The sequence below is a fragment of the Streptomyces sp. Q2 genome (genome assembly GCF_056820935.1).
Genome location: NZ_JBXEJE010000015.1, coordinates 1 through 57,671, shown reverse-complemented (window position 1 = coordinate 57,671; position 57,671 = coordinate 1). Strand labels below are relative to the sequence as shown.

The window sequence follows — 57,671 nt, the reverse complement described above, 5'->3', positions numbered from 1 at the left end:
GAGGGCCGAGATCACACGTCCGGACGCCCCGTCCCAGGATCCGGTCCGTGATCAGAGGTCGAGCACCAGACGAGGGCCGCACGAACGCGAGACGCAGATCAGCATGGTCTCGCCCGCGGCACGCTCGTCCTCGTCGAGCAGGGAGTCCCGGTGGTCCGGCGTGCCCTCCAGCACGTCGGTCTCACAGGTGCCGCAGGTGCCTTCCCGGCAGGAGAACAGCACCGGGACACCTGCCTCCTCCACCACTTCGAGCACCGAGCGGTCCGGCGGGATGGTGAGCGTGCGGCCCGAACGGGCGAGCACCACCTCGAATGCGTCGGCCGGTGCCACTGCGGCCGCCGGTGGGCGGACCGGGGCGAACCGCTCGATGCCCAGGGTGCCGGAGGGCCAGCCGGCGCACTGCTCCTGCGCGGCCCGAAGCAGCGGTTCCGGACCGCAGGCGTGCACCAGCGTGCCCTCGCGGGGCGAGCCGATGAAGGCGGCCAGATCCAGCAGGCCGTAGCTGTCCTGCGGCCGGATCAGCACCCGGTCCCCGTGGCGCGCCAGACGGTCCACGAAGGCCATGGACGCGCGGGTACGGCCGCCGTACAACAGGCGCCAGTCGGCCCCCGCGGCCTCGGCGGCTTCCACCATCGGCAGGATGGCGGTGATCCCGACCCCTCCCGCGATGAAGAGGTGGCGCTCGGCCGTACGCAGCGGAAAGTTGTTCCGCGGCCCGCGCACCCTCACGGCCGAGCCCTCGCCAAGATGGTCGTGGACGTACGACGAACCGCCGCGGCTGTCCGGTTCGCGCAGCACCGCGATCTGCCAGGCCCCTCGGTCGGCATCGGCGGGGTTCCCGCACAGCGAGTACGGCCGGATGAGGCCGTTGTCCAGCAGCAGGTCGATGTGGGCACCCGGTGCCCAGACCGGGAGTGGATCGCCGTCCGGGTGGCGCAGGACGAGGGAGACGACGCCGTCGGCGGCATCGATGCGGGCGGCCACGACGAGGGTTGTCTCGCCGGGGTCTGCCGGGGACTGCGGTGCGTCTGTGTCCCGGAGGGCCTGGAGCGGCTGGTTGGTCATGTGCGTCAACCTGAGTCTCGTACGAGTGGGGGACGGTGGCGGGAGGCCGGGACGTCAGACGCCCGGTACGTGCAGCAGCAGCGCGTCGCCCTGGCCGCCGCCTCCGCACAGTGCCGCGGCCCCGGTGCCGCCGCCGCGTCGCAGAAGTTCCCGGGCGAGAGTCAGGACGAGCCGGGCGCCGGTCATGCCGACCGGGTGACCGAGGGCGATCGCGCCGCCGTTGACGTTCACCTTCTCCATGGGGACGCCGAGTTCGCGTACGGAGGCCAGGGCGACCCCGGCGAACGCCTCGTTGATCTCGAAGAGGTCGAGGTCGGCGGCCTTCAGCCGGCCGTCGCGTTCCAGCGCGTCGCGGATGGCCCCGGCCGGCTGCACGAGCAGCGAGGGGTCGGGGCCCGCCACGGTGCCGTAGGCGCCGATCTCGGCGAGCGGGGTCAGGCCCTCCCGGCGGGCGCGGTCCGCGCTCATGACGACCACCGCCGCGGCTCCGTCGGACAGTTGTGAGGCGTTGCCCGCGGTGATCGTGCCCTCGCGGGAGAAGGCCGGCCTCAGGCGGCCCAGGTTCTCCGCGGTGCTCTGCGGCCTGATGCCCTCGTCGGCCGTCACGACCGTCTCGCCCCGCCGCCCGGCCACCGTGACGGGGGCGATCTCCGCGGCGAACGCGCCCGACTCCTGTGCGTGGTGGGCCCGTTGGTGGGACAGCGCGCTGTACTCGTCCTGCTCCTCACGCGTGAGCGCGAAGGGCTGCTGGTAGCGCTCGGTGGCCGCGCCCATGGAGACCCCGTCGAAGGCACAGGTCAGCGCGTCCCGGTCGAGCGCGTCCTCGACGGCCACCGCCCCGTACTTCCACCCCGTGCGGGACCCGCGCAGCAGGTGCGGGGCGCCGGACATGGACTCCATACCGCCCGCCACGACCACCTCGTGGCGCCCCGAGGCGACCATGAGATCGGCCAGGGCGATGGCGTGCAGCCCGGACAGGCACAGCTTGTTGACGGTGCTCGCCGGGACGGAGAAGGGGATGCCGGCGGCCACCGCGGCCTGCCGGGCGGTGTTGGGACCTGCCCCGGCCTGGACGACATGGCCCATCACGACGGCCTCCACCTCGGCAGGGTCCAGCAGCGCCGCTGACAGCGCGGCGCGTATGGCGTGGGCGCCGAGGTCTGCGGCGGACAGGCTGCTCAGCCCGCCCATGAGCTTGCCGACGGGCGTTCTCGCTCCGGCGACGATGACGGATCCGGGCATGGCCGGGACCTCCTGTGGATGTGGGTGGGTCAGAGGACGGCGTCGACGGAACGTTCCGCGACCAGGTGGGAGGTCTCGTTCACCGAGTGCAGAACGATCCGTCCCCCCGGCATCCGCCGCACCCTGCTGACGGAGGTGTAACCGGGGTGGAACCAGAACATCCGGGGTATGTCGAGCACCGTCGCGAGGTAGGTGTTGGTGATCCCGCCGTGGCACACGGCCGCGATCCGCCGTCCGGGGTGGGCGTCCAGCATGGTGTTCATGGCCCCCACCGCCCGGGCGCGGAAGGCGTCCCAGTCCAGGTCCGGTACGAAGTCCTCGTACCGTCCCTCGGCCAGCGCCACCGAACGGGGGTCGTCCGGGAGGATCTGCTCCGGCGGTGTGTAGGGGTGAGAGACGTCGGTGTCCCACTCGCGCAGGTCGTCCAGCACGGTGGCGGTCATGCCCGTCAGCCGTTCGAGCGGCGCCATCGTCTCGCGGGCGCGCCGGTAGGGGCTGACGTAGAGGGCGTCGACGCCCTCGTCCGCCAGCCATGGGGCGAGCCGCTCGGCCTGGGCGATGCCCTCCGGCGACAGGCTCGGGTCGAACACGCCCGAGACGGGCAGGCCATGCCGGACGAGCAGAAGTTCCGTCATGAAGGTCCTTCGTAAGTGAGGTGAGACGAGTGAGGAGAGACGAGTGCGGAGTGACAAGTGACAAGTGACAAGTGAGGAGTGACGGGAGGCGGCGGTGCTCAGCCGGCGATCGTCCGGTCCGAGTCCCAGTAGGGGCGGCGCATCGCCCGCTTGTCGAGCTTGCCCATGGCGTTGCGAAGGAGCTCCGGAACGACCTCGTAGGACTTCGGGCACTTGTACGCGGCCAGCCGCTCGCGGCAGAACGCGTGCAGTTCGCCGTCCGCCGGGCCGCTTCCGTCGGTCACGACGACCAGGGCCCGCAGCGACTCGCCGAAGTCGGGGTCGGGCACGCCGATGACCGCGACCTCGGCGACCTGCGGGTGCTCGCGCAGCACCGCCTCGCTCTCCGCCGGATACAGGTTCACCCCGCCGGAGACGACGACGTCCGAGGCCCGGTCGGTGATGAAGATGTAGCCGTCCGGGTCGACGTACCCGATGTCGCCGAGTGTGAACACGCCGGGAGCGACGTAGGCGGCCTTGGTCTTCTCCTCGTCCGCGTGGTAGCGCACGCCGCGGCCCTCCGGAGCCCGGAAGGCCAGCAGCCCGAGCTCCCCGGCGGGCAGAGGGCGGCCGTCGTCGCCGGTCACCAGGACGTCGAAGGGGGACTGGACGCGTCCCACCGAACCGGGGTGCTTCAGCCACTCGGTGCTGTCGATGCGCGCGACCGTACCGGCCTCGCTGGCTCCGTACGACTCGGTCAGCACGGGCCCGAACCAGTCGATCATGGCCCGCTTCACCTCCGTGGGGCAGGCGGAGCCGGTGTGAGCGACCTGTATCAGGCTGGAGACGTCGTAGCGGTCGCGGACCTCCTCCGGCAGGGCGAGCAGGCGGGTGAAGTGGGTCGGCACCATCACCGAGGAGGTGACCCGCCAGCGCTCCACGCGGTGCAGGAACGACTCCGCGTCGAATCGGCCGAGGATCACCACCGGCTGGCCGGCCGCGAGATGGCGTAGTGAGGTGAGTGGCCCGTTGTGCTGGAGCGGCCCGCACACCAGATGCGGTCCCGGTGGGAAGCCGGGGCGGGCGGCCACCGCCTCCAGGTAGGCGGCGCTGTCCGTCACCGGGCCCTGCACCCAGCGCACTTCGGTGCCACGGGCCCGCCCCGTGGTGCCCGACGTGTAGACCAACGGCGGACGGGCGGGGCGGCCGACGGGCGCCGCCACCGGTTCCGCCTCGGCCAGCCACTGACTCCAGTCGAGGGCGTCGTCCTTGGCCGGCGTTCCGTGCACGACGACCGGGAGACCGAGCTCCGCGCCCGCCTGCCGGGCGGCCGACTCGCCCGCCGGGCCGCTGATCACCGCCTTCGCGCCCGCGTCGGTGAGCAGGTCGACCAGTTCCCGGGCGGTCAGCTGCCGGGAGGCGGCCACCGTCCCCACGCCGGCCCGCAGACCCGCGAGATGGGCCACCAGCGTGGCCACGGCGTTGTCGCCGAGGACGGCGACGCGGTCCTCCGGCTCGGGCGCGATCTCGAGGAAGCGCCCGGTCAGGCGTGCCACCTGGTCGGCCAGCCGGGACCAGGACAGGTTCTCCGCGTCGTCGGCCAGTGCGGTCGCGTCTGGCAGTTCGCGGGCACGCAGGTCGAGTGGTTGTAGGGACATGGATCCTCCGGCGCTCCTGGGTTCGTCCTCTCCCTCGCTCCACCGGGGTGCACCCCGTCTGCCCAGCGGCCGGGCAGCGGGAGAGGCGACGCCAAGACTGTAGCGTTTATCAAGAAAGTACGGAACACTCTGACCCGAGACGGAGGCACCCACCCTCGTTGGGCAGGTGTGCGGCTCCGTTCCGAGCCGCCGTTACTGAAGCAGTCATCTGGTAAGTGCCGTCTGGACCCGTGTGCCGAGGAGGTCACCATGCCCCAACCGAACGTGGACGAGTGGCGGGGTGAGGTCCGGCGGTGGCTGGCCACGACACTCCCACCCCGACGGGCCGCCGAGACCACCGCTCACAGCGCCGCCGATCTCGCGGTCTTCCACAACCTCACGGACGAGGAGGAGCGGCAGCTGCTCGACCGCTGCCGCGCCTACCAACGCGCCCGGCACGAGGCCGGCTACCAGGCCCTCACCCTCCCCGAGGAGAACGGCGGCCAGGGTCTGACCGCCGCCCACGCGGCTCTCTTCGCGCAGGAGGAGTCGGCGTTCGACGTACCGCCGTCCACCGAGCTGATCAGTGTCACCGTGCGGCTGGTCGCCATGTCCGTCTCCCTGTTCGGGACCCCGGAACAGCGCGAGACCTACGCCCGCGCCTTCCTCCGTACGGACCTGCTGGCCTGCCAGCTCTTCAGCGAACCCGGTGCCGGCTCCGACCTGGCCGCCCTGCGCACCCGCGCCCGCCCGGACGGCGAGGAGTGGGTGATCGACGGCCAGAAGGTGTGGACCTCGGGCGCCCAGTTCGCCGAGTACGGCCTGCTGCTCGCCCGCACCGACCCGGACGTCGTCAAACAGGCCGGCATCACCGCCTTCCTGGTCCCCATGAACAGCCCGGGCGTGGAGATCCGCCCGATCCGCCAGATGAGCGGCGGCGCCTCCTTCAACGAGGTCTTCCTCAGCGGCGTACGCGTTCCCGACGCGCTGCGGATCGGACGCCCCGGCCAGGGCTGGGAAGTCGCCAACGCCACCCTCGCCTTCGAACGCACCGCCTCCGGCTCCGGAAACCGGCGCAAGGGCGGCACCTTCGACGACGTACTCGCCCTCGCCCGCTCGCTGCACCGGACCGGGGACCCGCTGGTACGCCAACAGCTCGCCGACCTGTACGTGCGCGGCGCGCTGCGGGCCGCCACCGTGGACCGCGTCGCCAGGGCGAGCGCGGCCGGCGGGCGGCCGGGCCCCGAGGCCTCGCTGACCAAGCTCATGGCCTCCGACCTGCTCACCCGCACCGGACAGGTGGCCGCCGAACTGATGGGCGCGCGCATCAGCGCCGACACCGGCGAGAGCGGCACCTTCGCCTGGACCGAGCACCTGCTCGGCGCCCCCGGCTACCGGCTGGCCGGTGGCACCGACCAGATCCAGCGCAACCTGATCGGCGAACGCGTGCTGAAGCTGCCGGGGGAGCCGCGGGTCGACAAGGTGCCGTTCTCCGAACTGTCCGGCAACTGAGCGCGACAGCACAGGCATTGACGCGACACCACCTGCGCTGACGGGACAACCCATGCGCTGAACCGCAGCAACACCTGCGCTGACGCAGCAACACAGCACTGACGCAGCAACACATGCGCTGACGCGCAACACAGCACTGACGCAACAACACATGCGCTGACGCAACAACACAGCACTGAGGAGTGACTTCGATGGATCTGGGACTGACAGGTGCGAACGCGCTGGTGACCGGTGCGAGCCGGGGTATCGGCAGGGCCATTGCGGGAACCCTCGCCGCCGAGGGCTGCGCCCTCGCGCTGTGCGCCCGGGGCGAGGAGGCCCTCGCCAAGGCCGCCGCCGAACTGCGCGGTGAGGGGGCGACCGTGTTCGCCGAGCCGGTCGACGTCACCGACCCGGCCGCGCTCGCGGGCTTCGTGGAGCGGGCGGCCGCCGAACTCGGCGGCCTGGACCTGCTGGTGTCCAACGTCTCGGCGGGCAACGTCAAGGGCCCCGAGTCGTGGGAGGCCAGCCTGCGCGGCGACCTGATCCCGTTCGCCGGCCTCGTCGAGGCGGCCCTGCCGTATCTGGAGGCCTCCGACCGGGCCGCCGTCGTGGCCATCGGCACCACCAACGCCTCCGACACCGCCCGCCCGGCCGGAGCCAACTCGTACTCCGCCCTGAAGGCAGCCGTCGTCCAGCACGCCTCCGCCCTCGCCCACGCGCTCGCCCCGAAGGGCATCCGCGTCAACACGGTCTCGCCCGGCCCCATCGACTTCCCCGGCGGCGCCTGGGAGACCATCCGCACCAGCCGCCCCGAGGTGTACGAAGAGGTCCTCGCCAAGCTGCCGATCGGCCGCTACGGCACCGCGGAGGACGTGGCCGCGGCGGTGGCCTTCCTGCTGGGCCGCACCGGCTCCTTCTGCGTCGGAGTCAACCTCGTGGTGGACGGCGGGCTGCTCACCCGCGTCCAGTACTGAGTCGTGGCGGGCCCGGCAGGCCGCCTGGACGCCGTACTGGTCTGCGGCGGGAAGTGGCACGACTTCGACTACGCGCGGCTGAGGCTGCTGCAGCTGCTGGGTGACCACCCGCGGGTGCGCACCAGGGTCTACCAGGACTACGACTGCGTACCCGCCCTGGAGCAGGCCGACCTGCTGGTCACCTATACCTGCGACGTGCGGCCCCGCCCGTCCCAACGGGCCGCGCTGGCACGGTTCGTGGAGCGGGGCGGGCGCTGGCTCGCCCTGCACGGCACGAACTCGGTGATCGAGGCGTCGGCCGACGGCGGGCCGAGGGTCTTCACGACCCCGCGGCTCCTCGGGGAACTGGCCGGGGTGCTCGGCAGCCAGTTCCTGGCCCACCCGCCGATCGAGCCGTACGAGGTACGGGTGACCCGGCCGGAGCATCCGCTGGTCGCCGGCGTCGAGCCGTTCACGGTGACCGACGAGCTCTACGTGTGCGAGCTGCACGGGGAGCTGGAGGTGCTGCTGCACGCCGAGTACACGGGGCCGTGCCGCGGGTTCGCCGAGGGGGACACGGCCGCGCTCGACGAGGCGCTCCGTCCCGTCCTGTACCTGAAGCGGCACGGGCTGGGCGAGGTCTGTTACTTCACTCTCGGGCATTGCCGTGGCCGGTACGACATGCAGGACCTGGGCGTGGACGACACCGGGCGGGTGGACCCGGGGCCCTGGGAGACGCCGGAGTTCCTGACGGTGCTCGGACGCTGCGTGGAGCGGATGGTGGGCGAGCGGGTGCAGCCCTAGGGTTTCCGCCCCCGCCGCCCTTTCCCGTCCCTGGGGGCTGCCGCCCCCAGACCCCCGCTTCGGCCCTGAACGGGCCTCGTCCTCAAACGCCGGACGGGCTGAAAATCCAGCCCCTCCGGCGTTTGAGGAGCGGGGGTTTGGGGGCGGAGCCCCCAAAGTCGGGACGGGAAGGGGCGGCGGGGGCGAAGAAACCACCGCCGCGCCCCCGTTCACCCGTGCGGCAGCACTACCGCCCGCCCCTTGATCTCCCCCGCGTGCAGCCGCTCGTACGCCAGCGGGGCGTCCTCCATCGAGAAGGTCTCGACGTGGGAGGAGACGAGCCCCTGCCGCGCGAGTTCGACCACGTCGATGAGCTCACCCCGGCTGCCCCAGTAGGGCGCGGAGGCGGACACCTCGAACGGCAGCCCGCCGCCGAAGCCGACCGCGAGCGTGCCTCCCCCGATGCCGACGACGGTGACATCACCCGCCACCGCCACCGACGCGGCGGCCACCGCGAGTGTCGCCTCGGCCCCGACGAAGTCCAGCACCACCTCGGCCCCGACGCCCCCGGTCAGCTCCCGCACCCGAGCCGCCGCCTCCCCGTCGGAGAGCAGCGTCTCGTGGGCCCCGACGTAGTGCGCGAGTTCCAGCTTCTCCTTGCTCACGTCGAGGGCGACCACGCGGGCGGGGGTGAGGGCGCGCAACAGCTGTACGGCGAGATGGCCCAGGCCGCCGACGCCGATCACCACCGCCGTACTGCCCGGCACGAGCTTGGGCAGGGACGCGCGGATCGCGTGATACGGCGTCAGGCCGGCGTCGGTGAGCGGGGCGGCCTGTACCGGGTCCAGTCCGTTCAGGGGCACCAGATGGCGCGGCGAGTCCACCACCATGTACTCCGCGAGTGCGCCCGGAGAGCCGAGGCCGGGCGGCATGATGCCGAGCCCGGCGGCGTGCGGGCAGCAGTTCTCCCTGCCCTCGGCGCACGTGCGGCAGCGGCCACAGCCCCACGGGCCGTAGACCGCCACCTCGTCGCCCTCGGCCACCCCGGTGGCCCCGCTGCCCAGGGCGGCGACGGTGCCGACACCCTCGTGACCGAGCGTCATCGGCAACGGATACGGGAACTGCTCCTCGGGCCAGCTCATGACCGCCAGGTCCGAGTGGCACAGCCCGGCGGCCGTCACTTTCAGCAGCACCTGACCCGGGCCCGGTTCGGGCACCGGAACCTCGACGACCTCGGGGGCGCTGCCCACAGCGCGGTACTGAATGGCCTTCATGTCAGGCCTCCTGGTTCGGGACGGGCACCTCGGAAGCCTCGGCGATGCCACCTGGCTTGCGACGGCGCAGCACGGCCGGCAGCGCGATCCGTCCGCCCGTGAGAACGAGCGCGACGATCAGGACGGAGCCGGTGAACAGGCTGGCGGCCCACTGTGCGCTGGTGGCGAGCCCGAGCCCCGTGATGCCGGTGCCGAGCAGGAGCACCGCGATCACGGTGCCCCAGGCGTTGAAGCGGCCCGCACGCAGCTGGGTCGCACCGACGAAGGCCGCCGCGTAGGCCGACAGCAGGTACGGCGTGCCCGCGGTCGGCGATCCGGATCCCACGGAGGACGCGAAGACGACTCCGGCGAGTCCGGAGAGCAGTGCGGACGCCACCAGGGTCAAAAAGCGCAGCCGGTCGGTGCGGACCCCTTGCAGGCGTGCCGCGTCCGCGTTGAAGCCGGTCGCGTACAGGCGGCGTCCGGTGGCGGTGTGTTCCAGCAGGAACCAGATGGCCGTCGCGGCGAGGAGCAGGTACAGCACCGGCAGCGTGATGCCGCCCGCGTCGAGCTGGGCGATGTTCGCGAACGGCTTGGCCAGCAGCTTCACACCGGTGATGGAGCTGTCGTTGGTGACCATGGTGATCAGGGACTGGATCAGTGCGCCGGTGGCCAGGGTCGCGATGAACGAGTCGACCCGCAGCAGCACCACCACGGTCCCGTTGATGAGCCCGACCACCAGGGCGGCGGCCATCGCCAGGGCGATCGCGGTGCCGGCGCCGAGACCGGTGGAGACCATGAAGTACGCGGTCAGCACGCTGGTGAGGGACATCGTGAAGGCGACCGACAGGTCGAAGACGCGCGCGGCCAGCGGAAGGACGACGCTGAGCGCCACCAGCCCGGCCACGGCATTGCCGTTGAGGACCTGCTTGACCGTGGTGACGGTCGGGAACGTGTCCGGCGCCCATACGGAGAAGAGCACCGCGATCAGCAGCCACACGTAGACGGCGCCGATGTTGCGGAAGGACAGGGCGGCCACCGCCCGCCGGCCCAGTGCGCCCGGTCCCCCCGCGGCGGACACCGCGGGGACGTCCGGTCCCGTGGGCCGGAACTCAGCGGCCCGGGTCGGGGTGGATGTCATGTCACTCGGTTCCTTCCATGGCGTGGACCAGTGCGGGCTCGGTGATGTCCCGGCCGCTGATCTCCCGTACGATCCGGCCGTCCCGTATCACCAGGACGCGGGTGCACAGCGCGAGCAGGTCTTCCGTGTCGGACGAGGACACGATGACGCCCATGCCGGCGTCGGCCTGACGTTCGATCAAGTCGTAGAGCTGGAGGCGGGTGGCGATGTCGACGCCCGCCGTGGGTTCGCACAGCACGAGCACCGGTGGCTGCTGGGCCAGGCAGCGGGCCATGACGACCTTCTGCTGGTTGCCGCCGCTCAGCGTGGTGATCCGGGCCCCGGGCCCCGCCGTGCGCACCCCCACCCGCCGGATCCATTCGTCGGCGAGCGAGGACTCGCGGCGCCGGTGCAGTCGTCCGGCCCGGGCGCGGAGCCGGTCGAGCAGCGGGAGGGTGAGGTTCTCCCCGACGGAGAAGTCGCCGATGACGCCCTCGCCCGCCCGGTCCGCGGGGACCAGCGGGATGCCCAGCCCACCGGCGTCCTTGGCGCCGATCCACCGCTGGGCGCGCTCAGGCAGCCGCACCTTGCCGCGCACCGGACCGGTGTACGCCCCGCACACCGCGTACGGCACGACTTCGTGGCCGGAGCCGACCAGGCCGGTGATGCCCAGCCGTTCCCCCTCGGCCAGGCTGAATCCGATGCCGCGCAAGGGGCCCGCCCACAGGTCGCGGACCTGCAGGACGGACTCGTGGGAAGCGGAGGGCAGCCGCGGCCGGTAGGTGGTCTCCATGTCCTCGCCCGCCATCAGCTCCGCCAGCGAGCGGGGAGTGAGTTCGGCGACCCGGCGGGTGGCGATCCGGCGTCCGCCGCGGATCACGGTGACCCGGTCGGCCAGCGCGAAGATCTCGTCCATCCGGTGCGAGACGTACAGGACGCTGGCCCCGGTGTCGCGGATCTCCCGCACGATGTCGAAGAGCCGGGCCACCTCGCCGGGCGGCAGCACGGCGGTCGGCTCGTCCAGGACCAGGACGCCGCGGCGGCCCTCCCAGCCCTGCAGGGCCGCCGCGATGGCCACCACCGCGCGTTGGACGGGGGTGGCGCTCGACAGGGGACGGCGTACGTCGATGCCGAGACCGAAGCGTTCGACCAGCGCGCTCGTCCGGCGCTCCATCTCCGACCAGCGGATGTTGCCGAGGGCCGTGCGGGCGAAGCCGCGGCTGAGGGCGAGATTGTCGGTGGCGCTCAGCTCGCCCACCAGGCCCAGCTCCTGGTGGACGAAGCGGAGCCGGTCGTGGCGGGAGCCGGTGACCTGGCCCAGGCCGAACGGCTCGCCGTCGAGTTCGGCGACCGCTCCGGGCTCGGCGTGGTGGTAACCGGCGAGGATCTTGATGAGGGTGGACTTGCCGGAGCCGTTGGGCCCGATCAGCGCGTGGATCTCGCCGGGCGCGATCTCCAGGTCGACGTCCTCGAGCGCCTGGGTTCCGCCGAATCGCTTCGACAGCCCGGACACCCGCAGCACGGGTCGGTCGCTCTCATCGGTACCGGCCGACCCCCGCGCGGTCTCCTGTGACGTGTCAGCGTGCACCGCTGCTCCCTTCGTCGAATGGCGCCGCCGCCGGCACAGGGCCGACGGCGGGGGCCGGGTCGGTCAGTTCAGGCCCCAGAGCGCCTTGAACTGCGCCTGGTAGTCCTCGACGAGCGGGAAGTCCTCGAGAGTGGCCACGAGGTTGTCCTTGGTGATCAGCATGTTGGGCAGCACCGCCTTCTGGTCCACCTCCATGGACTGGCCGGTGAAGTGGCGGGCCAGCGCGTCGACCTGCAGCCAGGCGGTCTCGTGCGAGTTCAGTGCCATCGCGCCCTGGCTGAGGCCGCTCTCGATGTACTGGTAGTTCTGCGCGTCACCGACATTCACGGCGATGTGCTTGCCGGTCACGCCGGCCGTCTTCAGCGCGGTCGGGACGCCCACGTTGAGCAGGCCCAGCGAGAAGACGATGTGGGTCACCTTCGGGTGCGAGCGGACGTACGACACCACGCGGTCGGGCATGTCCTTGCCGATCGCCGTGATCGGCACGTCGACGGTGTCGAGCGCGCAGCCCTCGCACCACTTCTTGTACTGGGCGGCGAACGTGTCCTTGACCGGCTTGAGGATGGTGTAGACGGGCAGGTCGAAGTAGACCGTGTTGGCCTCGGCGCCGCTGTCGGACACCACCCACGAGGCGAGCATCTCGCCCTGGACGGCGACGTCCTTCGGCCCGTTCTTCAGCAGCTCGATGCCGTCGCCCACCACGTCGTCGGCGTTCGACTGGATGACCGGGATACCGGCTGCCTTCAGCTTCGCCAACTGCTTCGCGTACACCGCGCGCGGGAATCCGGAGGCGACGACGGCGTCCGGCTTGTCGCGCAGCGCGTGCTCGTAGGCCGCCTGGACGGACTCCGGCGTGCCCTGGGTCGGGATCAGCTCGACCTTCCAGCCGAGCTGATTGGCCGCGGCGGTGAAGAACTGGGCCAGGTCACTGCAGGACTGCACGCCGCACAGGATGAAGTCGATCTTCTTACCGGTGGGGATCGGCTTGCCCACCGGCACGGTGACGGGGATCTTTTCCGGGCGCTTGGAGTACTTCGCCAGGGCTGCCCGGGCCGCGGTCAGGCCGGGGGAGTCTGAGGCCGCTTTGGCGGAGTCGGCGGCCGGAGTCGTGTCGGTGCCGCCGCACGCCGCCAGGGCGAACAGGGCGGTGACGGAGACGATCGCGGTGAGCGCGCGACGGACCGCGCGTCCGGGTCTGGAACTCATCGTTGAGTACTCCCGTGGTGTGGCGCCTGTGTGTGCGGCCCGCGTCGCTCTCGCGACCGCGGTGGCCGGCTGTGTGCAGGCGGATTCTGTGCCGCCCATGCCGGGACGGCACGCTCAGGTGATCGAGCGGGCTGTGGGATCGCCGTCGTGGGGTACGACGCGGGCCGCCGAGGCAGCGGGCGGCGCTGTGGCCGAGACGGGGCGGACATTGCCCCAGGCCGGATAGAAACTTGTGAGGCTCTACAGCCTCGGGTGCGACGGAGTGTGGCACGCGCTGTCGGGCTTGGGGAGGGGGCAGTCGTAACAAATTGGCGAGGTGCCATGTCGATCCCCTGCGAATGGGGGTCTGCGGGGTCCTGGCGGAGTCGCGAGTATTGCTCCGAGCCGTGACCAATAACTACACTCACTCTAAAGTTTCTGGCTGAGGAGAGAAGATGGACGAAACGTCGGAGTTGGGCACGGCGCGGTGTCCCGGACCCAGCGTCCAGGACTACCTCGACCGTGACAGCCGACCGGTTCCTCCCGCGCTGAGGTACGTCAACAACGACTACATCGGCGACGAGGACATCGACACCACCCGCTTCACCTCCCGCGAATGGGCCGAACGCGAGATGCGGCAGGTATGGCGCCGCGTGTGGCAGTTCGCCTGCCTGGAGAGCGAGATCCCCGAGGTAGGCGACCACGAGGTCTACGAGATCGGCGACGACTCACTGATCATCGTGCGCACGGCGTCGGACGAGATCCGCGCCTACGTCAACGCCTGCCTGCACCGCGGCCGCAAACTGCGCACCGGCGGCGGCAACGTCGGGGAGTTCCGCTGCCCGTTCCACGGCTTCGCCTGGAACCTCGACGGCACCATGCAGACGCCGCCCTGCGCCTGGGACTTCCCCCATGTCACCCCGGAGAAGTTCGCCCTCCCCGAGGCCAAGGTGGCGACCTGGCGCGGCTTCGTCTTCATCAACATGGACCCGTACGCGGAGTCCTTCGACAGCTACCGCGGCACCTTCGACGACTACTACATCTGGCCGCTGCAGGACCGCTACAAGTCGCTGCACATCGCCAAGGTGCTGCCCTGCAACTGGAAGATCGCCCAGGACGCGTTCATCGAGTCCTTCCACGTGATCGCGACCCACCCGCAGATGCTGCCGTGGCTCGCCGACGCCAACTCCCAGTACGACGTCATGGCGGACCAGCCCCACTGGAACCGAATGATCAACATCCAGGGCGCCCCCAGTCCGCACGTGGCCGACTCGGTCACGGAGGAGGACGTGCTGGAGACGTTCTACGACTCCCGCGCCTTCTACGCGGCCGCCCAGGGCCGGGACCTGGTGATCCAGGAGGGCGACGAGATGCCCGCGATCCCGCCCGGCGGCACCGCCCGCCAGATCCTCGCCGAGCGGATGCGCGCCCAGCTGGCGGCCACCTCGCGGCAGGACTTCTCGAAGACCGCCGACACCGAGCTGCTGGACGCCATCAACTACCTGCTGTTCCCCAACTTCAACCCCTGGGGCGGCGCCAAGTCCAACATCATCTACCGGTTCAAGCCGAACGGCCTCGACCCCGACTCCTGCACCGCCGAGATCATCTTCATGTCGGCGCCGAAGCAGGCCGGCGAGATGCCGCCCCCGGTCAAGATCCGCTGGGTGCCGGAGGAGATGCTCTTCGCGGACATCCCCGAACTGGGCGTCCTCGGGCCGGTCTTCGACCAGGACTGCGAGAACCTGCCCTACGTCCAGCAAGGGCTGAAGACCCTGCGCAAGCCGGGCATCACCCTGGCCAACTACCAGGAGAGCCGCATCCGCCACTTCAACCAGACACTCGACCAGTGGATGGACAAGTGACCGTCACCCACCGGGTCGCGGTGAGGCCCTCCGGTGTCGAGCTGGAGGTGCGCGACGGCGAAGACCTGTTCAGCGCCGCCCAGCGGCTCGGCTACCGCTGGCCCACCGTCTGTGGGGGCAAGGCCACCTGCCGTACCTGCTTCGTGCAGGTCGAGGAAGGCGCCGAGAACTGTTCTCCCGTGGGCCCGCTGGAGCGCGAGGGCATCGAGGCCCTGCGCAGACCGGTGGACGGCCTGATCCGGCTCGCCTGCCGGCTCCGGGTCGAGGGCCCGGTGACCGTCACCAAACGCGGCGTACGCCGCAGACCGCAGGAGTGAGCCGTGAGCGCCAAGCAAGTGACCCATCCGCTGACCGGGCAGGTGTACCGGCTCACCGAGGACGGGCTCGTGGAGGTGACCGACCCCAGGACCGGGGCCCAGGGAATCTTCGACTTCCAGGCCCGCTGGCAGTCCGGTGAACTGCGCCACGCCGACCTCCAGATGGCCGGCTGGGTGGGCCGTCTCGCCCAGCGGCGCGGCGCCCAGCCGTCGGCGGAGTGAACCGGTGGCACCCCGCACCACCCGGGTCGTCTGCCTGGTCCGCCGCCCGCAGGGCGAGCCGGTACCCGGTGACTTCGCCGTCGAGGAGCGCCCGCTTCCGCCCCTGAACGAGGGGCAGTTGCTCGTCCGCAACCTCTACATGAGTGTCGACCCGTCGATGCGCGGGCGGCTGGAGAGCACCGAGAAGCACTACACGCACAACTTCACGCCCGGATCGCCGCTGGACGGGCGGGCCCTCGGCGTCGTGGAGGAGAGCCGCTGCCCCTCCGTGCCGCCGGGCACCTTCGTACGCCACCAGCTCGGCTGGCGGGAGCGGGCCGTGCTCGACCCGGCCGACACCGACGCCGCGGGCCGCATCGACCCGCAACTCGCCCCGTTGCCCACCTGGTTGGGTCTGCTCGGACAGACCGGCTTCACCGCCTACGTCGGGCTCGCGCGGATCGCCGAGGTGCGACCCGGTGACACCGTCTTCGTGTCGGCGGCGGCCGGGGCCGTGGGCACCGCCGCCGGACAGTTCGCCCGGCTGCTGGGTGCGGAGCGCGTCGTCGGAACCGCCGGAGGGCCGGACAAGTGCGCCCTGCTGGTGAAGGAGTTCGGCTACGACGCCGCCGCCGACTACCGCGCCGAGCCGGTGCGCGACGCCCTGGTCCGACTGGCGCCCGACGGCGTCGACGTCTACTTCGACAACGTCGGCGGCGAGCAACTCGCCGCCGCCCTGCACGCGTTGCGGACGGGTGGCCGTGTCGCCCTGTGCGGCATGATGTCGCAGTTCGGCGGCGAGCGGCGGTCCACCGACATCAACCAGCTGATCCAGGCGGTCCTCAAACGGCTCACCCTGCGCGGCTTCATCGTCCGCGACCACGAGGACCTGCGGCCGGAGTTCGAAAGCCGCGTCGCCGACTGGCTCCGCTCGGGCCGTATCACCGCCCGCGAGACGGTGACGGACGGCCTGGACAACGCGGCCCAGGCCCTGCTGTCCCTGCTGGACGGTGGCAACGTCGGCAAGATGCTGGTCCGGCTGGCCGAGGATCCGTACAGCCGCTTCTCGGCGCGGGCCGTGTAGAAGACGACGGGGGGAGGCCGGGTCCGGTCACGCACGACGCGTGACCGACGGCTCTCACCTGCCCCAGATCTTCCGGTACGCCTCGCGGTAGCCGGGTGGGTCCCAGGTCGTCGCTCCGCTGCTGTTGGCGGCCGTGGAGATGTGGACCGGGGCGACGTATCCGCTGGCGGGCTCCCCGGCGAAGGCCCGGTTGAACTCGTCGACGATCTGCCAGCCCTGTTCGGCGAGAGGCTCCGGGACGGTGGCGGCCTGGAACTGCCCGCTGTTGATGCGCTGGAAGGCCGACGGGTCGCCGTCACCGGCGCCGATGTTGAACGGGGGACCGGAGCCCTTCCGCCCCGCCTCGCGCAGGGCGGGCGCCGCGTCGGCGAAGTACAGGTCGTTGATGGCCACGGAGTACGTCCACCTGCTGCCGAAGCGGGAGAGGAGCGAGGAGACCTCCTGGGGGGTGCGGCTGCTCGCGTCCGGGATGGGGATGTTCTCGGACGCCAGCAGACGCACGTCGGCGCAGGTGGCCAGCTGTTTCTCGATCAGCTGGGACTTGTTCCTGGCGAAGGGGATCGAGGCGTCGGTGAAGACGACGACCCCCGCCCGGCCGTTGGAGTGCGCGATGATCCAGTCGGCGCTGATCTGCGCCACGGCCTCGACCTGGGTCGTGACGTTGGTGAAGAGCTTGGGTTGCCTGCTCGGTCCGGGGGAGCCGACCGCGTGCCAGCCGACGAGCGGGATGCCCGCCGCGTCGGCCCGCGCGACCTGGGCCGACGTCGCGTTGGGATCGAAGCCGCCGAGGACGATGCCGGAGGGTTTCACGCCGACGGCCTGGCTCAGGGCCGCCTGGATACCGGCCGGTGTGCCCTGCCCGTCGATGACCCTGACCTTCCAGCCGATCACCTTGCCGGCCTCGCGCAGACCGTTCGCGACGCCCGCGACTCCCGGGTTGGTCATGGTCTGCGCGACGTAGACGATCGTCTTGCCCGGCAAGGCAGCGGGTCCGGTGGTGGGACCGCTCCAGGAGACGTCTGCCTTCTCGGCCTGCCGGACAGCGGATCTCGCCTCGGCCAGGGCCGACGGGCAGCCCGCCTCCGTGGCCGCCTCGGTGGGGTCCGCCGTATCGGTGGACGAGCCTCGCTCACACCCGACGACGGCGACGACGACCGCGGTCAGGGCCGCGAGGGCCGGGCCGGTCCTGCGGTACGAGATCACGGGTGCTCCTTGCTGTGGTGAGGACGACGGGCGGACGCCTTCGCAGGTCAGGGGGACGGACACCGAGCGGGCCACGGGCTACGGAACGTCCTGGGCCTCCTGGGAGGTGCCCGCCACCTTGCCGCCACGACGGCTCGCGGTGTCGCCGGAGCGCAGCCGACGGCGGGCGGAGTAGCCGGCGAAGCCGACGGCGAGCAGCAGGGTGGCGCCGTTGAACAGCGGGGTGACCCAGAACTCGGCGCCGAGCTGGCCGATGCCGGCCAGCCCGATGGCGAGGATGGCGACCGCCACGAGGGTGCCCAGGGCGTTGGGGCGACCGGGCCTGATCGCGGTGGAGCCGAGCAGGGCCCCGACGAAGGCCGGGAGGAGGTAGTCCAGGCCGACGCTGGGGTTGCCGATCTGCTGCTGCGCGGCGAGCAGGACACCGGCGAAGCCGACGATCAGACCGGACAGGGCGAAGGCGTAGACGCTGTAGCGGCGGGTGGGGATGCCGACCAGGTCGGCCGCGCGGGGGTTGGAACCGATGACGTAGAAGTAGCGGCCCAGCGGCAGGCGCTCCAGCAGCAGCCAGAGCACGAGGACCAGCCCCAGGACGTAGAACGCGGGTACCGGCAGGCCGAGGAACGTGGAGTCGTAGAGGTCGGTGAAGGCGGGCGGCAGTCCGTCCGGCCCGGAGACGATGCGGGTGCCGCCGGTGATCCAGCCGGTGACGGCGTACAGGACGCTGCCGGTGCCGAGGGTGGCGATGAAGGAGTCGATCCGGGCGAACTCGACGACCACGCCGTTGAGGACGCCGACGACCGCCCCACCCAGGATCACCACCGCGCAGGCGAGCGGCCAGGGCCAGCCGTTGCTGACGATCAGCTGGAGCACCATGACGTGCGCCAGGCCGAGACCGTAGCCGATGGACAGGTCGAACCTGCCCGTGACGATGGGGACCATCGCGCCGAGCGCGAGGAGCGCGGGCACCGACTGGTTGGAGAGGATCGAGGAGATGTTGTCGAGCGTGGGGAAGGTGTCGGGCAGGGTCAGGGAGAAGACGAGGAAGAGCAGGACGGCGAGGGCGAGCAGTCCGTACGCGCCGATGAAGTGCCCGCGGGGGCGGCTCGGCCGCGGTCGCGGCGGGGAAGGCGGCGACGTCGGTCGGGTCGTCCCCTCGCCCGGGGGTTCCCCGTTCATCCGTCCGTCTCCGTTCCGGTGAGGGGCGGTACGGCCGACGCGGTGTGGGTGAGCCGGGTGACGGTGAGGGCCTCGCCGGTCAGCTCGGCCGCCACGGTCCCGCGGACGAACACCAGGGCGCGGTGGCACACGTGCGCGACCTCCTCGAAATCGGTGGAGATGAGCAGGACGGCGAGCCCGGCGGCCAGTTCGTCGTCCAGCAGCCGGTGGATCTCCGCCTTGGCGCCCACGTCCACGCCGGCCGTCGGCTCCTCGAGGATCAGCAGCCGGCGCTTCATGGAGAGCCACCGGCCGAGCATGACCTTCTGCTGGTTGCCGCCGGACAGGACGGCGATCGGTACCTCGCTGTCGTGGGGGTGCACCCGGAGGCGTTCCACGAGGGCGGTGGCCTTGGCGCGCTCGCGCCGGGGGCTGATCCAGCGCGGCCCCGGCCTGCCGTCGGCGCGGGGGTTGGCCAGCAGGTTCTCCCGTACGGTCAGTTCGGCGGCGCACCCCTCCTCCAGCCGGTTGCTGGTCACGAAGCCGACACCGGCTCCGACGGCGGCGGCGACCGTACGCGGACGGTAGGGCCGCCCGTCCAGCAGCACGCGCCCGCCCAGGAGGGGCCGGGCCCCGGCCAGCGCTCTGCCCAGGTCCATGTGTCCGGCGCCGATGAGGCCCACCATGCCGAGGATCTCGCCCGGGCGCAGTCGGAGGTCGACCGGGCCCGCGTGCTCGGTCCGTACGCCGTCCAGGCGCAGGACGGCTGGGGCCTCGGCATCGGGGGCGGGAACGGCGGCGGGTGGCCGGCGAGCCGGGTCGTGGCCCACGATGTCCCGCACCAGGCGAGCGGGGCTGTGACCGGCGAGGCGGCCCTGGCTGATGATCCGGCCGTCGCGCAGGACGGCGAACGAGTCGGCGACCTGGTACACCTCGTCGAGCCTGTGGCTGACGTAGATGATGCCGTGATCGCGGTCGCACAGCCGGCGCAGGACGTCGAAGAGGCGGGCGCAGTCGGCCGCGGGGAGACTGGCGGTCGGCTCGTCCAGCACGACGAGTTCCGCACGGGTCGACAGCGCCCGCGCGATGGCGACCAGTGAACGCTCGGCGCGGGTCAGGTCGGCGATGCGGGCGTCGGGCGCGAGATGACCGGCGACGATCTCCATGGCCTGCACGCAGCGCTGTTGCGCCGTCCGCCAGGAGATCAGTCCGCGGCGGCGCGGGTAGCCGGTGCCCAGTGCGATGTTCTCGGCGACCGTCATCCACTCGACGAGACCGAGATCCTGGTGGATGAAGGCCATCTGCCGGGTGGCCGCGGCCGTGCCGAGCGGGTGGCCGGCCACCGTCACCTCGCCCTCGTCGGCGCGATGGACACCGGCGAGCACCTTGATGAGGGTGGACTTCCCGGCGCCGTTGGGACCCAGAAGGGCGAGGACGGCACCGCGCCGGACGTCGAGGTCGACCTCGGCCAGCGCGCGAGTGCCGCCGAACCGCTTGCCGAGACCCCGGATCCGGACCAGAGGGTCCTGACCGCGGCCCACGGATCGGCTTGTCGAGGCGTCGGGAGCGTCGTGCACAGACTCTCTCCGGGGATCGGCTTGCGAGTTGCTTCCCGACTGCACCGGATCGGCTCACCTATTCGATGTCGGGAATATCGTCCCAATCTATCCCGGCGACGGTCGGCATTCCCGTAGGGACATCCAGAGCGCACTCGGCCCAGATCACCTTGCCGCCGTCGGTGTAGCGGGTGCCCCAGGCCTGAGCGAGCTGGGCGACGAGGAACAGGCCGCGGCCGCCCTCGTCGGTGGAGGCCGCGTGACGTAGCCGGGGGGCGGTGCTGCTGGTGTCCGAGACCTCGAAGATGAGGGCGCGGCCGTGGATCACGCGTACCTGCAGGGGGCCGCCGGCGTGCCGGATGGCGTTGGTGACCAGCTCACTGAGCAGCAGCTCGGCGGAGAAGACGGCCTCGTCGAGCCCCCAGTCGGTGAGCCGGCGGGTGACGTCGGCGCGCATGCCCGAGACACGAGCCGGGTCGGCGGGGAGGTCCCAGGTGGCGATCCGGTCGGGGTCCATGGTCTCGGTACGGGCGACGAGCAGCGCGATGTCGTCGGCGGGATGGGCGGGCACCACGGCGTCCACCACCGCCTGGCAGGTGTCCTCGGGCGAGGGGCCCGACCCGGCGAGGGCCTCACGCAGTTGGTCCAGGGCCGTGTCGATGTCGCGGTGGCGGTCCTCGATGAGTCCGTCGGTGTAGAGGACGAGCCGGCTGCCTTCGGGAACGTGGATCTCGGCGGTCTCGAAGGGCAGGCCGCCCAGTCCGAGGGGTGGTCCGGCGGGCAGGTCGGGAAAGGTCACCGTGCCGTCGGGATGGACCAGCGCCGGTGGGGGGTGGCCGGCGCGTGCCAGGGTGCACAGCTGCGAGGTGGGGTCGTAGATGGCGTACAGGCAGGTGGCGCCGATGATGCCGGTGCCGTCGGTGCCCGGGTCCTCGCCGCCTTCGTCCCGGTCCAGGCGGGCGACGAGGTTGTCGAGCTGGGTGAGGACCTCGTCGGGCGCCAGGTCCAGTTCCGCGAAGTTGCGGGCGGCGATGCGCAGCCGGCCCATGGTGACGGCGGCGTGCAGGCCGTGGCCGACGACGTCGCCGACGACAAGGGCGACGCGGGTGCCGGAGAGGGGGATGACGTCGAACCAGTCGCCGCCCACTCCGGACTCGGCGGGCAGATAGCGATGGGCGACCTCCACGGCGTCCTGCTCGGGCAGGCGCTGCGGAAGCAGGCTGCGCTGCAGGGCCAGGACCATGCTGTGTTCGCGGGTGTAGCGGCGGGCGTTGTCGATGCAGACGGCGGCCCGGGTGGCGAGTTCCTGGGCCAGCGAACGGTCGTCGTCCCCGAAGGGGGCGCGCTCTCGCGTGCGGTAGAAGCTGACGATGCCCAGGACGACGCCGCGGGCGAGCAGCGGGGCGCTGATGAGGGAGCGCAGGCCGTACGCGAGAAGGCTTCCGGTGTGCTCGGGGCCCTGGGAGAACCGGCCGGCGGTGACCCTCAGGTCGGGTTCCAGCACGGCCTGTCCCTCGGCCAGGCAGCGGAGCTGGGGAGTGGCGGGACGCAGGTGGATCCGCTCGCCGAGTGCCTGGAAGGGGCCGTCTTCGCGGATGCCGTGGATCACCCGGCGGTGCAGGTCGGTGCGGGGATCGGCGGACTCCTCGCCTTTCAGTACCGCCTCGGGCAGGTCGATGGTGACGAAGTCGGCCAGCCGTGGCACGGCCATCTCGGCGAGTTCGCGGGCGGTGCGGGGCACGTCCAGCGTGGTGCCGATGCGGGCGCTGGCCTCGGACAGCAGCTCCAGGCGCCGCCGTGCCGCGACGGCGTGCATGCCCACTCCCGGCTCGCCCAGCAGCACCAGCCGTCCGTCGGCCGTGCCGAAGGAGCCGCCGTCGATGCCGGCCGGCGCGGTGGCCGGCTCGGTGCCTGGCTCGGTGACCGGCTCGGCCGTGTGGGCGGGCGTGGACCCCGCCCGCGTCCCGGTCTCTACGTGGAGGGTCCGGGAGGGCCTTGGGTGGGCAGGGCGTCCGGTCGGCAGGACGGCAGGTACGACGGCCTCCTGTGCCGTGGGGCCGAGCTGCGCACCCGGGTGCGTGAGTACGGCGGGCCGTGGTTCCGCTGAGTCGTCGGTGAGAACCGCCTCGACGGCGACGCCTTCCACACCGGAGGCGCTCGTCACGACACGGCTCAGCAGGATGACCCGGCGGCCGTTGGAGAGGGACACCTCGACGCCGGCCCGCTGGGCCGAGGCGATCAGCTCGGCGGCCTTCTCCGTGAGGATCCTCTGATCACGTCGGCTGAGCCCGCTGTGGACCAGCTCGTCCACCGGGATCAGGTGCCCGTTCCCGCCCGTCGCGTCGGCCCGCACCCGGCGCCTGGCGTCGAGATACGCGCTCAGCAGTCCGCGCTCTCGCGCCGAGTTCTCCGCCAGGAGGCGCCGTTCGATGGCGCCTGCCGCCTCGCGTATCACGGTGTCCATCGCGGGATCCACGTCGGTACGCGGACATCCGAGGGAGAGGATGCCCTCGACACCTCCGCTGAGCAGGTCACGCACGGGGATCGCCGAACAGGCGTTGGACTGTGAGCGCTCCGCGAAGTGCTCGGCGCCGTAGACCTGGCACAGCCGTCGTTCCGCGAGCGCGATGCCGATGCCGTTGGTGCCGGCGACCTCCTCGGCGAACACGAACCCCGGCACGCTCTGGATGGGGGCGAGTTGCCGGGCCATGGACGCCATGCCGAAGCGCCGCTGCAGCACCGTCCCCGTGGCGTCGGCCAGAGCCACGTTCATGCGGCGGCCCGCGAACCTGGACTGCAGCCAGTCGAGCACCGGCCTGGCCGCGTGCACGAGCCGGCTGTCCAGATCGACGTCCTCGCGGTAGGGGAGCTCGACCTGGTCCGGCGAGAGCCCGAGCAGCACGGAGCGCTGCCAGGAACTCAGGATCAGGTCCCGCACGCCTCCCTCGACCAGGCCGCCTTCCAGAAACCGCTCACGGGCACGTGAGGGACCGATGGAATCCCCCACAAACCCCATGCGGATCACTTCCCTCATCGGACCGTCGTCGGCTGCCGCCCGGTCGCTCACCGTTCGAGAAGCCGCCCACTCTCATGTAGATATTAGAACTTTGTCCAGGGGTGAGCTTGTTCCGCCAAATTCAGGAAAAAAATACCATAGGAGTGCCTACCGCATGGACCGCGCCGCCGCGACGCTGAAAAGCTCCAGGCGGACCCCCACCCGGGTCAGCCCGGAGGTCGCCGCGCGGAAGTCCTTGATGTGCGCCGTGGTGAAGTGCTCGTCCAGAGCCTGCTGGGACACCCAGCGCTCGTAGACCCGGATCCGGCGTTCGTCGCAGGGGTCCGCGGCCATGGCGTAGTCCAGACAGCCGGGCTCCTCCTCGCGGGTGCGCTTGCCGACCTCGACGAGGTGCCCGAGCATCGTGTCGCGATCCGCGGGCTCGTAGTCCATCCAGCCGGCGACGATGATCTCCGCCGCGACGTCCGCTGCGTCTTCCTCTGCCACGGTGGTCCTTTCCACGGTCGTGCCCGTGGGCCCGTCGCCCTCTGTCAGGAAGGAACGACGGGCCCGCGGGCCGTTCAGATGGCGAGTGCCGCCGGGACGCTGTCCACGGTGACCGTGCCCTTGGTGCCGTCGACCGTGATCACCATGCCGTCCCGCAGTCGCTGCGTACCGCCTTCGACGGAGATGACGGCCGGAATGCCGAGCTCGCGGCAGACCACGACGGCGTGGCTGTTGAGCGCGCCCACATCCACGACGGCCGCTCCGGCGACCAGGAACAGCGGGGTCCAGGCGGCGTCCGTGATCGGCGCCACCAGGACCTCGCCCGGCTCCAGCGCCTCGCACGAGGCCGGGTCGGAGATCACTCGCACCCTGCCGGTGTAGGTGCCCTGGCTGCCGCCGACGCCCGTCAGGACATCCCCGGCGGTGGCGGTCGCGAGGCCCTCGTCGCTGCGCCGCGGCCAGCCGTCGATCTCGGTCTGCGCGTCCTGGGCGATGAAGAACGGCGGTTCCAGCTCGCGCAGGCGTGCGTACTCCTGAAGCCGCTGGGCGATGACAGGGCCGAAGCTGCCCGGGTGGGCGACATAGTCGTCGAGCTCGGTCTCGAGCAGCATCATGACGTCCTCGGGTTCGGCGAAGAGCCCCGCCTCGACCCCGCGGCCGCCCAACTCCCTTATCGCCATGCGGATTTCGTTGATGACGGTCACACAGTTCGCCTTGGTCCGCTCGCGTGCCGGGATCCACACCTGGGAGGCGTGCATTCCGGCGTCGAACATCGGCTGTACGTCCTCGGGGAGGGCCGCACGGATCTCCGCCGCGAGCTGTTCGCGGCGCTTCGTCAGCCTGCGGTGACGCGCCGCCGGGGAGTCGTCGTCGGAGCTGTGCCGGATACGGTCGACCAGAGCCAGCGCCTGGACCGGCGCCGTCTCCCAGGACAGCGCGTGGATGTCCCACTCGTTGGGGCCGCGGTCGCCGGACTCGGTCAGGAACTCGTCGAAGGAGTCCCGGAACGCCTTGACGTCTCCCGTCGCCCCTTCGAGGGCCTGTTCCACCGCGGCCGGGCCCCGGTCGAACAGAGCCGTCAGCTCCACCGAGGCCGCCACCTGGCGCGACAGCGTCCACAGGCCGGTCGACGGTGAGGCGGAGTCCACGTCGCCCAGCCCGCCGATGAGGTCGAGCATCGCGCCGGGACGGTCGATGCTCGCGCACAGCGGGCCGAGGATCGCCGGTCCGACGGAAGCGGGCAGCGAGGACTCGACATGCCGTTGGAAGGTCGTCTCCACCTCGTCCAGCAGCGAGCGGGCGTACTCCACCAACTCGGCGTCGGACAGGAGCGTCAGATCGGGTCGCTCGCGCCGGATCCGGCGCAGCCGCTCATGGTCGGCGTCGCCCTCCGGGTACCCGGTCTGGCCGAGCATCCCCTGCAGCGTCGCTGTGGCCTTGGCCGTCAGTTCCGCGTCCTGGTCGTCAGGGTGCGGCACGTACAGCGGGGTGTCGGAGCGCTGGCCCACGAAGGCGGCGTCGATCTGGTCGGCGGTCTGCCCCATGCGGATGCCGAACAGCCGCAGATGCGACAGGTTGAGGTAGAAGTAACCGCCGAAGATTCCGGCGAACGGAGGGCAAGGGCCCGCGATCTCGTCCCCTCGGTAGACGCCGAACTCGACGAAGCCGCGGCTCCAGCCCTGCAGGCCGCGCCCCCAGACCAGCGTCCAGCCCAGCGGGCTGGCCGGATCCGGCAGGGTCTCGCCCGCGTTGGCCCGGGTGTAGTGGGGCAGCCGCTCGCTGCGCTGCCAGTCGGTGATCCAGTGCTTCATGGCGACGGGGCTCCCGTCGTCCGTTCCGGCGCTCACCACTGCGCCGTTCCGCCGTCGACGCTGATCAGCGTGCCCGTGATGCCCGCGCCGGCGTCGCTCGCGAGCAGCGAGGCGAGACCCGCGATCTGTTCCACGGTGGTGATCTTCTTGGTGGCGGCGTGCTCGGCGAACCGGCCCAGCCACTCCTCGTACGAGATGCCCTCGGCCTCGGCCGCGGCCGGACCGGCGGCGCGCATCAGGTCGGTGTCGACGGCGCCGGGGCAGATCGCGTTGCAGGTGATGCCCATGGTTCCGTACTCGAAGGCGGTCGCCTTCGTCAGACCGTGGATGGCGTGCTTGTTGGTGATGTAGTGGCTGATCGCGGGCTTGTTGGCCTGCTTGCCCTCGACCGAGGAGATGTTGATGACCCGGCCCCAGCCGCCCTCCAGCATGGGCTTCAGCGCACGGCGGGTGCCGTAGAAGTAGGCGTTGAGGTTGAGGTCGAGGGCCTTGTGCCACGCCTCGTCGCTCAGCTCGTGGACCGGGGCGAACCCCTCGGTGCCGCCGACGTTGTTGACCAGGATGTCCAGTCGGCCGAATCGCTCGACCGTCCAGTCGACCAGTGCCTCGATGTCAGCCTGGCGGCTCGAGTCACAGGTGTGGAAGACGGCCTTGTCACCGGCCTGGAGTTCCTCCAGCGCCTGCTTGCCCTTGATCTCGGATCGTCCGCTGAGCACGACCGTCGCCCCGTCGGCCAGGAATGCCTCGGCGATGGCGCGGCCGATACTGCGCGTGCTGCCCGTGATCACCGCGACACGTCCGTCGAGGCTGCCCGTAGCCACCATGCTGTTCTCCTGCGGTTTCTGAGGGTTCGTCATCTGGACGCTTCGTCCAGGAGGCGGTGGATGGTGCGGTGGAAGTGCTGGAGTCCGGGTTCGTTGCGTCCGAAGACGAAGTCGGTCCCTGCGAGGGCCTTCAGCCCTCGCTGTACTCCGTAGGTGGTCGCGTAGTCCTCGTCGCGGACCACCTCGTAGAACCATTCGCCGAACTGGTCGGCGGCGTGGCGCTCCTCCTCGGTGACGGCCGGCTCGCGCAGCAGGATGATCTGCTGGGTCACCGATTCGGTGGCCGTACGGGGGATCACGATGGAGACGGCGATCTTGTTGCGCCAGGTGCCGGCGATGGCCAGGCCGGGGAAGAGCCAGTAGATGGCTCCGACCACGTCGCCCGGGTCGCGCTTGTCCGGCGGCAGGTCCACCATGTCGGCGATGGGCCGCAGGGCCGCCGCGAGGCGCTGGTGAGGGCCCCAGGTGTCGTGGGCCATCATGTTGGAGAAGTTCGTCTCGAAGACCGTCTTCGTGTGCAGCGAGGCGAAGTGGTAGGTCTCCAGGTACCCGTCGAGCGTGACCTTCCAGTTCGGGCTGGTCAGTTCCCGGGTAGCGTAGTGGTGGCAGTCCGCGAAGCGGAGCCCCTCCAGGAGCGGCTGCAGATCGCCCAGCCAGGCGTCCAGGTCGTGCTCGGCGGAAGGATCGAGCGATACGAAGACGATGCCGGCGCGCTCACCCGCGGGAAGCGTCACCAGGCTGCGCTTCTCGCGCGGTACGTCGCCGAAGGTCTTCTCGGCGTACACGCCGCGCAGCTCGCCCGACAGGTCGTACGACCAGGCGTGGTAGGGGCAGGTGATCCGCTTCGCCACGCCGCAGCCCGGCTCCACGAGCTCGGCGCCACGGTGCCGGCAGGCGTTGATCATCGCGTGGACGACGCCCTTGCGGTCCCGGGTGATCAGGATCGGGACGCCGAGGACGTCCAGAGCCTTGTAGGTGCCGGGGCCGGGAAGCTCGCACGACATGGCGAGGGGGAGCGGAACGCTCCGGTGGACGGCGTCCATCTCCCGCAGCCAGCGGTCGACGTCGAGGTAGTTGTCGACGGGTTCCGTCCACTGCTCCTCGGCCTCATGAGTCGTGTTGTTGCGGTAGTGCTCGACGACCCGCTCGGCGAGGTCGGCCGCATCCTGCCGCATCGCCACGCCTGCGGCGTCGGTGGAGCGGTCCTGGCCGATCCATGAGTGGTATTCCGGGGCGGGGGGCGGCAAGGGACGCTCGTCGCCTGCCGCCCGGGTCTCCGGTGAATTGATCTGGACCACGGTGTCCTCAATCCTCCCAGCCGCGAGCTGGTGAAGGGTTCTGGTGCTACAGCTCCGCTGCGACCGCCACAACAACAGGAGTTAGTGTTGTGTGTCAATAGAAAGTGCCGAAGTGGGCCGTGCGGCATTCCGCAGGTCATGTCGGCTTTCTCTGGCGAGGGTAACCCCGGCTCAACTCGATCTTTCTAGGGATCGGCTCCAGCTGGCGGGCGGGGGCGGATGGCGACTCGGCGGAATGAGGGATCCAGTGCCCGACGAGATGGCCGGTCCGGACCGGGCGCCCCTGGGGGCGGTGATGACCCAGCCCTTCGAGGTCGGTGTCGTGGTGCGCGACCTGGAGATGATGGAGCGCTTCTATGGCGAGGTGCTCGGCTGCTTCCCGGTGCACCGTTCGCACATCCCGCTGGCGATCGGCGGCCCGGCGGGACTGGGCGGGCCCCTGCTGGTCGTCTGGCTTCAGGTGCCGTCGGGGGGCCGGATCAAGCTGATAGGACCTCGGGTGGATCCGGATCGGGGTGTGGGTGCGGTTGCGGCGCCGTCGGTCGTACCGCTGGCCGCACGCTGCGGCTTGTCCTATGTCACCTTCCATTTCGACGACATCGCGCCGGTCCTCGCCGCACTGCCGTCCGCCGGTGCCCGGCCGCTGTCGTCCCCGGTCGTCGTGGTGGCGCGGGACCGGCGGATCAGCTTCTGGGCGGATCCGGAGGGCAATGTCGTCGAGCTGGTGGACCGGCGCGGCGGCGACCAGGAGGCCGGTCGAGTCCAGCCCATAGTAATTAGAGAACCTCTTCAGTAAGGTGCCCGAAGCTGGTTACTGTAGACCGGCACAACAAAGTCCGATTGCGTGACACACCTCGCTCGGGGCGAAGGGGCGGACGATGGCTCAAAGGGCATCGAAGAAGTCGGCCGATCCGGTCGCGAACCAGGCATCGGCGCAGGTAGTCAGGGATCTGCACGAGCGCATGGTGCGCATCCGCCTGTTCGAGACCGAGGCGGGAAAACTCATGGAAGCCGGCAAGCTGCCAGGCTTCCTGCACCTCTACGTCGGTCAGGAGGCGGTCGCCGCGGGCGTGATGGCGGCCCTCCGTGACGACGACCAGATCACCTCCACGCACCGGGGCCACGGCCATGCCGTGGCCAAGGGCGTCAGCTTCAAGCACATGTACTCCGAGCTGTACGGCCGCGTCACCGGCGCCTGCCTCGGCCGCGGCGGAAGCATGCACATCAACGACGTCACCCTCGGCATGCTCGGCGCCAACGGCATCGTCGGCGCCGGCGTCCCGATCGCCGTCGGCGCCGCCTTCGCCGCCCAGTACCGGGGCGAGGACAACATCGCCGTCACCTTCTTCGGAGACGGCGCCACCAACATCGGCAGTTTCCACGAGGGCGCCAACATGGCGGCCATCCTGCGCCTGCCGGTCCTGTTCATCTGCGAGAACAACGGCTACGCCGAGTTCACCCCGCAGTCCAAGCACATGCTGATCACCGACGTCGCCGACCGGGCCGCGTCCTACGGCATGCCGAGCGTGATCGTCGACGGCATGGACGCGCTCGCCGTCCACCAGGCCACCCTCGACGCCGTCGCACGCGCCCGGGCCGGTGAGGGCCCCATGTTCATCGAGGCCAAGACCTACCGCTACTACGACCACCAGGGCGTCAAGGGGCTGCGTCACCCCTACCGCTCGGACGCCGAGGTCGAGGAGTGGAAGGCCCGCGACGCGATCGACCTGCTGGAGGCCCGTGCCCTGGCCGACGGCACCGCCACCCGCGCCGAGCTGGACGACACCTGGCAGCGCACCCGCGACGAGATCGCCGAGGCCATCGCGTACGCCGAGGCCAGCCCGCTGCCCGACACCGCCGACCTGCTCCTCAACGTCTACTCGGGATGACCGCCATGACCACCATCACCGAAGCGCCGGCCCTTGCCCCGGACGGCACGGGCCGCAAGCTCACCTACGTCAAGGCGTTCAACGAGGGCCTGGCGCAGGTCATGCGCGAGGACGAGAACGTCTTCGTCGCCGGAGAGGACGTCGCCGGGTACGGCGGGGTCTTCCGCATGTTCGACAACCTGCTCGACGAGTTCGGCCCCCGCCGCATGATCGACACCCCGATCTCCGAGGCCGCGCTCGTCGGCCTGGGCGTGGGCGCCGCCGCCCGGGGACTGCGCCCCGTCGTCGACCTGATGTTCATGGACTTCATCGGCGTCTGCCTGGACCAGATCGTCAACCAGGCCGCCAAGATGAAGTACATGTTCGGCGGTTCCGTGTCGGTGCCGCTCACCATCACCACCGCCTCCGGCGCGGGCCTCGGCGCCGCCGCCCAGCACAGCCAGAGCCTGGAGGCCTGGCTCTGCCACGTGCCCGGCCTCAAGGTCGTGATGCCGTCCGACGCGTACACCGCCAAGGGCCTGACCGTCTCCGCGATCCGCGACAACAACCCGGTCGTCGTCATGCTCAACAAGGTCCTGCTCGGCAGCAAGAGCGAGGTGCCCGAGGAGATCTACGGCATCCCGCTCGGCCAGGCCCACACCGCGCGGCGGGGCTCCGACGTCACCGTCATCGCCCTGGGCCGCATGGTGGGCGAGGCCCTCGCGGCGGCCGGGGAACTGGCCGCCGAAGGCATCGAGGTCGAGGTCATCGACCCGCGCACCGTGCAGCCCCTGGACACCGAGACCATGATCGCCTCCGTGCGCCGCACCAACCGGGTCCTCGTGGTCCACGAGGCCGTGACCTTCGGCGGGCTCGGCGGCGAGATCGCCGCCCAGATCCAGGACGCGGCCTTCGACTACCTGGACGCTCCCGTTCTGCGCATCGGCGCCCCCTTCTCCCCGGTGCCGTTCTCCCCGGTGCTGGAGAAGGCCTATGTGCCCGACCAGGCCCGCATCGTGCGGGGCTGCCGTCGCCTCCTCGAAAGGTCGTGACCGAATGGCGGTCGAGGTTCTGCTGCCGAAGATCGGCCTGACCATGCAGGAAGGCACGATCGACGAGTGGCTCGTGCCGACCGGCGGTGCCGTCGCCGAGGGCGACGCACTGCTGCGGCTGGCGACCGACAAGGTCGACGTGGATGTCGAGGCGGAGGCCGCGGGCCTGTTCCATCCCGTGGCCCAGGCCGGAGCGACTCTTCCGGCGGGGGCGCTCATCGGCTGGCTGCTGGCCGAAGGCGAGCAGCTGCCGGGGGCGGGGGACACGGCCGCGCCCACCGGGTCTGTGGCTTCCGGGACGGACGCGGTGCCGGACGTCCAGGGCGTTCCCTTCGTGGCGCCGTCGCTCAATGGCACTGCGGCACCCGGCGGCGCCGTCGCCCTCAACGGCTCGGGTGGCCGGCTCCTGGCCTCGCCGAACGCCCGCCGAGTGGCGGCCGAGACCGGCGTCGACCTCACCGCCGTACGCGGCACCGGGCCCGGCGGCCGCATCGTCTCCGAGGACGTGGAGGAGTACCTGCTCGCCTCGGCGGCGCAGCCGCCCACGGTCCTGCCGGCGGGCCCGGTCACACCCACCTCCCCCCTGGTCCGCCGTCTGGCGAAGGAGCGGGGCATCGACCTCGCGGACGTACGTCCCACGGGTGCGGGCGGGCGGATCCGACGGGCCGACCTCGACGCCGCCACCCCGGCGGCCGCACCCGCACCGGCCCCCGCGACGGCCCGCAAGGCCACCGCGTCACCACAGCCCGGGGACGTCATCCCGCTCACCGGGATGCGCGGCACCATCGCCCGCCGGATGCACGCCAGCCTCCAGGAGATGGCACAGCTGACGCACGGCTACGAGGTGCGGATGGACGCGGTCGTGGCCCTGCGGACCCAGCTGAAGCAGGAGTGGGCCGACAGCGACCTGCCGGTGCCCAGCCTGGGCGACTTCCTGATGAAGGCCGCCGCACTGGCCCTGCGCGAACACCCGCTGCTCAACGCAGGGGTGCGCGAGGACGGCGTGCACCTGTACGAAGGCATCCACCTCGGATTCGCCGTCGCGGTGCCGAACGGCCTGCTCGTGCCGGTGATCGAGGACGCGGCCGAGCTGCCGCTGCCCGAAATGGCCCGTAGGTCCAGGGAGCTGGCGGAGAACGCCCGATCCGGGCGGATCTCCCCGGCGCTGCTGGAAGGCGCCACGTTCACCGTCACCTCGCTGGGCGGGTACGGCGTCGACTTCTTCACCCCGGTGATCAACCCCGGCAACGTCGCGATTCTCGGCGTGGGCAGGCTCAGGGACGGCGTCGAGTGGGTGGACGAACAACCGCGGCGGACCCAGGTGCTCACCCTGAGTCTCACCTTCGACCACCGCGCCGTGGACGGGGCGCCGGCGGCCGAGTACCTGCGCACGGTCGGTGAGCTGCTGCGCAAACCGCTGAGGCTTCTGGTCTGACCACCCCCGGCCCCGCGCCCGCCGACCGTTTCCACCCATCCGGTCGGCGGGCGCGGCTCATTACCCGGGTCCGTCGCTCGTGCTTCGCCGCTCGGGCCCGCTACTCGGCCGCCGGGTCGGCGATCCGCTCGGCGAGCCGGCCGACCTCGCTGAGGAAGGAACGGTGCCCGAGAGAGCGGTAGACGTCGTCCCCCCGGACCTGCGAGACGGCCGCGGTTTCGACCAGCGCCAGCACCCCCAGGCCGGTCACCGCCGCCTCCGCGTCGGTGACCGGTGCACGGCCCTTGCGGATCAGCCCCACCAGTACGTCCAGCAACTGCGTCCGGACCTCGTGCCGTAGCGCCTCCGCCTCCTGGCTCATCCCGGCCGAGGACACGAAGAAGACGGTGGCGGCGGACCGGTGCTCGCCCAGCCAGACCACCAGCGAGGTGACGGTGGGGCCGATGTCCGAGCCGGGCTCGTGCGCCTCGGTGAGCGTCTCCAACTGCTCGCGCAGCGCGGCGGCGAACACCCGCATACCTTCCACCAGGACCTGGTCCTTGGAGGAGAAGTGGTAGTACACCGCGGCCGACGTCATCTCGGCCCGAGCCGCGATGTCCGCCACGGTCACCTCGTCCGGAGGCTGGGTGGCGAACAGCTCCGTGGCTGCCTCGATCACCCACTGCCTGCGCGAAGGGCGGTGAGCTGCGCGGGTTCCGGATGTAGTCATGGTGTCAAGTATGCCGTGACCTTGGTCTTCCAGAGCCACGCGGGTACCAGGGATTACGGGCTCGACCTGCGGGAGTAACTGGATAACATGGTCAGTACGCCGGGGCCCACAGGATCCGGTCGCGGCAACCGCCAGGGAGCATGATGGCCACCACGAACGGCAAGCAGCCCGCCCACCGACCTTCGCGACGTCAGCACATCATCAGCGCCGCCGTCCGGGTGTTCGGCCGCAACGGCTTCGCGGAGACCAGTGTGCAGGACATCGCGGACGAGGCCCAGGTGGTGCCCACGGCCGTCTACTACCACTTCGCCGGCAAGGAGGAACTGCTCGAACTCTCCATGCGGCGGGTCTTCGACCAGCTGAACACCGTCGTGGAGAGGGCCCGGCCGGACACCGAGCCGGGTGACGCCGAGGGCCTGATCCGCACCATCGACGCCGTGTGGGACTGGGTGGAGAAGAACCCGGACGAGGCCCGGCTCTACCAGGTCCAGATCGCCTCCGCCAACGGCACCATCAAGCTCCTGCGCGACGAGTTCGAGCAGCGGCACATCCAGCGTGCGTACGACTATCTGCCCGAGAGCACCGCCCGAAGCCCCCGAGCGGCCAAGGCGCGGCACGCCTCGCAGGCGCTCGCGGTCCGCACGTTCATCAGTACGACCATCCTGGTGACCGCGTTGCGCGCCGAGGGCGGACCGCTGTCCCGGATGCCGTCCCAGTCCGTCCAGGAGGCGGTCAGGTCTCTCGCGCTGCGCATCGTGGCCGCCGACCAGAAGACCGAGTCCGCGGCCACGTCCGCCTGAGCGCTCCGCTGGAAGGGCAGTGATGAACGCGCGGCCGGTGAGGGCTGGGCGCGCGGTTCCTGGCGCCCCTCAGGGGCGCGGCTGGCACCGGACTTCGCCGAGGCGCTCAGGACCCGTCCGGCAACAGCCCGCTCACCAGGGCAGCGGTCGGCGCTCGGCGAACAGCCCGCCCGTCGTCTGATCACCTTCCGGCAGAGTCGCCAGCCAGACGGGCGTGTCCGCGCCCTCCTCCGGCCCGCGCGGGGCGGCCGGGCCGCCCATGGCGCTGCGGGTCCAGCCGGGGTCGGCCGCGTTGACCAGGACTCCCGTGCCGGCCAACTCGCCCGCGAGCATCCGGGTCAGGGCGTTGAGCGCGGTCTTGGAGACGCGGTAGGCCGGGCGCCGGCCGGAGTCCATCAGCGCCAGCGAACCGTACGAGCTGGTGAGGTTGACCACCCGCCCGTAGCCGGCCCGCACCATGCCCGGCACGACGGCCTCGGCCACGCGCCAGGCACCCACGAGGTTGATGTCCAGGGTGGAGCGCAGGACGTCCTCGTCGAGGTACGGCGGCCGCAGGTCGCCGTCCAGGGACACCCCGGCGTTGTTCACCAGGACGTCGATCCCGCCCCCGCCGCCGAGCAGTTCCCCGGCCTCGCGCACCGCTTCGGTGACGCTCGGCGCGGAACCCACGTCCAGGGCGAGTGGCAGCGCCGCCGGGCCGATGGACCGGCACACCTCCTCGGCCGCCTCCCGCTTCCGCGCCCCGACCAGGACCCGCAGCCCCCGGTCCGCGAGCTGCCGGCAGATCTCCGCGCCGATCCCGCGCGCCCCGCCGGTGACCAGGGCGGTTCTGGGCTCGCTCATGACAGTTCTCCTCGGTTGGGCGCAGCCGCGCCGTTCAGACCGTCAGCACCGCGCACGCGCTGATCCCGGGCGCCCCGTACACATGGGTGAAGCCCACCCGGGGGCCGCCCGGCACCTGTACGCCCGGCGCGCGGCCCTGCAACTGCCGTACGACCTCATGGAACTGGCGCAGCCCGGAGGCGCCGACCGGTTCGCCGCCCGCCAGGCACCCGCCGTCGGTGTTGACGGGGATCCGGCCGGTGGGGTCGGTGTCTCCCGCGGCCAGCAGTCGCTCCTGCTCGCCGTGCTCGCACAGCCCGGTCTCCGCCAGGTGGATCAGCTCCGAGCCGCTGTCGGTGTCCTGCAACTGGGCCACCTGCACATCGGCGGGCCGCAGACCGGCACCCTGGAACACCGCCTGGGCCGCGTCGACGCTCGGGCTGCGGTGCGGTCCCGGCGGCAGCCAGGGCGAGAACACCTCGAACGAGCCGAACCGCCTGGTCCGGAAGGCCAACGAGGCCAGTTTCACCGGCTGTTCGCACAGGTCGAAGGCGCGGTCGCCGCGCGCAAGGACCAGCGCGGCCGCGCCCTGACCCGGGGAGCAGAACATGTACTGGGTGAGCGGCGGGCTCACCTCGGCGGAGAGGAGGATCTCCTCCTCCGTGAGCTCCTTGCGCCGCCAGGCCAGGGGGTGACGGGAGCCGTTGCGGAAGGCACGCGCGGCCACCATCGCCAGCGCCCGCTCCGGAATGCCGTACTCGTGGAGATAGCGCTGCGTCTTGAGGGCGAAGAACTGGGTCGTCAGCATCATCCCGGTCTCCGCGTACCAGTCGGCGAGACCGTAACGGGCCGCCGACACATGGAACGCGCCCCGCTCGTGCTTGTCGAACCCCACGGCCAGCCCCAGCGACGCCTCGCCCGCCCGCAGCGCGTTGGCCACCGCCAGCACCGTCGAGGCGCCGGTCGCGCAGCCGTTCTGCACATTGACGAACGGCACACCGGTCAGCCCCAGTCGGCCCACCAGTGTGTCGGGCTTGCCGGACACGTCGGAGCCGCCCGCCGCGTACCCGATGTCCTCCCAGCCGACACCGGCGTCTGCCAGCGCCTCGCGCACCGCACGTACCGCCATGTCCATCCCGCTGACGGACTCGTCGCGACCGAAGGGATGCATCCCGCAACCGACCACATAGACGTCGTCGTCCCGGCTCATCGCTGTCCTCCCGGTCGCACATCCGGGCGGAACGCGAATGTCAGCACGTCGGTGCCGTCCTCGTCCTGGTACGCGGGCACCGTGGTGAGCCGGACCGGAAGCCCGATCCGTACCTCCGGGCGGGACACCTCCAGCCGCGCCTCGACCAGCACCTCACCGAGGTCCACATAGCCGACGTGATACGGCTCGTAGTCACCGGCCGGCTGCCGGAACGGCGGCTTGGGCGGGAACGCCTGCAGCGTCCACGACCACACCCGTCCCCTCGTCGGCAGGGGATGCGCGGACATGGTCCCGTCCGAGCACCTGGGGCAGGAGTCCTGCCGGGGAAAGACGACGGTGCCGCATCCGGAGCAGCGTGCCCCCACGAGGCGCGGGGGATCGGCACCCTCGAAGAGGCCTTCGTCGATGAGTCTGGTGGTCATGCGGACGTCCTGTCCCAGCCCAGCAGTGCGGCGAGCCGTTCCCGGTGGTGCGTGGTGCCGCCCAGCAGTACGGCGTCGGACTGCGCGCGCCGGAAGTACAGGTGCGCGTCGTGCTCCCAGGTGAAGCCCATGCCGCCGTGCAGCTGGACGCACTCCGCCGCGACGAACGTGAAGGCCTCGCCGCACCAGGACTGCGCCACCGCCGCGGCCTCCGCGAGCGCTTCCGGGGACGAGCCCGCCGCACGGACCGCCCGAACCACTGAGGACCGCGCGGACTCCACCTGGAGCAGCATGTCCGCGCAGGTGTGCTTGACGGCCTGGAAGCTGCCGAGTGCCCTGCCGAACTGGGTGCGGTCCCGCACATGGGCCACGGTCATGTCCAACGCGGCCTGTGCTCCGCCGAGTTGTTCGGCGGCCAGCGCTACCAGGGCGGTGTCCAGGGCGCGGGTGACGACCTCCGTCCCCTCGCCCCCGGCGGTCAGCGCACGTGCCCGGGCACCGGAGAAGGTGACCACCGCCTGGCCGCGGCTCAGGTCCAGGGTGGGCACCCGGCGGACGGTCACGCCCGGCTCGCGCGGGTCGGCGAGGAACAGGTCCACGCCGTCGGGACCGGCGGCCGCGACCACCAGTGCCTCGGCGTCGGCCCCGGACAGGACGAACGGCGCGGTGCCGTCCAGCACCGCGACGCCGCCCCGCCAGGTGACCCCCACCGGTACGGCGCCCGGCCGCCAGACACCGTCGGGAGCGGCCACCGCGAGTGCGTGCACGCGGCCTTCGGCCAGTTCCGTCAGTGGCTGGGCGGCGGTACCGCAGCCGGCCAGTACCTGCCCGGCCAGCACGGTGGAGGACAGCAACGGCACCGGCGCCAGCGTCCTGCCGAGTTCCTCGCAGACCACGGCGATCTCCGCCAGGCCGCCGATGCCGCCCACGTCCTCCGGCAGGCCGAGGGCCGCCAGGCCCACCTGCCGGCCGAGGGTGTCCCACAGGCCGGCGTCGATGCCGGGGGAGTGCTCGTCGAGCGAGCGCACCGCGGCGATGCCGCCCGCGTCCGCGCACACCGACCGCACGGTCTCGCGCAGATCCTCCAGTTCGGACTCGGAGGCCTCGGTCACTTCGCCGGCGGGGCCGGTCACAGTGGTCATGTCGCTGTCCTGTTCCGCTCGCTCCCACTCCCGCGCAGCACGCTGTGCGCCGCCGCCATACGGGCGACCGGCACGCGGTGCGCGGAGCAGGAGACGTAGTCGAGTCCCAGGTCGTCGCAGAACGCGATCGACTCGGGGTCCCCGCCGTGCTCACCGCACACGCCGAGCTTGATGTCCGGCCGTACGCTCCTCGCCCGCTCCACGGCCAGGGCGATCAGCGCGCCGACGCCGTGCGGGTCGAGCCGGGCGAACGGGCTGGCGGTGAGGAACCCGCGTTCCTGGTACGAGGCGAGCACCTGGCGCTCCACGTCGTCCCGGGAGAAGCCGTAGGTGAGCTGGGTGAGGTCGTTCGTGCCGAAGGAGAAGAACTCGGCGTGCTCGGCGAGTTCCGCGGCCATCAGAGCGGCCCGCGGCGTCTCGATCATCGTGCCCAGCCGGTACGGCACCTCCACGCCGGTGCGGGCGGCCACCGTGGCGGCGGCCTCGCGCACGAAGGCGGCCGCGGCCTGAAGCTCCTCCTCCATGCTGACCAGCGGGATCATCACCTCCAGCTGGGGCCGGACGCCGGTCGCGGCGACATCGGCCCACGCCGAGAAGAGGGCTTCGGCCTGCGCCGGGTACAGCCGTTCGTGCAGCAGTGCCAGACGTACGCCGCGCAGCCCGAGCATGGGGTTGGCCTCGCGCAGTGACGCGGCCCGCTGCTCGGCCCCCGTGTCCCCGGCGGCCTCGGCCTCTCCCGGAGCGGGCAGGAACTCGTGCAGCGGCGCGTCCAGCAGGCGCACGGTGACCGGGCGGTCGCCGACCGCGGCGAGCAGCGCCTTGAAGTCCTCGTGCTGTGCGTGTTCCAGGGCGATCAGTGCTGCGTCGCGGGCCGCCGGGTCGGCGGCCAGGATGACGCTGCGGATCAGCGGCAGCCGCTCGCCGAGGAACTGGTGCTCGGTGCGGCACAGGCCCACACCCTCCGCGCCGAGGGCGACGGCGGTGGTCACCTCCGCCGCGGTGTCGGCGTTGACCCGTACTCCGAGGCGGCGCACGTCGTCGGCCCACTCCAGCAGGGTGGACAGCTCCGGTGGCGGTCCGGCGACGCTGATGCTCAGCGTTCCGGCGTAGACGGCACCGGTGCGGCCGTCGAGCGACACCGGGTCGCCCTCGCGCAGCACCCGGTCCCCGATCCGTACCGTGCCCGCCGCCCGGTCCACCCGCAGTCCCTCGGCACCGCACACCGCCGGCTTCCCGGCGCCGCGTGCCACCACGGCCGCGTGCGAGGCGATGCCTCCGCTGCCGGTGAGCACCGCGGCGGCGGCCAGCATCCCGGGGACGTCGGCCGGTGAGGTCTCGTGCATCACCAGGACGGCGTGCGTGTCCTCGGCGGCCAGCTCCAGGGCGCGTTCGCCGGAGAGCACGACGACGCCGGTCGCGGCTCCGGGGGACGCGGGCAGTCCGCGGACCAGGAGGTCTTCGTCGCCGGTCAGCTTCAGTTGCGGGTGCAGCAGTTCCTGCACCTGCGCGGGGCTGATCCGGCGTACCGCGTCCTCTTTCTCCAGTGCCCCGTCCCGGGCCAGGTCGGCCGCGAGGCACACCGAGGCGCGCAGCGGCGGACGGCTCTGCACGGAGGCGGCGAGCAGGGAGATCTCGCCGTCGCGGACCTCGAAGTCGACGGAGACCGGTGCGTGCAGATGGCGCTCGAGGGTGAGCAGCGAATGTTCGAGGAGGGTCGTGCCCGCCGTCAGTTTCCTGAGCGGTTCGCCGGTGTGCGGGGGCGGCGCGCTGCGGCGTACGCCCCGGAAGAACGAGCCCTCCGCCGAGAAGCGGCCGGTCTCGGGGTGGCGGCTGACCGCCGTGCCGTAGCCGGAGCGGTCCGAGGGACCGACGCGCAGCGCCTGTACGTGCAGGGCGATGCCCAGGTCGGCGGGGAGCTTTTGAGCCTTGCGGGACCTTCTGGCGCGCGGTGAGTCCCAGCGGGCCAGGACCGCCCGGGCGGCCAGGGCGAGCTGCTCGGCCGGGTCGTCGGGGAAGGGCCGCTCGGCGTGCCGTGCGACCAGGGACAGCAGTGCCTCGACCCGGGCGCGGGGCTCGGGGGCGTCGAGGAGCGCGTCGTCCAGTACGGCGGCCGGTATGTCGAGGGCGTACTCCGCGATCATGCGGACCGTGGCCGCCCACACCTCGTGGAGTCCGTCCGCGCGGCCGATGACGGTGCACAGGTCCCCGGCGTTGTCCGGGGTGGCGCCGAGACAGGCGAGGTCGGGCGGCAGCCCGGCGACCTCGCCGGGAGCGCTCGCCGACAGCCGCAGCAGCAGCGGGCGGGCGGCGTCGCCGACCCGGCGTCCCGACAGCTGCTCGACGAGTTCGACGGCCGCCCGTGCGGTGCCGGGCTCGCCCAGCGCCCGCGCGGAGCCCGCGGGCACGGTCAGCCCCGGGACCACCGGCAGCCCGAGGGCCACCAGCCGGTCCATCGCGATGCCGTGCGCGCCCAGCTCATCGGCGTCCAGCCCGCGGATCCTTCCCTGGCCGTACGGCACCAGGGTGAGACCGGGGGCCTGGGGCTGGGCCTGCGTGACAGTGCCCGCCGGTCGGTCGGTGACGCTCAACCTCGGCTCCTTCGGACCAGCTTTTCCTCGAGTGCCTCGTCGTCGGCCCGGCTGATTCCCAGGACCAGCAGCAGTTCCTGGTGCAGCCGCATCCACACGGTGTGGTACGAGTCGCACAGCGGGGAGGCCAGCCACTGGGCGCCGCCGTCGTCGAACCGGTCGAGCGCCTCCTCCAGGCCGGTGAGGTACCGTCCGCTGCCCGCGAGCAACCGCTCCAGTCGGCGCAGCACCGGCTGGATGGCCTCGTGCACGTCCTCCAGCATCTCGCGCACCTCGGCGTCGTAGGCGCTGTCGTTGTGGTCGTTGACGCTGCCGTCCGGGCGGCACTGCCAGGCCGTGCAGACCTCGCGCACCTTCCGGTTGACCGGCAGGAACGCCTCGTAGACCGCGTTGATCGGGTCCTGCAGTTCCGAGCCCGCCGGGATCCGCAGCATCTTGGCCGCGGCGTTCTTGGCGTACTCCGTGGGCAGCACCATCGGGCCCTTCACCATGGCGAGCCCGGCGTCTACCAGGGGGCGGTACCGGTCCTCCGGCACACCGCGCCACATCCCGCGCAGGACGAGGTCGATGACGGCGTCCGTGAGGGACTTGTCGAGCGTGTCTGTCCGCTCCGCGGCAGCAGAATGCATCTCCACACCTTCTTGTGGGGCGCGGGCTCAAGCCGCGCGGCGACAGTTGCCGGCTCGCAGGGACTGCGATGGGTGGGCGTCGCAGGGGACTGCGATCTGTGTTGCCCGGAGGTTACGCCCGAGCGGCCCTGTTAGTGAAGAGGTACTCAAGAAACACTTTGCGACTTGTCGGGGGTCGACCGTGCGGAAGGTGCCCTGTTGCGGGACCGGGCGGCGAGGAACGACTCCATGGCGGCCTGGGCCTCCGCCCCGCCCGCCAGAGCGGCGATCGAGCGCGCCTCCTCGGCGAGGTGCTTCTCCAGCGGCGCCTCGGTGCCCGTCCGCAGCAGCTCCTTCGCGGCCCGCAGCGCGGCACCGGAGCCGGCGGCCAGCTCGGCTGCGGTCCGGTACGCCGTGTCGTCGAGCTCGGCATCCTCCACGAGCCGGGACACCAGCCCCCACCGCTCGGCGTCCTCGCCGGTCAGGACCCGGTTGGTGAGGATCAGGTCCGCCGCCCGCCGAGGTCCCAGCAGTCGCTGGAGGATCCATGAGGCGCCGCAGTCCGGGGTGAGTCCGATCGCCGTGTACGCCAGCCGGAAGCGCGCCGACCGGGCCGCCACCACGAGGTCGCCCGCCAGGGCCAAACCGATTCCGCCGCCCGCGGCCGCGCCGCGCACGGCGGTCACCATGGGTACGGGCAGCTCGTGCAGGGCCCGTACGGCCTCGTGCGCGGCGGAGGCGACAGCGTGCACGTAGGAGGCCGTGTCCGCCGCTCGCCCGGCGAAGGCGCGCAGGTCACCGCCCACGCAGAAGTTCCCGCCCGTCGCCCGCAGCAGGACCGCGCCGCCGGGGTCCTCGGTGACGTCGGCGGTCGCGTCGCGCAAGGCCTCTGCGGTGGTGAGATCCAGGGCGTTTCCGCGTCCGGCGTCGTCCAGCAGCAGCTCGACGACTCCCTCGGAGTGGCGGACGACCCGGACCGGCTGGGTGCTCATCGGAGGTCTTCTCCCGTCATCGGGACCTGCTTGAGAATGGCGCTCACATACTGGTCCCGCTCTACAGTTTCGGCAATGGCCTGGTCTGTGCTCTCGCCGAGTGAGCCATGTCGCACAGCGGTCTCCGTAGGGATGGTGGGCTAGATACTTGACCCGTTGTACAGTTTCGGCGATGCGGCGGGCACTGGCGCCCGTACGCCTGTCGGCGGGAGGAACCATGCCGATCCAGTTCGATGTCGATCCGTCGGTCGCCCGGCTTGCCGAGGCCACGGCCGAGTTCGTCCGCGACGTGGTGATCCCGGCCGAGCGTGAATGCGGCGGGTCCGTCCACGACGCCCCGCAGGCGTTGCGGGAAACCCTGCAGAAGGGGGCGCGCGAGGCGGGCGTCTTCGCGCCGCACGTCCCGAAGCGGTGGGGCGGACACGGGCTCGACCTGCGCGGGCAGGCGGTGGTCTTCGAAGCCGCCGGATACTCCGTGCTCGGCCCGCTGGCGCTGAACTGCGCGTCCCCGGACGAGGGCAACATGCACCTGCTCGAGAAGGTGGCCACCGAGGAGCAGCAGGCCCGCTATCTGCGCCCGCTGGCCGCCGGCGAGTACCGCTCCTGCTTCGCGATGACCGAACCGGCGCCGGGTGCCGGCTCCGATCCCCGCGCGCTGCGGACCACTGCGGTACGGGTCCCCGGAGGCTGGCGCATCGACGGGCGCAAGTGGTTCATCACCGGGGCCAACGGCGCCGACTTCGCCATCGTGATGGCCCGCACCGACGGCAGCCCCGGCGGCTCGGGCGGCGCCACCATGTTCCTCGTCGACGCCGACAACCCGGGCATGCGCATCGTCCGCAACATCCACACGCTGGACGAGAGCCTCTTCGCCGGGCACAGCGAGGTCGTGTTCGAGGAATGCGTGGTGGGCGAGGACCAGGTCCTCGGCCAGGTGCACCGGGGCTTCGAGAACGCCCAGGTCCGCCTCGGTCCCGCCCGCCTGACACACTGCATGCGCTGGCTCGGTGCCGCGACCCGGGCCAGGGACGTCGCCCTGGAGCGCGCCGGGACCCGCGAGGCCTTCGGCTCGCTGCTCGGGGATCTCGGCATGGTGCAGCAGATGGTGGCCGACTCCGAGATCGACATCGAGGCGAGCCGCGCGCTGATCTGGCGTACAGCCTGGGAGTTGGACAACGGCACCGCGAGTGCCGCGCAGTTCTCCTCGGTGTCCAAGGTCTTCGTGGCGGAGGCGGTGGGCCGCATCGTCGACCGGGCGGTGCAGATCTGCGGCGCGCTGGGCATCTCGGCCGAAGACGCCCCGCTGGCGCGCCTGATCAGAGAGGTACGGCCGTTCCGGATCTACGACGGCCCGTCCGAGACTCACCGCTTCGCCATCGCGCGCCGTGCGGTGAAGCCGTACCGGCGGCCGCGTCCGGCCGGATCCGCCGGCTCCTGACAGGGCGTCGGTCTGCGTCGGCGCCCTAGTTTCTTGTCATTGACTACAGTCAAGTTTCAGAGTTACTAGGACGTCCTAGTAATTTACTAGGACGTCCTAGTAATCTGGCCCCCCAACCCGTCGCCCGTTCCCACGGGCAGGTCGTCCGGAGTACACCGTGACCGATGGCACCAGCGCACCTCAGCTTCACCAAGCGCAGCACCCGGTGCGCCTCGTCACCGCTTCCAGCCTCTTCGACGGCCACGACGCCTCGATCAACATCATGCGGCGCATCCTCCAGGCGCAGGGGGCCGAGGTCATCCACCTCGGTCACAACCGCTCGGTGGGCGAGATCGTGGACGCCGCCGTGGAGGAGGACGTCCAGGGCGTGGCCGTCAGCTCCTACCAGGGCGGACACGTCGAGTACTTCGAGTACCTCGCCGAACTGCTCCGCGAACGCGGCGCCGGCCATGTGAAGGTCTTCGGCGGCGGGGGAGGGGTGATCGTCCCCGAGGAGATCCAGCGGCTCGCCGACGCCGGCGTACGGATCTTCTCCCCGGAGGACGGGCAGCGCCTCGGGCTCACCGGCATGATCAACACCATCGTCAGGGAGTGCGACACCGCTCCCTGGCAGGACGCCCCCGCCCAGCTCACAGCGGTCCTCGCGGGCGAACGCCCCGCCCTCGCCCGGCTGATCAGCGCCCTGCAGACCGCAAGCGTCCCGGACGAGGACCTCGAAGCGCTCCGCCGTGCCGCGGCCGCCCGCTCCGTACCCGTCCTCGGCATCACCGGCACCGGCGGCGCGGGCAAGTCCTCCCTCACCGACGAACTCGTCCGGCGCCTGCGCGTCGACCAGCAGGACAAGCTGCGCGTGGCCGTCCTCGCCGTCGACCCGACCCGGCGGCGCGGCGGCGGCGCCCTGCTCGGCGACCGGATCCGGATGAACAGCCTGGACGGCGACCGGGTCTTCTTCCGGTCCCTGGCCACCCGCGGCCATCACGAACTGCCCGAGGGCCTCACCGACTCCATCGCCGCCTGCAAGGCCGCCGGATACGACCTGGTGATCGTGGAGACTCCCGGCATCGGGCAGGGCGACGCCGCCATCGCCCCGTACTCCGACGTCTCGCTGTACGTCATGACGCCCGAGTTCGGCGCCGCCTCCCAGCTCGAGAAGATCGACATGCTGGACTTCGCCGACGTGGTCGCCATCAACAAGTTCGAACGGCGCGGCGCGGCGGACGCCATGCGCGACGTCGGCCGCCAACTGGTGCGCAACCGCGAGGCGTTCGGCTCCCGCCCCGAGGACATGCCGGTCTACGGCACCAGCGCCGCCACCTTCAACGACGACGGCGTGACCGCCCTCTACCAGCACCTGCTCGGCCTGCTCACCGGACACGGCCTCCCGGCCGGCCCCGGCACCCTCCCGGCGACAGACGTACGCCACTCCAGCGGCGCGGCGCAGATCGTGCCCACCACCCGGGTGCGCTACCTCGCCGAGATCGCCGAAACCGTACGCGGCTACCACGCCGACACCGCCACGCAGGCCGACGCCGCCCGGCGCGTCCAGCGCCTGACCGCCGTACGCGACGAACTGACCGCGGTCGACGCATCCACCGCCGACGTCGAGAAACTGCTCGCCGACGCCGAGGACGGCCTCGACGCGTCCGCGCGCCACCTGTTGGAGGACTGGCCGGAGACCGTACAGGCGTACTCGGGCGAGGAACTGGTCACCGTCACCCGCGGTCGCGAGCAGCGCACCGCCCTGGTCCGCGAGTCCCTGTCCGGCAACCTCGTCCCCCGGGTCGCCCTGCCCCGCTATGTGGACGACGGCGAACTCCTGCGCTTCCTGCGCGCGGAGAACCTGCCCGGCCGCTTCCCCTTCACCGCCGGCGTGTTCCCGTTCAAGCGCGAAGGCGAGGACCCGGCGCGCATGTTCGCCGGTGAGGGCGACCCCCAGCGCACCAACCGCCGCTTCCACTACCTCTCCCGGCACAGCGAGGCGACCCGGCTGTCCACCGCCTTCGACTCCGTCACCCTCTACGGCCACGACCCGGCCCTGCGCCCCGACATCTACGGCAAGGTCGGCACGTCGGGCGTCTCCGTGGCCACCCTCGACGACATGAAGGCGCTCTACGCGGGCTTCGACCTCACGTCCCCCACCACCTCGGTCTCCATGACCATCAACGGCCCTGCGCCCACCGTCCTGGCCTTCTTCCTCAACACGGCCATCGACCAGCGGCTCGACGCCTTCACCGCCGAACACGGCCGCGCACCGAGCGCCGAGGAGACGGCCGAGCTGCGGTCCTACGTCCTGCAGAACACCCGGGGCACGGTCCAGGCCGACATCCTCAAGGAGGACCAGGGCCAGAACACCTGCCTGTTCTCCACCGAGTTCAGCCTGCGGATGATGGCCGACATCCAGGAGTGGTTCATCGAGCAGAAGGTGCGCAACTTCTACTCCGTGTCCATCTCCGGCTACCACATCGCCGAAGCCGGCGCGAACCCCATCAGCCAGCTCGCCTTCACCCTGACCAACGGCTTCACCTACGTCGAGGCGTACCTCGCCCGCGGCATGTCCGTCGACGACTTCGCGCCCAACCTGTCCTTCTTCTTCTCCAACGGCATGGACCCCGAGTACACCGTCCTCGGCCGGGTCGCCCGCCGTATCTGGGCGGTCGCCATGCGCGAGAAGTACGGGGCGGGGGAACGCAGCCAGAAGCTCAAGTACCACGTCCAGACCTCGGGCCGCTCCCTGCACGCCCAGGAGATGGACTTCAACGACATCCGCACCACCCTCCAGGCGCTCATCGCGATCTACGACAACTGCAACAGCCTGCACACCAACGCCTACGACGAGGCCGTCACCACCCCCACCGAGGACTCGGTCCGCCGCGCGCTGGCCATCCAGCTCATCATCAACCGCGAGTGGGGGCTGGCGATGAACGAGAACCCGCTGCAGGGCTCGTACGTCATCGACGAACTCACCGACCTCGTCGAAGAGGCCGTCCTCACCGAGTTCGAGCGGATCAGCGAGCGCGGCGGAGTCCTGGGTGCCATGGAGACCGGCTACCAACGCGGCCGCATCCAGGACGAGTCGATGCTCTACGAACAGCGCAAGCACGACGGCACGCTGCCGATCATCGGTGTCAACACCTTCCGCAAGCCCGGCGGTGACGGTGAGCACGGGGCGGTGGAACTGGCCCGCGCCACCGAGGGGGAGAAGCAGTCCCAGCTGGCCCGTGTCGAGGACTTCCGCAGCCGCCATCGCGCTGAGGCGGAGGCCGCCCTCACCGAACTCAAGCGTGCGGCCACCAGCGGCGAGAACGCCTTCGCCGTCCTGATGGACGCCGCCCGGGTCTGCTCGCTCCAGCAGATCACCGAGGCGTTCTTCGAAGTGGGCGGCGAGTACCGCCGCAACGTGTGACCACAGAGCACCCGTCCCCTCCCTCATCCCACGCAAAGGGCCACCCGCATGGAAACTGTCTCGCGTCTCGGTGTCGTCGGCTGCGGTCTCATGGGCTCCGGCATCGCCGAAGTCGCCGCCCTCAGCGGCAGCGGCATCGACGTCCTGGTCGCCGAGTCGTCCTCCGACGCCGCCGAGGCCGGCCGGCGACGCGTCGAGGCCTCCCTCGACCGGGGTCTGCGCCGCGGCAAGATCAGCGAGGAGGCGCGGGACGGCGCACGCTCCCGCCTGACCTTCACCGACGACCTCAAGGCCATGGCCGACCGTCAGTTCGTGATCGAGGCCGTCGCCGAGAACCGGGACCTGAAGACCGGTGTCCTGAAAACCCTCGACCAGGTCGTCACCGATCCCGAAGCCATCCTGGCCACCAACACCTCCTCGATCCCCATCGTCGACCTGGCGGTGGCCACCCGGCGGCCCACCCATGTCGTGGGCATCCACTTCTTCAACCCCGTACCCGTGCAGGCCCTGGTCGAGATCATCCCGGCCCTCACGACGAGTCCCGACACCCTGGCACGGGCCCGGGCCTTCGCCTCCGAAGCCCTCGGCAAGGAGGTCGTCGAGGCGACCGACCGCTCCGGCTTCGTCGTCAACGCACTCCTCGTGCCCTACCTGCTCGCCGCCGTCCGCATGGTGGAGACCGGCTCGGCGACGCCGCAGGACATCGACCGAGGCATGGAACTGGGCTGCGCCCACCCCATGGGCCCGCTGCGCCTGCTCGACCTCATCGGTCTCGACACGGCACAGGCGGTGGCGGAGTCGATGTACGAGGAGTTCAAGGAGCCCCTGTACGCGCCTCCCGCTCTCCTGCGCCGTATGGTCGCCGCCGGCCGTCTGGGCCGCAAAAGCGGCCACGGGTTCTATGACCACAGCGCACGACAGTGATGCGGACGCAGCGTAAGGACGACAGGACTCGGGGTCGACCTGCCACATGCTGACGGGCTGAGTACCCGGCTCCGTCCCCGAACTCCGGCAGCGACGGCCTGACGAAGGGCTGACTCAGGTGCCTGTCGCAGGGGGCGGGGCTACGCTCGTCACGACCTTGACCGGCCGGTGAGGAGAGGAGCGTCTGCGTGCACCGACCTCTGCTCTACCTGGACGTCGACGGTCCGCTGAATCCGTACGCGGCCAAGGCGTCGCGCCGTCCGGAAGGCTACACAACCCACCGGATGAGACCCGAGGGCTGGATCGCTCAACACCCCGGCACACCACGGGCCTACGTGAAGCCCCTTCGGGTGTGGCTCAACCCTGATCACGGCCATCGCCTCCTTCACCTCGCGGACAGGTACGACCTGGTGTGGGCCACTACCTGGGGGGCGGAGGCGAACACCCTCATCGCACCCGTCCTCGGCCTACCCGAGTTGCCGGTGGTGGACTGGCCGACGATGCACGACGCCGGGCCGCACGGGACCTTCTGGAAGACCCGCCACCTCGTCGCGCACGCCGCCGGCCGCCCCTTCGCCTGGGTCGACGACGACCTCGGCCGGACCGACCGCGCCTATGTGGCCGCGCACCATGACGGTTCCGCGCTGCTCCACCATGTCGACGCTCGCCGGGGTCTGCGCGAAACCGACTTCGCGGCGCTCGATGCCTTCGCCCGCTCGCTGAACTGCTCCGCAGCCTGACCGGTCGGGATCGCCGAGGCCGGCGCCGCGGCTGGTCCTACCCTTCCGGGTCGGCTTCGGAGGTACGCAGTTCGATGCGCCGAAGTGATGGCAGGAGCAGCGGCAGCAGCATGGCGGCCGCCATCACCGCGCCGCCGGTGACAGTCACCGCCGCCGCGCCGAACGCCGCGGCGAGGAGTGGGGCGGACAGCTGGCCGAGGGGGATCGAGGCGAACGATCCGAACTCATCGTAGGCGCCGACCCGGGAGCTCAGCCGTTCCGGAATGTGGATGTGCCAGACCGTCGACCACACGACGGTGAAGAACTCCGCGGCCACCCCGGCGGCGAATGCCGCCGCGGCCAGCCAGAAGGTGTTCGCTCCGGTACCGAGGAGGATCAGCGGGGCGGCGGCCAGGGTCATCGAGGACAGGGCCGGCACCATGGGTCGCCGTACCGTCAGCTTCACCATCACCACGGTGGCGAGCAGCGACCCCGCGCCGCGGGAACTCAGCACCAGGCCCCAGCCGCCGGCGCCGATGGTGTCGTCGGCGATCACCGGACCGAGGATCTGCCAGATGCCCATGTTGCCGACGTTGAAGACGGCGAAGGCCAGCGTCACCGACCAGATCCAGGGCTTGGAGCTGAAGTAGTCCCAGCCCTGCCGCAGTTCGCCCAGCATCGTCGGGCCGTCCTCGGCGCGGGGTGGCAGGTCGGGCAGCGAGATCCTGGCGAAGCAGACGGCTGCCAGGAGGAAGGACGCGGCGTCGGCGGCGATCGCCCAGCCGCCCCCGACGGACACCGTCAGCAGCCCGGCGATGCTCGGTCCGACCATGCGGGTGGTGTTCCTGGCGGAGGCCAGCAGGGAGTTGGCCTGCTGGATGCCGCGTCCGCTCGCCAACTGCGGGACGATGCCGCGCAACGCGGGGGTGATCAGCGCCTGGAAGACGCCGTTGCAGGCGGACAACGGCAGCAGGAGCACGGGGTGTTGCTGGGTGAGGAGCAGGATCGCCACGGCGGTCTGGCTGATGCCGGCGCCGAGGCTGGAAAGGCGCAGCACGGTGTCGCGGCGGTAGCGGTCGGCGATGCCGCCGCCGAGGATCATCGTCGCGATCATCGGGACCATGGAGGCGGTGAGGACAGCGGACAGCCATGCGGCGCTGTCGGCGACCTCCAGGACACCGAACGCCAGCGCCACGGGCGACATGGCGCTGCCGGCCATGGAGATCGACCAGCCGGCGAAGAACCACCGGAAGGCGGGGGAGCGGAGCGGCTGCCCGGACGCGAGGCTGGTACTGGACGGAGCTGTGGCATCGGTTGGGGATGGTGCGGGGTCCCGATTTCCAGGCGGATCTGCTTCAGGCACGAGGGGCGACGTTGCCAGCGCGTGCAGGATCCCTCAAGCGGTTTTCGGCGAGGGCGTCGGCCGGCACCGCTCCGGCAACCTGGACGTCACCGCGCGGCGGTGGCGCAGTCGGGACCGGCCGTCCCCGCTCGGAGGGTTCGCCGTCCCCGGCCACGGCTACCCAGCAGGTAGAGCAGATGCGTCCGCCGCGGCGGCGAGGGCGAGCCGGTGGTCGCCGGTGTGCTGTGGCAGCTGCTCGACCGGCTCTCCGAACGGGGCGGCTGTGTCTCGCCCTCCGTCGAGACCGGCTACACCGTGCCGTTCGATCCCGAGATCTTCAAACTGGTGCTGCTGGATCTGCTCGACGAGGCCGGAGCACGGATGCCGTTCCACGCCTTCGCCTCCTCGGCGCTGCCGCTCGACGACGGCTGGCGGGTGGTCTTCGAGACCAAGTCGGGACCGGTGGCGATCGACGCCGGTGTGGTGGTGGACGGCACCGGCGACGGCGATGTCGCGGCCGCCTGCGGAGCCCCGTACGAGACCGGCCACGACATCCTGGCCGCCCGCCCCTTCCCGGACGCCGTCGCGCACGGCGCCCACCCGATCGACATCCACAATCCCGAGGGCACCGGCACCACCCTCAAGCGCGTACCCGCCGGGTGCTTCTACGACATCCCGCTGCGGTGTCTCCTGCCACGGGAGACGGACCGGCTCCTGGTCGCGGGACGCTGCATCTCGGGCACCCACGTGGCGCACTCCTCGTACCGCGTCATGCCCATAGCGATGGCCACCGGTCAGGCGGCCGGCGTGTGCGCGGCCCTGGCGGTGCGCCAGGGGCGCGCACCTCGCGAGGTGGCTCACCCCCTCGTCCAGGACGAGCTGCTGCGCCAGGGCGCCCGCCTGCGCACCGGGACCGCGCCCGCTCCCCGCGGGTAGCGGCGACACCCCGGGCGGCCGGGGAGACGTGCGTCACAAGCGTCCGTGTCACAGGGCGTCGGGCTACCTCGTCTCAGGAGGTGTAGCCACTGACGACCACGGAGGAACACACCATGGACGCGCGACTGAACTACTTCGCCAGCCCGACCGCCGGCAAGGCTTTCAAGTACTTCATGACGGCGGGCAAGGCGCTCAAGGAATCGCCGCTGCCGGCCGCGACGCAGGAACTGGTGGCGCTTCGCGTGAGTCAGATCAACGGCTGCGCCGCCTGTATCGACATGCACACCAAGGAGGCCGTCGCCGCGGGGGAGGACCCGGTGCGGCTGCACCTGGTGGCGGCGTGGCGGGAGGCCACGGTCTTCACCGAGGCCGAACGTGCCGCGCTGGAGCTGGCGGAGCAGGGGACCCGGGTCGCGGACGCGGCCGAGGGGGTCAGCGACGAGGTCTGGGCCCGAGCCGTCGAGCACTACGACGAGGAGCAGCTCACCGCCCTGGTGATCCTGGTTTCCTTCATGAACACGGCGAACCGGTTGAACATCATCACGCAGCAGCCGGCCGGTGACTACAAGGTCGGACAGGTCCACTGAACGGCCGTCGGCAACCGGCCCGGCTCGGGCCGTGGGCTCCGGACCCCCGGCCCGTGGCCTTGCCCCGCGCCGTCGGCGAACCGGATGATCACCAGAAGAAGGCCCGCATCGGCGAGCACCGACGGGCGGGAGGACTCCAAGGGGGAGACGGCGTGAGCAAGGTCGAGGAGTTCGAGGAGCTGCGGTCGCTGCTGTTCTCGATCGCCTACCGGATTCTGGGCAGTGTGGGAGAGGCCGAGGACGCGGTGCAGGAGACCTGGCTGCGCTTCGACGGCTCGGCGACCCGGCCCACGTCGACCAAGGCGTTCCTGTCCGCCACGGTGACGCGGATCTCGATCGACGTACTGCGCTCCGCGCGGGTGAGACGGGAGGAGTACGTCGGGCCGTGGTTCCCCGAACCGCTGCTCACCGATCCGTATCAGGATCCGGCCCGCGCGGCGGAACTGGCCGACTCGGTGTCGATGGCGGCGCTGCTGCTCCTGGAGCGGCTCAGCCCGCTGGAGCGGTCGGTGTTCGTGCTGCGGGAGGTGTTCGGCTTCGGCTTCGACGAGATCGCAGCGGCGGTGGGGCGGTCGGAGGCGGCGTGCCGCCAACTGCTCGTACGCGCCCGGCGGCACATGCAGGCCGGACGGCCACGGTTCGAAGCGGACCGTCGGGAGCGCCAGGAGCTGGCGACGCGGTTCTTCGATGCCCTTCGCGAAGGCGACGTCGGCGGCCTGCGGGAGCTGCTCGCCGCCGACGTGTCGATGGCCGGGGACGGCGGTGGCAAGGCCCCGCAGCTGGCCAGGGCCGTCATCGGCGCCGAGAACGTGGCACGGCTGCTCGCCTCCGTCTTCCCCTGGATGGCCCGGATCGATGTGACCTTCGAGCCGCACGAGGTCAACGGCCAACCCGGAGCGATCTTCCGCGACCGGGACGGCAAGGTGCTCAACACCATGGTCCTCGACGTGCTCGACGGGCAGATCCAGACCATCCGCTCGGTGATCAACCCCGACAAGCTCGCCCACCTCGGTCCGGTCGCGGACGCCTGGGCTCTCGACCGGGAGCTGAAGCAGACCCGCGGCCAGTCGAGGTGACCTCAAGGACCCGGTGTGGTCGGGGTGTTCACCGTCCGTCGGTTCCTGTCAGCCGCCTCGGGGGCGTCGCGCCCCCGGGGCGCGCTCACGTCCTCACCGGCACCGGCCGCCGGAGCAGGTAGAGGGCCGCGGTCGAGACCAGGACGGCCATACACGCGATGAACACCAGCCCGGCGCCCTCCAGGCCGATCGGCCCCGTCAGTACCCCCACACCGATCACCGGCACCGAGATACCCGTGTACGCCACGACGAACAGCGTCGAGATGACTGCCGCGCGCCGGTCCTCGGGAGACGCGCCGGCGACCGCGGACAACGCACCGCGAAACGCCAGCCCCTGTCCCGCCCCGCCGACGACCGCGCTCAGCACCACCAGCGGCAGCAGGTCCCACCGCAGCGCACCGGCGAGCAGCGCCAGCCCGGCGAAGAGCCCGGCGCAGCCCAGAGGCAGTGAGCGCCCCACCCCGACGCGGCCGACGGCCAGCTGCCCGGCGGTCGAGGAGAAGAAGGCCAGGGCGACGACCAGCCCGCTCACGGCATGGTTGTGCACGTTCAAGGACTCCGCGAGGAACGCCGGGCTGACCGACGTGAACACTCCGAACAACGCGAACCCCACGAAGGAGGCGATCGCCGCCGGCACGAACACCGCCCGCACCTCGCTGGGCAGGCCGGGCCGTTGCGGCCGTACGGCGCTCAGCGGCCGCCGCTCCCGTACGGTCTCCGCAAGCCGCAGCAGGACGGCGGCCGAGCAGGCCACCAGGGCCAGGTGTACGGCGAAGGGCAGGTGCAGCGGCCAGGGGGCGTACTGGGCGAGCACGCCGGCGAGCAGGGGACCGCAGCCGAGTCCGCCCATGTTGGCGGCGGTCGCCACGAACGTGGCCCGGGAGGCGCCGCCGTACGGTGCCAGCTCCATGACGTACGCCGTGGCGGCCCCGGTGAACAGACCGGCCGACAGCCCTGACAGCAGCCTGCCCACGTACAGCCAGCCCAGCCCTTGTGCGCACAGGAAGCAGACGGCGCTCGCCGCCGCGAATCCCAGGCCCCACAGCAGCACAGGCCGTCTGCCCATGGCGTCCGAGGCGTTGCCCGCCAGCAGCAGCACGCCGATGACCCCGAAGGCGTACACGGCGTACACGACGGTCACCGTCAGCTCGGAGAACCCGAACTTCTCCTGGTACAGGCCGTAAAGGGGCGTCGGCAGCGTCGTGCCGGCCATGCAGACGGCGAACACCGCCCCGGCGAGCGAACACTGGCGCCACCCTCGGCGATCACCATCCATGCCGCCGACCGTAACCCCGCGGGCCGTACCGATCCGGCCAGGCGTGCCCGGCGAGCCGCCGGTACCGGGCGCGTCGAAGGGGACCGGCCCCCACCGCCGATCGGCCGGCGTCAGAGTTCCTTGGCGGGCCAGTCCAGCAGGCGCGCACCGATGACCGCCGTCTGGAGCATGTAACGGTGGGCGGGATCGGCGGGGTTGGCGCCGGTGAGCTTGTGGATGCGTTCCAGGCGGTACGTCAGCGCCCGCACGCTGAGGGTGAGGCGGCGGGCGGCCTCCGCGGCCACGCAGCCGGAGTCGAAGTACGCCGTGAGCGTGTCGAGGAGAGGCTGGGCGCCGCCGCGGGCCGCGGTGAGCGGGCCCAGGGTGTCCACGACGAGGTCGGCCATGGCCTGCCGGTCGCGGGTGAGGACGGGGTACACGAGCAGGTCGGCGGCGCGCAGCACCGGGTCGTCGAGGTCGAGGCGCTCGGCCAGTTCGAGAGTGTTGAGCGCCTCCTCGTAGGAGTGGACGACGCCGCCGGGGCCGGGCTGTGGGCGCCCGACGGCAACCCGGCCGCCGCCGGTCGCGGCGTGCGCCTGCTTGGCGAAGTACGTGAGGACCTCGTCCTGGTCGCCTGGGGCGATGCACAGCAGGCGGCCGTCCTTGGTGGTGAGCAGGACGTTGCGGTCGCCGAAGCGGGCGATGACGGTGCGTTCCACCTGCCGGGGCACGGGGTCGCCCTCGTCGTAGGCGGCCGGGCCCTGGGCGACTGCCACGGCGTGGGCGTGGGACAACCGCAGCCCGAAGCGCTCCGCGCGTTCGGCGAGGCGGCCCAGATCGCTGCGGCCGTAGAGGAGGTCGTCGATGAACTCGCGGCGGGCGGCCTCCTCTTGACGCACGGCGAGGCGCTGGGCGCGTTCGTATCCTTCGGCGAAGGCGTCGATGACCTGCTGTACGGCGGCGAGCGCGCCGTCCGCCGAGCCCGACGTGCCCGGCCAGGCCGTGCGAGCGGCGGTCAGGTGGGCGCTGACCAGGGTGCGCAGCCCGTGGCCGGCCTCCGCGGCCTGTTCCCCCAGGGCGCGGCGGGAGGTGATCTCGTCACGGGTGAGTCGCCGCCCGGTGTCCGCTACCTCCGCCAGAATGAGGTCGTAGCCCTCGAGATACTGCTCGGGAATCGTCCCGTCCACCACGTCGTCCCCCCGGATCCTTGACGCGCCGGCCACGATTTCCTGACAGTGACCGGCATCCAGACCCTAGAGAAAACTGCCGGGATCCGGCAATGCGCGACCGGGATCCGATCGTGCAGCATGGTTCACGGGGAGCACACAGGATGATTCCCGGTGCCGGACACCGGCAGGTGCCGGCACCGGGAATCGAGACCAGGCCCTGCGCCGCGTGACGAGCCTCGTGGGGCCGCGGCCAGAAGCGCCGGGGGCATGCGGGCGTTTCCGACAGCTGCCAGGAGCCTGCCGGCGATGCTGCTCACCACCGCTGCCGCGCCTTCCAAGTCGCGGCCGACGACCGAGGAGTGCGGCCATGCCAGGGGCTCCGCTGTACATCCCCGTGGCGTCACCGGCTCACGGCCGCGGGGTGTTGCCCATCTCGACGGCGAAGGCCATCGGGTCGCAGTCGAATCCGCGGACCATCTCGTGGAACTCCCACCTGCCGGAGGCGTCCTTGGCGAACTCCGCGACCGTGGTGGCGGTGGATCCGGCGACCCCCGCGAAGTCGTCCTTCAGAAGCTCCGCATAGCCGTCGAGGACCACAACCCCGGCGTTCGTTATGTCGCCGAACGTCTTCGGGCCGCTGTTCTGATGGATGGCCACCCCCACGACCACCCGTGCGAAGGAAGGCGCCAGGCGATCGAACTCCAGCATCATCGCCTCGACGAACCCGAAGCCCTGGCCGGTCTGGCTGTGCCGGCTCATGTTGATGGTGCCGTCCGGTGAGCGGCTGTCGAAGTGGACGACGTAGACCGGCTGTCCGTAGGGATCGTCCGACGAATACGTCGTGGCGATGATGTCGAGGTGATGAGGGGGCTGGTTCCAGGCGCTCGGGTCCCACTTGAGTTTCACTTCGGCCTTGCCGAGTCCCCTGCTGACGCTGCCCACTGGCCGCTTCCTCTCTCGCACCATGCCACCAAGGGACGACGATCCCCCCGTACTGACAAGTATGGCTCCTGGCCAGCCCGTTGAAGCCACCTGATGCCGCCTCCCGCGCACGCCGTCGACGGGCTGCGCCGGCGCCGCGCAGGCACGCAGAGCGCCCGACCCGGACCACGGCCTACACCGTTCCGCCAGAACCCGGACCGGTCGTCACCCTCGGACGGCTTGGGAGGAGCTTGCGGGCGCCCCGGTCAGCCCGGGCGGAATGAGGAACTCGAGCTCGGGACGGTCCCACATCACGGCGGGCGGGTTCGCGGACGCTGTCCCGGTGCGTACCGCACCCACGCTGCGGTAGAAACCCTCGGCGGGAGGATGCGACACCACCCGGACGCGCTCGAGCCCCGCGGCGCGGGCCTCGGCCCTCATGTGCGCGACGAGCAGCCGTCCGATGCCACGTCCCTGCGCTCCGTCGGCGACGAACATCAGGTCAAGCTCCGGCGGCACGAGGACGAGCGAGTAGAACCCGAGGACACGGCTTTCACGCTCGTCGTCGGAGACGGCAACGAAGACACGGTGGGTCTCGATGTAGTCGGGACCGACCCGGTAGCCCGCCACCATGGCCGCGTACGGGCCTTCATAGGCGCGCGAGCCACGCACGAGGCGCGTGAGCCGTTTGGCGTCCCGCGCGACGGCCCGCCGTATCGTGGCCGGCCCGCTCCCAGGCGTAACGCTCGACATCATGAGGGGAGTATTACGTACCGGGGAGCGACTGCCCGCAGCGGGCCCCTGTTCAGCCCGTCCCGAGCTGATCTTCACCGGATCGCGCCGTCCGGGAGCAGTGACTTCGACATCCCCGACATGGACGAGCGACCGCGGTGGCGACGAGTTCGTCCTTGGAGGCGAAGTAGGTGTGTTCCTCCATGGCAGCCGGGGCTTGCGCCTCGGCTGCCGCTGGTCAGGTCAGTGTGCCGCGCCTGCGAGGAGAGCGGGGAAGTTGATCCTCGCGGTCTGCAGTTTCGGGTCGTGGGGCTCGGGGACCCCGCCGTCGGTGATGTAGAGACGGTCGCCGCGCACGGCGGTCGCGGAGGGTGAGGCGAGACCGTCTGCGCTGGTCAGGACGGGCTTGTAGGTGCCGTTGGGGTAGATCACCACGACCCTGTCCGGACCGTTCTGCGAGGAGGAGCCGTTCTGCGCCGCGAACACCACATCGGACCAGGGGGTCAGGAAGCTGAGATCGTCGATGTTGGGCAGGCCACCCGCGACCTGGCGGATGGGGCCGGGCGCACCGGTGGTGGTGACCGGTACGCGCAGCAGGGTGCCCTTGTTGAAGTTGCTGATCCACAGGGCGCCGTTGTGGAACCTGAGCCCGTTGGCGCCGATCGGCAGGGCTTCGGTGGGCACCGGCGCCAGAGCGGCGTCGGTCAGCCACGGGGCCGGCGATCCGCCCGAGACGGGGACGGACCAGATGGTGCCCTTGAGGCTGTCCGCGATGTAGAGGGTGCGTCCGGCCGGGTCGACGGCCAGCCCGTTGGGGCCCGAGTCGGCGGGCAGGGCGGCGACGCGCTGCGGGGTACCGTCCGGAAGCAGCTTGTACACGCCGTTCCTGGCGGCGTTGCCCGGGGCCCACAACGCGTAGTAAACGGTGCCGTCACTGCCGCGGGCGTTGCCGCTGATCGCCTCGCCCACCTGTCCGGTGACGAGCACCGTGCGCTCGCCGGACGCGGAGATGCGCACCAGCTCCGGCCCGTGGGTGCGCTCGCACACCGCGCAGCTGCCGAGCATGGACAGGGTCACCGAGCCGTCGGGGTTGGCGGTGATGTTCTCGGGTATCTCGCCGGCGCCGAAGTCGAACTTCGCCACGGTCTGTACGTCGGTGACAAGGGGTCCGCTGTATGAGTGTCCCTTCCCGCCTCCCGGCCATGCGGACGCGGACGGCGCCGAGACTAGGACGGCCGCCGTCGCCGTCACCGCCAGCGCGATGCCGACGTTCCTCTTCACGAAACGCCGTCTGCCCGATGCACTGCGCCGGGCTGCTTGCTGACGTTGCTGCTGCATGACTCTCCTCGGTAAATCAACGAGTGACTGATCAGTGGACATTCGGGGACATCACACGCGTCAGGCCCGGGCCGACGGTGTCGAAGACGCGCCGTTGCTTTCGGCCGGGTCGGGCACGTGAAGGGTGGGCGTCAGTTCGGCATCCGGTTGAACCTGCGGACGATGCGGTCGAAGATCCGGGCCGGAAGGACGCGGTGGAACACGCTGATGCCGGCGGCCGTCGAGCCGGCGGTGCGCCGCAGTTTCGGGTTCTTGTCGGTGGCCGCCGCGACGATCACCTTGGCCACGGTGGCGGGATCGTCGCCGCCGCTGGTGTTCTTCGCCAGCACCTCGTCGAAGGTGCGCCGTCCCGACGCGTAGAGCGGCATGGGGGTGTCGCCCTGCACGCTGTGGTCGCCGAACGGGGTGTTGATCGGGCCGGGCTCGACGAGCA

At 71.3% G+C, this 57,671-nt stretch carries 50 protein-coding genes; 19 read left to right on the top strand and 31 right to left on the bottom strand.

From position 1 onward, the window contains the following. Positions 1-51 precede the first annotated feature (51 nt). The 4 genes from ACWBNA_RS18005 to ACWBNA_RS17990 form a co-directional block, all read right to left on the bottom strand. Complete coding sequence (locus ACWBNA_RS18005; protein ID WP_482705368.1) at positions 52-1,065, bottom strand: PDR/VanB family oxidoreductase; 1,014 nt, start codon at positions 1,063-1,065, stop codon at positions 52-54. 54 nt (positions 1,066-1,119) lie between these two features. Further along, positions 1,120-2,307 (bottom strand): acetyl-CoA C-acetyltransferase, encoded by a 1,188-nt coding sequence (locus tag ACWBNA_RS18000; protein ID WP_482705367.1) that lies wholly within the window; start codon positions 2,305-2,307, stop codon positions 1,120-1,122. Between the two features lie 29 nt (positions 2,308-2,336). Then, positions 2,337-2,942 (bottom strand): histidine phosphatase family protein, encoded by a 606-nt coding sequence (locus ACWBNA_RS17995; RefSeq protein WP_482705366.1) that lies wholly within the window; start codon positions 2,940-2,942, stop codon positions 2,337-2,339. Positions 2,943-3,040: 98 nt separating this feature from the next. Further along, positions 3,041-4,579 carry an AMP-binding protein gene (locus ACWBNA_RS17990; RefSeq protein ID WP_482705365.1) on the bottom strand — a complete coding sequence of 513 codons (1,539 nt, stop codon included), beginning with the start codon at positions 4,577-4,579 and terminating at the stop codon, positions 3,041-3,043. 249 nt (positions 4,580-4,828) lie between these two features. Between ACWBNA_RS17990 and ACWBNA_RS17985 the strand changes: the two genes are divergently transcribed. The 3 genes from ACWBNA_RS17985 to ACWBNA_RS17975 all read left to right on the top strand — a co-directional run bounded on the left by ACWBNA_RS17985 (position 4,829) and on the right by ACWBNA_RS17975 (position 7,809). Beyond that, positions 4,829-6,070, top strand: coding sequence for an acyl-CoA dehydrogenase family protein (locus ACWBNA_RS17985; protein WP_482705364.1), 1,242 nt, complete (start codon positions 4,829-4,831; stop codon positions 6,068-6,070). A gap of 191 nt (positions 6,071-6,261) precedes the next feature. Further along, entirely contained in the window at positions 6,262-7,026 is a 765-nt protein-coding gene (locus ACWBNA_RS17980) for an SDR family NAD(P)-dependent oxidoreductase (RefSeq protein ID WP_217238095.1), read from the top strand. A gap of 3 nt (positions 7,027-7,029) precedes the next feature. Continuing rightward, positions 7,030-7,809: a ThuA domain-containing protein gene (locus ACWBNA_RS17975; protein ID WP_482705363.1), complete on the top strand. Its 780-nt coding sequence runs from the start codon at positions 7,030-7,032 to the stop codon at positions 7,807-7,809. A 209-nt stretch (positions 7,810-8,018) separates the two neighbouring features. Here ACWBNA_RS17975 and ACWBNA_RS17970 read toward each other — a convergent pair whose 3' ends face one another. The 4 genes from ACWBNA_RS17970 to ACWBNA_RS17955 all read right to left on the bottom strand — a co-directional run bounded on the left by ACWBNA_RS17970 (position 8,019) and on the right by ACWBNA_RS17955 (position 12,955). Continuing rightward, the gene (locus tag ACWBNA_RS17970; protein ID WP_482705362.1) at positions 8,019-9,062 is read right to left on the bottom strand and encodes an NAD(P)-dependent alcohol dehydrogenase; all 1,044 of its coding nucleotides are present in this window, start codon (positions 9,060-9,062) and stop codon (positions 8,019-8,021) included. Position 9,063: 1 nt separating this feature from the next. Continuing rightward, positions 9,064-10,182: an ABC transporter permease gene (locus ACWBNA_RS17965; protein ID WP_482705361.1), complete on the bottom strand. Its 1,119-nt coding sequence runs from the start codon at positions 10,180-10,182 to the stop codon at positions 9,064-9,066. A gap of 1 nt (position 10,183) precedes the next feature. Next, the gene (locus tag ACWBNA_RS17960; RefSeq protein ID WP_482705360.1) at positions 10,184-11,749 is read right to left on the bottom strand and encodes a sugar ABC transporter ATP-binding protein; all 1,566 of its coding nucleotides are present in this window, start codon (positions 11,747-11,749) and stop codon (positions 10,184-10,186) included. Between the two features lie 63 nt (positions 11,750-11,812). Next, complete coding sequence (locus tag ACWBNA_RS17955) at positions 11,813-12,955, bottom strand: substrate-binding domain-containing protein (protein WP_482705359.1); 1,143 nt, start codon at positions 12,953-12,955, stop codon at positions 11,813-11,815. 434 nt (positions 12,956-13,389) lie between these two features. On the opposite strand from ACWBNA_RS17955, the gene ACWBNA_RS17950 reads away from it, so the two are divergent. Genes ACWBNA_RS17950 through ACWBNA_RS17935 form a run of 4 tightly spaced genes read left to right on the top strand, consistent with a single transcriptional unit; the run spans position 13,390 to position 16,398 of the window. Further along, positions 13,390-14,796, top strand: a complete 1,407-nt coding sequence (locus tag ACWBNA_RS17950) for an aromatic ring-hydroxylating oxygenase subunit alpha (RefSeq protein ID WP_482705358.1) — start codon at positions 13,390-13,392, stop codon at positions 14,794-14,796. After that, on the top strand, positions 14,793-15,113 hold the full coding sequence (locus tag ACWBNA_RS17945) for a 2Fe-2S iron-sulfur cluster-binding protein (RefSeq protein WP_482705357.1): 321 nt from the start codon (positions 14,793-14,795) through the stop codon (positions 15,111-15,113). Before ACWBNA_RS17950 ends, ACWBNA_RS17945 begins: the two co-directional genes overlap by 4 nt. 3 nt (positions 15,114-15,116) lie before the next feature. After that, positions 15,117-15,335, top strand: a complete 219-nt coding sequence (locus tag ACWBNA_RS17940; protein WP_482705356.1) for a transposase — start codon at positions 15,117-15,119, stop codon at positions 15,333-15,335. A 4-nt stretch (positions 15,336-15,339) separates the two neighbouring features. Beyond that, on the top strand, positions 15,340-16,398 hold the full coding sequence (locus ACWBNA_RS17935) for an NADP-dependent oxidoreductase (protein ID WP_482705355.1): 1,059 nt from the start codon (positions 15,340-15,342) through the stop codon (positions 16,396-16,398). A gap of 54 nt (positions 16,399-16,452) precedes the next feature. Here ACWBNA_RS17935 and ACWBNA_RS17930 read toward each other — a convergent pair whose 3' ends face one another. The 8 genes from ACWBNA_RS17930 to ACWBNA_RS17895 all read right to left on the bottom strand — a co-directional run bounded on the left by ACWBNA_RS17930 (position 16,453) and on the right by ACWBNA_RS17895 (position 27,750). After that, the gene (locus tag ACWBNA_RS17930) at positions 16,453-17,601 is read right to left on the bottom strand and encodes a substrate-binding domain-containing protein (protein WP_482705354.1); all 1,149 of its coding nucleotides are present in this window, start codon (positions 17,599-17,601) and stop codon (positions 16,453-16,455) included. Between the two features lie 78 nt (positions 17,602-17,679). Next, entirely contained in the window at positions 17,680-18,780 is a 1,101-nt protein-coding gene (locus tag ACWBNA_RS17925) for an ABC transporter permease (protein WP_482705353.1), read from the bottom strand. Continuing rightward, positions 18,777-20,336 carry a sugar ABC transporter ATP-binding protein gene (locus ACWBNA_RS17920; RefSeq protein WP_482705352.1) on the bottom strand — a complete coding sequence of 520 codons (1,560 nt, stop codon included), beginning with the start codon at positions 20,334-20,336 and terminating at the stop codon, positions 18,777-18,779. The genes ACWBNA_RS17925 and ACWBNA_RS17920 overlap by 4 nt, the downstream gene beginning before the upstream one ends. Positions 20,337-20,394: 58 nt before the next feature. Further along, positions 20,395-23,331: a SpoIIE family protein phosphatase gene (locus ACWBNA_RS17915; RefSeq protein ID WP_482705351.1), complete on the bottom strand. Its 2,937-nt coding sequence runs from the start codon at positions 23,329-23,331 to the stop codon at positions 20,395-20,397. 147 nt (positions 23,332-23,478) lie between these two features. Next, complete coding sequence (locus ACWBNA_RS17910) at positions 23,479-23,817, bottom strand: putative quinol monooxygenase (RefSeq protein WP_482705350.1); 339 nt, start codon at positions 23,815-23,817, stop codon at positions 23,479-23,481. A gap of 74 nt (positions 23,818-23,891) precedes the next feature. Next, positions 23,892-25,628, bottom strand: a complete 1,737-nt coding sequence (locus tag ACWBNA_RS17905; protein ID WP_482705349.1) for a PEP-utilizing enzyme — start codon at positions 25,626-25,628, stop codon at positions 23,892-23,894. Positions 25,629-25,660: 32 nt separating this feature from the next. Beyond that, positions 25,661-26,452, bottom strand: coding sequence for an SDR family NAD(P)-dependent oxidoreductase (locus ACWBNA_RS17900; protein ID WP_482705348.1), 792 nt, complete (start codon positions 26,450-26,452; stop codon positions 25,661-25,663). A gap of 29 nt (positions 26,453-26,481) precedes the next feature. Beyond that, positions 26,482-27,750, bottom strand: a complete 1,269-nt coding sequence (locus ACWBNA_RS17895) for an aromatic ring-hydroxylating oxygenase subunit alpha (RefSeq protein WP_482705347.1) — start codon at positions 27,748-27,750, stop codon at positions 26,482-26,484. 247 nt (positions 27,751-27,997) lie between these two features. Here ACWBNA_RS17895 and ACWBNA_RS17890 point away from each other — a divergent pair, with 247 nt between their 5' ends. From ACWBNA_RS17890 to ACWBNA_RS17875, 4 genes are all read left to right on the top strand, one after another. Continuing rightward, positions 27,998-28,546 (top strand): VOC family protein, encoded by a 549-nt coding sequence (locus tag ACWBNA_RS17890; protein WP_482705346.1) that lies wholly within the window; start codon positions 27,998-28,000, stop codon positions 28,544-28,546. Positions 28,547-28,628: 82 nt separating this feature from the next. Further along, complete coding sequence (locus tag ACWBNA_RS17885; RefSeq protein WP_482705345.1) at positions 28,629-29,639, top strand: thiamine pyrophosphate-dependent dehydrogenase E1 component subunit alpha; 1,011 nt, start codon at positions 28,629-28,631, stop codon at positions 29,637-29,639. 5 nt (positions 29,640-29,644) lie between these two features. Further along, the gene (locus ACWBNA_RS17880; protein WP_482705344.1) at positions 29,645-30,670 is read left to right on the top strand and encodes an alpha-ketoacid dehydrogenase subunit beta; all 1,026 of its coding nucleotides are present in this window, start codon (positions 29,645-29,647) and stop codon (positions 30,668-30,670) included. Between the two features lie 4 nt (positions 30,671-30,674). Beyond that, positions 30,675-32,105 carry a 2-oxo acid dehydrogenase subunit E2 gene (locus ACWBNA_RS17875; protein WP_482705343.1) on the top strand — a complete coding sequence of 477 codons (1,431 nt, stop codon included), beginning with the start codon at positions 30,675-30,677 and terminating at the stop codon, positions 32,103-32,105. A gap of 100 nt (positions 32,106-32,205) precedes the next feature. On the opposite strand, the gene ACWBNA_RS17870 is transcribed toward ACWBNA_RS17875, so the two are convergent. Then, the gene (locus tag ACWBNA_RS17870; protein ID WP_482705342.1) at positions 32,206-32,814 is read right to left on the bottom strand and encodes a TetR/AcrR family transcriptional regulator; all 609 of its coding nucleotides are present in this window, start codon (positions 32,812-32,814) and stop codon (positions 32,206-32,208) included. Between the two features lie 140 nt (positions 32,815-32,954). Between ACWBNA_RS17870 and ACWBNA_RS17865 the strand changes: the two genes are divergently transcribed. Continuing rightward, positions 32,955-33,614 carry a TetR/AcrR family transcriptional regulator gene (locus ACWBNA_RS17865; protein ID WP_482705341.1) on the top strand — a complete coding sequence of 220 codons (660 nt, stop codon included), beginning with the start codon at positions 32,955-32,957 and terminating at the stop codon, positions 33,612-33,614. Positions 33,615-33,746: 132 nt separating this feature from the next. Here ACWBNA_RS17865 and ACWBNA_RS17860 read toward each other — a convergent pair whose 3' ends face one another. The 7 genes from ACWBNA_RS17860 to ACWBNA_RS17830 form a co-directional block, all read right to left on the bottom strand. Then, entirely contained in the window at positions 33,747-34,457 is a 711-nt protein-coding gene (locus tag ACWBNA_RS17860; RefSeq protein ID WP_482705340.1) for an SDR family NAD(P)-dependent oxidoreductase, read from the bottom strand. A gap of 34 nt (positions 34,458-34,491) precedes the next feature. Beyond that, positions 34,492-35,646, bottom strand: coding sequence for a thiolase family protein (locus tag ACWBNA_RS17855; protein WP_482705339.1), 1,155 nt, complete (start codon positions 35,644-35,646; stop codon positions 34,492-34,494). After that, positions 35,643-36,068 (bottom strand): Zn-ribbon domain-containing OB-fold protein, encoded by a 426-nt coding sequence (locus ACWBNA_RS17850; protein WP_482705338.1) that lies wholly within the window; start codon positions 36,066-36,068, stop codon positions 35,643-35,645. The genes ACWBNA_RS17855 and ACWBNA_RS17850 overlap by 4 nt, the downstream gene beginning before the upstream one ends. Further along, positions 36,065-37,210, bottom strand: a complete 1,146-nt coding sequence (locus tag ACWBNA_RS17845; RefSeq protein WP_482705337.1) for an acyl-CoA dehydrogenase family protein — start codon at positions 37,208-37,210, stop codon at positions 36,065-36,067. Before ACWBNA_RS17845 ends, ACWBNA_RS17850 begins: the two co-directional genes overlap by 4 nt. Continuing rightward, complete coding sequence (locus tag ACWBNA_RS17840) at positions 37,207-39,798, bottom strand: putative PEP-binding protein (RefSeq protein WP_482705336.1); 2,592 nt, start codon at positions 39,796-39,798, stop codon at positions 37,207-37,209. The genes ACWBNA_RS17845 and ACWBNA_RS17840 overlap by 4 nt, the downstream gene beginning before the upstream one ends. After that, complete coding sequence (locus tag ACWBNA_RS17835; protein WP_482705335.1) at positions 39,795-40,427, bottom strand: hypothetical protein; 633 nt, start codon at positions 40,425-40,427, stop codon at positions 39,795-39,797. The genes ACWBNA_RS17840 and ACWBNA_RS17835 overlap by 4 nt, the downstream gene beginning before the upstream one ends. Before the next feature lie 146 nt (positions 40,428-40,573). Continuing rightward, a complete protein-coding gene (locus ACWBNA_RS17830; protein WP_482705334.1) occupies positions 40,574-41,398 on the bottom strand; it encodes an enoyl-CoA hydratase/isomerase family protein in 825 nt (274 codons plus the stop codon). 217 nt (positions 41,399-41,615) lie between these two features. Between ACWBNA_RS17830 and ACWBNA_RS17825 the strand changes: the two genes are divergently transcribed. The 4 genes from ACWBNA_RS17825 to ACWBNA_RS17810 all read left to right on the top strand — a co-directional run bounded on the left by ACWBNA_RS17825 (position 41,616) and on the right by ACWBNA_RS17810 (position 47,903). Next, positions 41,616-42,836 (top strand): acyl-CoA dehydrogenase family protein, encoded by a 1,221-nt coding sequence (locus ACWBNA_RS17825; protein ID WP_482705509.1) that lies wholly within the window; start codon positions 41,616-41,618, stop codon positions 42,834-42,836. Between the two features lie 157 nt (positions 42,837-42,993). After that, positions 42,994-46,239 carry a fused isobutyryl-CoA mutase/GTPase IcmF gene (icmF, locus tag ACWBNA_RS17820; RefSeq protein ID WP_482705333.1) on the top strand — a complete coding sequence of 1,082 codons (3,246 nt, stop codon included), beginning with the start codon at positions 42,994-42,996 and terminating at the stop codon, positions 46,237-46,239. A gap of 48 nt (positions 46,240-46,287) precedes the next feature. Continuing rightward, a complete protein-coding gene (locus tag ACWBNA_RS17815; RefSeq protein WP_482705332.1) occupies positions 46,288-47,163 on the top strand; it encodes a 3-hydroxybutyryl-CoA dehydrogenase in 876 nt (291 codons plus the stop codon). Between the two features lie 188 nt (positions 47,164-47,351). Next, positions 47,352-47,903 (top strand): HAD domain-containing protein, encoded by a 552-nt coding sequence (locus ACWBNA_RS17810; protein WP_482705331.1) that lies wholly within the window; start codon positions 47,352-47,354, stop codon positions 47,901-47,903. Positions 47,904-47,940: 37 nt separating this feature from the next. Here ACWBNA_RS17810 and ACWBNA_RS17805 read toward each other — a convergent pair whose 3' ends face one another. Further along, positions 47,941-49,245 carry an MFS transporter gene (locus tag ACWBNA_RS17805; RefSeq protein WP_482705330.1) on the bottom strand — a complete coding sequence of 435 codons (1,305 nt, stop codon included), beginning with the start codon at positions 49,243-49,245 and terminating at the stop codon, positions 47,941-47,943. A 207-nt stretch (positions 49,246-49,452) separates the two neighbouring features. On the opposite strand from ACWBNA_RS17805, the gene ACWBNA_RS17800 reads away from it, so the two are divergent. From ACWBNA_RS17800 to ACWBNA_RS17790, 3 genes are all read left to right on the top strand, one after another. Continuing rightward, the gene (locus ACWBNA_RS17800) at positions 49,453-50,160 is read left to right on the top strand and encodes an FAD-dependent oxidoreductase (protein ID WP_482705329.1); all 708 of its coding nucleotides are present in this window, start codon (positions 49,453-49,455) and stop codon (positions 50,158-50,160) included. 113 nt (positions 50,161-50,273) lie between these two features. Beyond that, positions 50,274-50,747, top strand: coding sequence for a carboxymuconolactone decarboxylase family protein (locus ACWBNA_RS17795; RefSeq protein WP_482705328.1), 474 nt, complete (start codon positions 50,274-50,276; stop codon positions 50,745-50,747). A gap of 152 nt (positions 50,748-50,899) precedes the next feature. Continuing rightward, positions 50,900-51,823: an RNA polymerase sigma-70 factor gene (locus ACWBNA_RS17790; RefSeq protein ID WP_482705508.1), complete on the top strand. Its 924-nt coding sequence runs from the start codon at positions 50,900-50,902 to the stop codon at positions 51,821-51,823. A gap of 85 nt (positions 51,824-51,908) precedes the next feature. On the opposite strand, the gene ACWBNA_RS17785 is transcribed toward ACWBNA_RS17790, so the two are convergent. From ACWBNA_RS17785 to ACWBNA_RS17760, 6 genes are all read right to left on the bottom strand, one after another. Further along, positions 51,909-53,099, bottom strand: coding sequence for an MFS transporter (locus tag ACWBNA_RS17785; protein WP_482705327.1), 1,191 nt, complete (start codon positions 53,097-53,099; stop codon positions 51,909-51,911). A 110-nt stretch (positions 53,100-53,209) separates the two neighbouring features. Further along, a complete protein-coding gene (locus ACWBNA_RS17780) occupies positions 53,210-54,268 on the bottom strand; it encodes a PucR family transcriptional regulator (protein ID WP_482705507.1) in 1,059 nt (352 codons plus the stop codon). Positions 54,269-54,655: 387 nt separating this feature from the next. Then, entirely contained in the window at positions 54,656-55,189 is a 534-nt protein-coding gene (locus ACWBNA_RS17775; protein WP_482705326.1) for a TerD family protein, read from the bottom strand. Positions 55,190-55,393: 204 nt separating this feature from the next. Then, complete coding sequence (locus ACWBNA_RS17770) at positions 55,394-55,924, bottom strand: GNAT family N-acetyltransferase (RefSeq protein WP_482705325.1); 531 nt, start codon at positions 55,922-55,924, stop codon at positions 55,394-55,396. Positions 55,925-56,143: 219 nt separating this feature from the next. Then, positions 56,144-57,043, bottom strand: coding sequence for an SMP-30/gluconolactonase/LRE family protein (locus ACWBNA_RS17765; RefSeq protein WP_482705324.1), 900 nt, complete (start codon positions 57,041-57,043; stop codon positions 56,144-56,146). Between the two features lie 326 nt (positions 57,044-57,369). Beyond that, positions 57,370-57,671: Rossmann-fold NAD(P)-binding domain-containing protein (locus ACWBNA_RS17760; RefSeq protein WP_482705323.1), on the bottom strand; the 302-nt coding region annotated here is incomplete at its 5' end.

Coding starts and splice junctions, on each gene's coding strand:
- ACWBNA_RS17965 (WP_482705361.1), bottom strand. CDS start 10,182: ATGACATCCACCCCGACCCGGGCCGCTGAGTTCCGGCCCACGGGACCG.
- ACWBNA_RS17995 (WP_482705366.1), bottom strand. CDS start 2,942: ATGACGGAACTTCTGCTCGTCCGGCATGGCCTGCCCGTCTCGGGCGTG.
- ACWBNA_RS17865 (WP_482705341.1), top strand. CDS start 32,955: ATGATGGCCACCACGAACGGCAAGCAGCCCGCCCACCGACCTTCGCGA.
- ACWBNA_RS17850 (WP_482705338.1), bottom strand. CDS start 36,068: ATGACCACCAGACTCATCGACGAAGGCCTCTTCGAGGGTGCCGATCCC.
- ACWBNA_RS17990 (WP_482705365.1), bottom strand. CDS start 4,579: ATGTCCCTACAACCACTCGACCTGCGTGCCCGCGAACTGCCAGACGCG.
- ACWBNA_RS17795 (WP_482705328.1), top strand. CDS start 50,274: ATGGACGCGCGACTGAACTACTTCGCCAGCCCGACCGCCGGCAAGGCT.
- ACWBNA_RS17885 (WP_482705345.1), top strand. CDS start 28,629: ATGGCTCAAAGGGCATCGAAGAAGTCGGCCGATCCGGTCGCGAACCAG.
- ACWBNA_RS17880 (WP_482705344.1), top strand. CDS start 29,645: ATGACCACCATCACCGAAGCGCCGGCCCTTGCCCCGGACGGCACGGGC.
- ACWBNA_RS17985 (WP_482705364.1), top strand. CDS start 4,829: ATGCCCCAACCGAACGTGGACGAGTGGCGGGGTGAGGTCCGGCGGTGG.
- ACWBNA_RS17825 (WP_482705509.1), top strand. CDS start 41,616: ATGCCGATCCAGTTCGATGTCGATCCGTCGGTCGCCCGGCTTGCCGAG.
- ACWBNA_RS17845 (WP_482705337.1), bottom strand. CDS start 37,210: ATGACCACTGTGACCGGCCCCGCCGGCGAAGTGACCGAGGCCTCCGAG.
- ACWBNA_RS17970 (WP_482705362.1), bottom strand. CDS start 9,062: ATGAAGGCCATTCAGTACCGCGCTGTGGGCAGCGCCCCCGAGGTCGTC.
- ACWBNA_RS17835 (WP_482705335.1), bottom strand. CDS start 40,427: ATGCATTCTGCTGCCGCGGAGCGGACAGACACGCTCGACAAGTCCCTC.
- ACWBNA_RS17875 (WP_482705343.1), top strand. CDS start 30,675: ATGGCGGTCGAGGTTCTGCTGCCGAAGATCGGCCTGACCATGCAGGAA.
- ACWBNA_RS18005 (WP_482705368.1), bottom strand. CDS start 1,065: ATGACCAACCAGCCGCTCCAGGCCCTCCGGGACACAGACGCACCGCAG.
- ACWBNA_RS17815 (WP_482705332.1), top strand. CDS start 46,288: ATGGAAACTGTCTCGCGTCTCGGTGTCGTCGGCTGCGGTCTCATGGGC.
- ACWBNA_RS17915 (WP_482705351.1), bottom strand. CDS start 23,331: ATGGGGTTTGTGGGGGATTCCATCGGTCCCTCACGTGCCCGTGAGCGG.
- ACWBNA_RS17770 (WP_482705325.1), bottom strand. CDS start 55,924: ATGATGTCGAGCGTTACGCCTGGGAGCGGGCCGGCCACGATACGGCGG.
- ACWBNA_RS17950 (WP_482705358.1), top strand. CDS start 13,390: ATGGACGAAACGTCGGAGTTGGGCACGGCGCGGTGTCCCGGACCCAGC.
- ACWBNA_RS17785 (WP_482705327.1), bottom strand. CDS start 53,099: ATGGATGGTGATCGCCGAGGGTGGCGCCAGTGTTCGCTCGCCGGGGCG.
- ACWBNA_RS17830 (WP_482705334.1), bottom strand. CDS start 41,398: ATGAGCACCCAGCCGGTCCGGGTCGTCCGCCACTCCGAGGGAGTCGTC.
- ACWBNA_RS17900 (WP_482705348.1), bottom strand. CDS start 26,452: ATGGTGGCTACGGGCAGCCTCGACGGACGTGTCGCGGTGATCACGGGC.
- ACWBNA_RS17905 (WP_482705349.1), bottom strand. CDS start 25,628: ATGAAGCACTGGATCACCGACTGGCAGCGCAGCGAGCGGCTGCCCCAC.
- ACWBNA_RS17955 (WP_482705359.1), bottom strand. CDS start 12,955: ATGAGTTCCAGACCCGGACGCGCGGTCCGTCGCGCGCTCACCGCGATC.
- ACWBNA_RS17855 (WP_482705339.1), bottom strand. CDS start 35,646: ATGAGCCGGGACGACGACGTCTATGTGGTCGGTTGCGGGATGCATCCC.
- ACWBNA_RS17860 (WP_482705340.1), bottom strand. CDS start 34,457: ATGAGCGAGCCCAGAACCGCCCTGGTCACCGGCGGGGCGCGCGGGATC.
- ACWBNA_RS18000 (WP_482705367.1), bottom strand. CDS start 2,307: ATGCCCGGATCCGTCATCGTCGCCGGAGCGAGAACGCCCGTCGGCAAG.
- ACWBNA_RS17925 (WP_482705353.1), bottom strand. CDS start 18,780: ATGAACGGGGAACCCCCGGGCGAGGGGACGACCCGACCGACGTCGCCG.
- ACWBNA_RS17870 (WP_482705342.1), bottom strand. CDS start 32,814: ATGACTACATCCGGAACCCGCGCAGCTCACCGCCCTTCGCGCAGGCAG.
- ACWBNA_RS17980 (WP_217238095.1), top strand. CDS start 6,262: ATGGATCTGGGACTGACAGGTGCGAACGCGCTGGTGACCGGTGCGAGC.